This is a genomic window from Nocardia sp. NPDC052254 (assembly GCF_040679495.1).
GTDB lineage: Bacteria > Actinomycetota > Actinomycetes > Mycobacteriales > Mycobacteriaceae > Nocardia.
The window spans coordinates 115,344-173,014 of the sequence record NZ_JBFAUW010000003.1 but is presented as its reverse complement, the minus strand read 5'-3'; the positions used below and the strand labels follow the sequence as shown (position 1 = coordinate 173,014).

At 68.0% G+C, this 57,671-nt stretch carries 45 protein-coding genes and 1 pseudogene (2 of these 46 cut by a window edge); 11 read left to right on the top strand and 35 right to left on the bottom strand.

Features of this window, described 5'->3' with window-relative positions:
- The 12 genes and pseudogenes from AB0L57_RS09970 to AB0L57_RS09915 form a co-directional block, all read right to left on the bottom strand.
- Nucleotides 1–11,324, bottom strand: partial view of a helix-turn-helix domain-containing protein gene (locus AB0L57_RS09970; RefSeq protein WP_364959628.1) — the 5' end (the start) only. Its footprint begins 117,700 nt before the window's first position; the window shows 11,324 of its 129,024 coding nt (coding positions 1–11,324); its start codon is at nt 11,322–11,324; its stop codon lies beyond the left edge, outside the window.
- Nucleotides 11,325–11,334: 10 nt separating this feature from the next.
- The gene (locus AB0L57_RS09965; RefSeq protein WP_364959626.1) at nt 11,335–11,814 is read right to left on the bottom strand and encodes a YbaB/EbfC family nucleoid-associated protein; all 480 of its coding nucleotides are present in this window, start codon (nt 11,812–11,814) and stop codon (nt 11,335–11,337) included.
- Entirely contained in the window at nt 11,811–12,164 is a 354-nt protein-coding gene (locus AB0L57_RS09960) for a hypothetical protein (RefSeq protein ID WP_364959624.1), read from the bottom strand. The genes AB0L57_RS09965 and AB0L57_RS09960 overlap by 4 nt, the downstream gene beginning before the upstream one ends.
- A 36-nt stretch (nt 12,165–12,200) precedes the next feature.
- Nucleotides 12,201–13,718 carry a hypothetical protein gene (locus AB0L57_RS09955; RefSeq protein WP_364959622.1) on the bottom strand — a complete coding sequence of 506 codons (1,518 nt, stop codon included), beginning with the start codon at nt 13,716–13,718 and terminating at the stop codon, nt 12,201–12,203.
- A 282-nt stretch (nt 13,719–14,000) separates the two neighbouring features.
- A complete protein-coding gene (locus tag AB0L57_RS09950; protein WP_364959620.1) occupies nt 14,001–15,224 on the bottom strand; it encodes an Hsp70 family protein in 1,224 nt (407 codons plus the stop codon).
- Between the two features lie 632 nt (nt 15,225–15,856).
- Nucleotides 15,857–16,852, bottom strand: coding sequence for a sulfate ABC transporter ATP-binding protein (locus tag AB0L57_RS09945; RefSeq protein WP_364959618.1), 996 nt, complete (start codon nt 16,850–16,852; stop codon nt 15,857–15,859).
- Nucleotides 16,849–17,658, bottom strand: coding sequence for a sulfate ABC transporter permease subunit CysW (gene cysW / locus AB0L57_RS09940; RefSeq protein ID WP_364959616.1), 810 nt, complete (start codon nt 17,656–17,658; stop codon nt 16,849–16,851). The genes AB0L57_RS09945 and cysW overlap by 4 nt, the downstream gene beginning before the upstream one ends.
- The gene (cysT, locus tag AB0L57_RS09935) at nt 17,655–18,455 is read right to left on the bottom strand and encodes a sulfate ABC transporter permease subunit CysT (protein WP_364960541.1); all 801 of its coding nucleotides are present in this window, start codon (nt 18,453–18,455) and stop codon (nt 17,655–17,657) included. The genes cysW and cysT overlap by 4 nt, the downstream gene beginning before the upstream one ends.
- 77 nt (nt 18,456–18,532) lie before the next feature.
- The gene (locus tag AB0L57_RS09930) at nt 18,533–19,594 is read right to left on the bottom strand and encodes a sulfate ABC transporter substrate-binding protein (RefSeq protein WP_364959614.1); all 1,062 of its coding nucleotides are present in this window, start codon (nt 19,592–19,594) and stop codon (nt 18,533–18,535) included.
- Between the two features lie 171 nt (nt 19,595–19,765).
- Nucleotides 19,766–19,852, bottom strand: a pseudogene (locus AB0L57_RS09925) (Ms4533A family Cys-rich leader peptide); the annotation flags it as partial.
- A 211-nt stretch (nt 19,853–20,063) separates the two neighbouring features.
- On the bottom strand, nt 20,064–20,321 hold the full coding sequence (locus AB0L57_RS09920) for a hypothetical protein (protein WP_364959612.1): 258 nt from the start codon (nt 20,319–20,321) through the stop codon (nt 20,064–20,066).
- A 140-nt stretch (nt 20,322–20,461) separates the two neighbouring features.
- Nucleotides 20,462–20,767, bottom strand: coding sequence for a hypothetical protein (locus tag AB0L57_RS09915; RefSeq protein WP_364959610.1), 306 nt, complete (start codon nt 20,765–20,767; stop codon nt 20,462–20,464).
- Nucleotides 20,768–20,932: 165 nt separating this feature from the next.
- Between AB0L57_RS09915 and AB0L57_RS09910 the strand changes: the two genes are divergently transcribed.
- Entirely contained in the window at nt 20,933–22,984 is a 2,052-nt protein-coding gene (locus AB0L57_RS09910) for a glycoside hydrolase family 15 protein (RefSeq protein ID WP_364960539.1), read from the top strand.
- A 12-nt stretch (nt 22,985–22,996) separates the two neighbouring features.
- Here AB0L57_RS09910 and AB0L57_RS09905 read toward each other — a convergent pair whose 3' ends face one another.
- The 3 genes from AB0L57_RS09905 to lepA form a co-directional block, all read right to left on the bottom strand.
- Nucleotides 22,997–24,781, bottom strand: a complete 1,785-nt coding sequence (locus tag AB0L57_RS09905) for a hypothetical protein (RefSeq protein ID WP_364959608.1) — start codon at nt 24,779–24,781, stop codon at nt 22,997–22,999.
- Nucleotides 24,778–27,138 carry a hypothetical protein gene (locus AB0L57_RS09900; protein WP_364959606.1) on the bottom strand — a complete coding sequence of 787 codons (2,361 nt, stop codon included), beginning with the start codon at nt 27,136–27,138 and terminating at the stop codon, nt 24,778–24,780. The genes AB0L57_RS09905 and AB0L57_RS09900 overlap by 4 nt, the downstream gene beginning before the upstream one ends.
- A gap of 243 nt (nt 27,139–27,381) precedes the next feature.
- Nucleotides 27,382–29,235: a translation elongation factor 4 gene (gene lepA, locus AB0L57_RS09895; RefSeq protein ID WP_364960537.1), complete on the bottom strand. Its 1,854-nt coding sequence runs from the start codon at nt 29,233–29,235 to the stop codon at nt 27,382–27,384.
- Nucleotides 29,236–29,472: 237 nt separating this feature from the next.
- Here lepA and AB0L57_RS09890 point away from each other — a divergent pair, with 237 nt between their 5' ends.
- A complete protein-coding gene (locus AB0L57_RS09890) occupies nt 29,473–30,060 on the top strand; it encodes a type II toxin-antitoxin system PemK/MazF family toxin (protein WP_364959604.1) in 588 nt (195 codons plus the stop codon).
- Between the two features lie 30 nt (nt 30,061–30,090).
- On the opposite strand, the gene AB0L57_RS09885 is transcribed toward AB0L57_RS09890, so the two are convergent.
- The gene (locus tag AB0L57_RS09885; RefSeq protein ID WP_364959602.1) at nt 30,091–30,882 is read right to left on the bottom strand and encodes an aquaporin; all 792 of its coding nucleotides are present in this window, start codon (nt 30,880–30,882) and stop codon (nt 30,091–30,093) included.
- Nucleotides 30,883–31,208: 326 nt separating this feature from the next.
- Here AB0L57_RS09885 and rpsT point away from each other — a divergent pair, with 326 nt between their 5' ends.
- Nucleotides 31,209–31,472 carry a 30S ribosomal protein S20 gene (gene rpsT, locus AB0L57_RS09880; protein WP_364959600.1) on the top strand — a complete coding sequence of 88 codons (264 nt, stop codon included), beginning with the start codon at nt 31,209–31,211 and terminating at the stop codon, nt 31,470–31,472.
- Between the two features lie 102 nt (nt 31,473–31,574).
- Nucleotides 31,575–32,660 carry a phosphatidylinositol-specific phospholipase C domain-containing protein gene (locus tag AB0L57_RS09875; protein ID WP_364959598.1) on the top strand — a complete coding sequence of 362 codons (1,086 nt, stop codon included), beginning with the start codon at nt 31,575–31,577 and terminating at the stop codon, nt 32,658–32,660.
- A gap of 37 nt (nt 32,661–32,697) precedes the next feature.
- On the opposite strand, the gene holA is transcribed toward AB0L57_RS09875, so the two are convergent.
- The 12 genes from holA to AB0L57_RS09815 form a co-directional block, all read right to left on the bottom strand.
- Nucleotides 32,698–33,669: a DNA polymerase III subunit delta gene (holA, locus tag AB0L57_RS09870; protein WP_364959596.1), complete on the bottom strand. Its 972-nt coding sequence runs from the start codon at nt 33,667–33,669 to the stop codon at nt 32,698–32,700.
- Complete coding sequence (locus AB0L57_RS09865; RefSeq protein WP_364959594.1) at nt 33,666–35,378, bottom strand: ComEC/Rec2 family competence protein; 1,713 nt, start codon at nt 35,376–35,378, stop codon at nt 33,666–33,668. Before AB0L57_RS09865 ends, holA begins: the two co-directional genes overlap by 4 nt.
- On the bottom strand, nt 35,375–36,517 hold the full coding sequence (locus tag AB0L57_RS09860; RefSeq protein ID WP_364959592.1) for a ComEA family DNA-binding protein: 1,143 nt from the start codon (nt 36,515–36,517) through the stop codon (nt 35,375–35,377). The genes AB0L57_RS09865 and AB0L57_RS09860 overlap by 4 nt, the downstream gene beginning before the upstream one ends.
- 102 nt (nt 36,518–36,619) lie before the next feature.
- Entirely contained in the window at nt 36,620–37,462 is an 843-nt protein-coding gene (locus AB0L57_RS09855; protein WP_364959590.1) for a DegV family protein, read from the bottom strand.
- A gap of 17 nt (nt 37,463–37,479) precedes the next feature.
- The gene (gene octT, locus AB0L57_RS09850) at nt 37,480–38,262 is read right to left on the bottom strand and encodes a diglucosylglycerate octanoyltransferase (protein WP_364960535.1); all 783 of its coding nucleotides are present in this window, start codon (nt 38,260–38,262) and stop codon (nt 37,480–37,482) included.
- Between the two features lie 358 nt (nt 38,263–38,620).
- Nucleotides 38,621–39,298: a histidine phosphatase family protein gene (locus AB0L57_RS09845; protein WP_364960533.1), complete on the bottom strand. Its 678-nt coding sequence runs from the start codon at nt 39,296–39,298 to the stop codon at nt 38,621–38,623.
- A gap of 26 nt (nt 39,299–39,324) precedes the next feature.
- Nucleotides 39,325–39,723, bottom strand: coding sequence for a ribosome silencing factor (gene rsfS, locus AB0L57_RS09840; protein WP_364959588.1), 399 nt, complete (start codon nt 39,721–39,723; stop codon nt 39,325–39,327).
- Between the two features lie 4 nt (nt 39,724–39,727).
- Nucleotides 39,728–40,357 (bottom strand): nicotinate-nucleotide adenylyltransferase, encoded by a 630-nt coding sequence (gene nadD / locus AB0L57_RS09835; protein WP_364959586.1) that lies wholly within the window; start codon nt 40,355–40,357, stop codon nt 39,728–39,730.
- A 60-nt stretch (nt 40,358–40,417) separates the two neighbouring features.
- On the bottom strand, nt 40,418–41,158 hold the full coding sequence (locus tag AB0L57_RS09830) for a hypothetical protein (RefSeq protein WP_364959584.1): 741 nt from the start codon (nt 41,156–41,158) through the stop codon (nt 40,418–40,420).
- A 79-nt stretch (nt 41,159–41,237) separates the two neighbouring features.
- Nucleotides 41,238–42,683 carry a VWA domain-containing protein gene (locus AB0L57_RS09825; protein WP_364960532.1) on the bottom strand — a complete coding sequence of 482 codons (1,446 nt, stop codon included), beginning with the start codon at nt 42,681–42,683 and terminating at the stop codon, nt 41,238–41,240.
- 48 nt (nt 42,684–42,731) lie between these two features.
- A complete protein-coding gene (locus AB0L57_RS09820; protein ID WP_364959582.1) occupies nt 42,732–43,625 on the bottom strand; it encodes a MoxR family ATPase in 894 nt (297 codons plus the stop codon).
- Between the two features lie 146 nt (nt 43,626–43,771).
- Nucleotides 43,772–45,040 carry a glutamate-5-semialdehyde dehydrogenase gene (locus AB0L57_RS09815; RefSeq protein WP_364959580.1) on the bottom strand — a complete coding sequence of 423 codons (1,269 nt, stop codon included), beginning with the start codon at nt 45,038–45,040 and terminating at the stop codon, nt 43,772–43,774.
- A gap of 91 nt (nt 45,041–45,131) precedes the next feature.
- Here AB0L57_RS09815 and AB0L57_RS09810 point away from each other — a divergent pair, with 91 nt between their 5' ends.
- The 3 genes from AB0L57_RS09810 (at nt 45,132) to AB0L57_RS09800 (ending at nt 48,204) form a co-directional block, all read left to right on the top strand.
- Nucleotides 45,132–46,691 (top strand): MFS transporter, encoded by a 1,560-nt coding sequence (locus tag AB0L57_RS09810; protein WP_364959578.1) that lies wholly within the window; start codon nt 45,132–45,134, stop codon nt 46,689–46,691.
- Nucleotides 46,692–46,773: 82 nt separating this feature from the next.
- A complete protein-coding gene (locus AB0L57_RS09805) occupies nt 46,774–47,253 on the top strand; it encodes an SRPBCC family protein (protein ID WP_364959576.1) in 480 nt (159 codons plus the stop codon).
- A 57-nt stretch (nt 47,254–47,310) separates the two neighbouring features.
- The gene (locus AB0L57_RS09800; protein ID WP_364959574.1) at nt 47,311–48,204 is read left to right on the top strand and encodes a ribokinase; all 894 of its coding nucleotides are present in this window, start codon (nt 47,311–47,313) and stop codon (nt 48,202–48,204) included.
- 129 nt (nt 48,205–48,333) lie between these two features.
- Here the strand turns inward: AB0L57_RS09800 and AB0L57_RS09795 are convergent, their stop codons facing one another.
- The gene (locus AB0L57_RS09795) at nt 48,334–48,912 is read right to left on the bottom strand and encodes a TetR/AcrR family transcriptional regulator (RefSeq protein ID WP_364959572.1); all 579 of its coding nucleotides are present in this window, start codon (nt 48,910–48,912) and stop codon (nt 48,334–48,336) included.
- A gap of 121 nt (nt 48,913–49,033) precedes the next feature.
- Between AB0L57_RS09795 and AB0L57_RS09790 the strand changes: the two genes are divergently transcribed.
- Nucleotides 49,034–50,725 carry a nitroreductase family deazaflavin-dependent oxidoreductase gene (locus AB0L57_RS09790; protein ID WP_364959570.1) on the top strand — a complete coding sequence of 564 codons (1,692 nt, stop codon included), beginning with the start codon at nt 49,034–49,036 and terminating at the stop codon, nt 50,723–50,725.
- A 10-nt stretch (nt 50,726–50,735) separates the two neighbouring features.
- Here the strand turns inward: AB0L57_RS09790 and AB0L57_RS09785 are convergent, their stop codons facing one another.
- From AB0L57_RS09785 to AB0L57_RS09765, 5 genes are all read right to left on the bottom strand, one after another.
- Nucleotides 50,736–51,614 (bottom strand): VOC family protein, encoded by an 879-nt coding sequence (locus AB0L57_RS09785; RefSeq protein ID WP_364959568.1) that lies wholly within the window; start codon nt 51,612–51,614, stop codon nt 50,736–50,738.
- Nucleotides 51,615–51,633: 19 nt separating this feature from the next.
- Entirely contained in the window at nt 51,634–52,806 is a 1,173-nt protein-coding gene (locus AB0L57_RS09780; protein WP_364959566.1) for a ferredoxin--NADP reductase, read from the bottom strand.
- Nucleotides 52,807–52,915: 109 nt separating this feature from the next.
- Nucleotides 52,916–53,176, bottom strand: coding sequence for a hypothetical protein (locus AB0L57_RS09775; protein WP_364959564.1), 261 nt, complete (start codon nt 53,174–53,176; stop codon nt 52,916–52,918).
- An 11-nt stretch (nt 53,177–53,187) separates the two neighbouring features.
- Nucleotides 53,188–54,330, bottom strand: coding sequence for a Rieske 2Fe-2S domain-containing protein (locus AB0L57_RS09770; RefSeq protein WP_364959562.1), 1,143 nt, complete (start codon nt 54,328–54,330; stop codon nt 53,188–53,190).
- A 189-nt stretch (nt 54,331–54,519) separates the two neighbouring features.
- Entirely contained in the window at nt 54,520–55,005 is a 486-nt protein-coding gene (locus tag AB0L57_RS09765; RefSeq protein ID WP_364960531.1) for a flavin reductase family protein, read from the bottom strand.
- Nucleotides 55,006–55,256: 251 nt separating this feature from the next.
- On the opposite strand from AB0L57_RS09765, the gene AB0L57_RS09760 reads away from it, so the two are divergent.
- Both AB0L57_RS09760 and AB0L57_RS09755 read left to right on the top strand, forming a co-directional pair.
- Entirely contained in the window at nt 55,257–56,096 is an 840-nt protein-coding gene (locus tag AB0L57_RS09760; RefSeq protein WP_364959560.1) for an IclR family transcriptional regulator, read from the top strand.
- Between the two features lie 38 nt (nt 56,097–56,134).
- Entirely contained in the window at nt 56,135–56,761 is a 627-nt protein-coding gene (locus tag AB0L57_RS09755) for a helix-turn-helix transcriptional regulator (protein ID WP_364959558.1), read from the top strand.
- Nucleotides 56,762–56,764: 3 nt separating this feature from the next.
- Here AB0L57_RS09755 and AB0L57_RS09750 read toward each other — a convergent pair whose 3' ends face one another.
- A complete protein-coding gene (locus tag AB0L57_RS09750) occupies nt 56,765–57,427 on the bottom strand; it encodes a class I SAM-dependent methyltransferase (RefSeq protein WP_364959557.1) in 663 nt (220 codons plus the stop codon).
- Between the two features lie 149 nt (nt 57,428–57,576).
- On the opposite strand from AB0L57_RS09750, the gene AB0L57_RS09745 reads away from it, so the two are divergent.
- Nucleotides 57,577–57,671, top strand: partial view of a bifunctional 3,4-dihydroxy-2-butanone-4-phosphate synthase/GTP cyclohydrolase II gene (locus AB0L57_RS09745; RefSeq protein WP_364959555.1) — the 5' portion only. 1,147 nt of this gene lie beyond the right edge of the window; 95 of the gene's 1,242 nt are visible here — the first part of the coding sequence; it begins with the start codon at nt 57,577–57,579; its stop codon lies off the right edge, out of view.

Below are 57,671 nucleotides of genomic sequence, written 5' to 3'. Positions count from 1 at the left end.
GGCTGCGCATGCACCGAGTCCACACCGTCACCATGTGTTCGGATGAACCGCTCAAACGCGGTGATCCGGTCGCCGGCCCGGTGGAATCGCCGTGTGGTGTGGATCAGCCGGTCGATGTCTCTGTGCAGCGCATCCCGGTCACCGAATTCCTCGGCCGCGATCTGTCGCAACGTGACGAGAGCGCTGTGGTGATCGTCGCCTGTCAGATCCTCGACGCCCACCACCTGCTGGACGGCTTCCGGCAACGAGCCCCTCAGAATGCCCAGGACTTCCTGCGCGGTCCGCTGTTCGGCGACCAGCGCCCGGTACCCACGCCGCAACGCGGCCGGAATCTCCACACTCCCGTCGCGCGAACGAGTGTCATCGAATTGCCGTACGGTCAGGCGGACTTCGTTCGACGCGTCCGTGTAGCGCTGCGTCGCCGCCAGCACACCCTCATGACTCACAGCCAGGACGAGCGTCGGGTTCGGCAATTCGCGCAATACGGCCGCCTGGCCGGAATTGCCGTCCGCCCATACGTCGTCGACAGCGTTCCGCGTCGCCTCCCGCAACTCGCGCAGCGCCACCGACCAATCCGCCAGTGCGGCAAGGTATTCCGTATCGTCGGTGGTCCACTGCGCCGGCGACCGCTCCCCGACCCGGTCGAGCCACCGGTCGAACTCGTCCAACCGCTCGAGGAACGCGTGGAAATGCCGCGCCGCGGACTCCAGCCGATCCTCGGTCGGATCGTCACCCAAGCCGTGTACTTCGCCGAAGAATCGGTCTTGCGACGCCAACTGCTCCGGATTCGCCCCCGCCTGCGCGGCCAGCTGCCACAACTCGGCGCGAGCACGCTGATACTCATCGGCCAGGACCCGGTAGTGGCGCCGGAATTCGATCGGGATGCCCGTGGGCGGCGCGGGCAGCAGGCGTGGCGTCGACTCCGCGGGCGCGCCGGATATCACCGTGAAGGTGGTGTGGTCTGCCCCGCCGTCGAGCAGTGCCCGGTTCAGCATGCGGTCCCGCATCCGCAGCAGATCGGTATCGCGGCCGGCGTCGAGGAAGACGGCCATCTCGTCGGCCTCGGGGTTGGTGTTCCACAGACCGTCGGTGCAGATCACCATGGCCTCGTCGGCCGACAAGGTGCCCTGGAATGTGTACTTCGAGAACACCGCATCGTCGGCTGCGGGCGGACCGGCGTCCACGCCGAGGGAATGCATGATCCCATGCATGACCCCATGGGCTTCCGGATCCCGGAGCAGCTCGCGCTGGGACCTGCGCTCCTCGGGCGGCAGCTCCTCCTCGGTCTTCTGGAGGTACCCCACCATGGTGTGATCGGTGGTCACTGTCTCCGACCGGCCATCGGCGCGCAGCCTGAGCACTCGGGTGTCACCGACCCCACCCGCCGTGTACTGCCCCGGGCGTCCATCGCGTTCCGGCGTGGCCATCACCGCCGCGATCGTGGTGCGCGGCGGTTTGTCGGCGTCGGCGTACTCCGTCTCGCTCAGGTGCACCACCGCGGCCTGCGCGGCGTCGATGGCCTCCCGCATCGCCCGATCGGCGGCCTCGGCGGTGAACACGCCCTGGTTTCGGGCCGCGAATCCGGCCAGATGCGCGCGGGCGGCCTCGGCCGCGACCCGTGCGGCGCGGTGACCGTCGACCGTCGATCCCACACCGTCACACACCACCGAGATCCGGACCGGGCCGTTCGGGGTGTGGACCACCACCGATGCCATCCAGTCCTGGTTGTGCGGCTTGTCCGCGTTCGCGCCCTTGTCGGTGACTCCGACGATCGTGTCGAGATCGACGGTGAAGTGGTCGATCGACTCGGTGGAAGCGGCTGCGACCGTAGCGATTCCGGCCAGGACATCGTCGGACAGGTCGACCGTGCCCCACCCGCCGTCCAACTCTGCGACCGGACGCAATTCGGCAACGGTGGCGAGGCGCTGCGCGGCGGCGTGCAGCCGGCGAGTGGCCGTTTCGTGGCGGTGCGTCAACGCCTCGTGGCCCTCGGCGTACGGATCCGCGTCCGCCATCTCGTCATCGACGGCACCCCACTGCGCCACCGCGGCGGCGAAGTCGTGCAACCACTGCCGCTGCTGTGCCGGAATTCCTTGCGGCAGAGGGATTCCGAGCACATCGAAGAAGGCGTCGACGCGCTGCTGGGCGGCGTGCAGCCGCCCGACCGCCGCCTCGGCGGCCTCGCGCACCCGCTGCTCCTCCGGGCCGGGACCGTCGTCCTCGGGGCGTTCCGTCTCCCTGTCTTCGTAGCCGGCCTCGTCCACGTCACGTGCCGCGCGCACCTCACCCGCGGCAGCTGTCATCTCCTGGCGCGCAATGTGATAGGCGACCAGGTCGTACAGCCCGGTCTGCAACTGCGACGTATGAAGATGCTCCGGCAGCACCGACATGCCCGTTCCCGGCTCGCCACTCCCGGCCTCACCACGCAGTGGCCGATTATCGACAGCCGCAACAGAATCGGTGGTCAGGGCCTCCGGTGACGGCTTCGGTACATCTCCATCTCCCACCACCGCCTGCGGATCGTCCGCGCCGATCTCCCCGGCCAATGCCGCCGCCAGATTCGCCGCGGCGTCGATCTCCGTCAGCAGGGTGGTGAGCTGTGCGGGGTCCGTGCCCGGATTTTCCCGCTCCCGCGCGAGTTCGTCCCGTTTCCGATCCAGTACGACGAAGCAGGCGAGCTCACGCGCCTCGGCCGCCAGGCCCTCGGCCCCCATGACGATCTCGGGATGGGCCGCTGTGAATGCCTCTTGCTCATCGGCATTCAACTGCTGCCACAGCTGGACCATCACATCGGGCGCGGCCGAGGCCAGGTCTTCGATCAGCACATTCTGGCGCCGCAGCGCGGCATTCAGCAGCGCGGCGTTGCCCTGCCCGCGACCGGCTGTCTGCCGGGCACGCTCGCGGGCCGCGGCGATCTGCTTCCGATCACGCAGGGAAAGCCCGCCGGCGACCAGCTCCGCCGCCATGCGCCGGACCGTCTCGATCTGATCCCGCAGCGTCGCGAGCCGTTCGGTGTGCGGACCGGTCGCACCCGGCCGCGAGGCTTGAAAGGCCGTGTCACGCTGCTGTAGTCCGGCCAGCACTTCTCGCGCGAGCGCCAACCACATCGCACAATCGGCTGCGTGCGTCTGCGGGTCGAGCGCCTCGGCCCGCGCCACCAGAATCTGGTGCTGCTCGACGAACAGCTGTTGCTCGAGCGCCGTCAGCCTCGGCCACAGATCCGCGATCTGCTGTCCACCGTTGCGCGCATCCGCGACAAGCTCCTCGAGCGTCACCTCTTCGCGTCGCAGCCTCGTGGCCAGAAGACGTTGCCGCCCCACATCTCCCAGCAGGTCGTACGCTGCGGCGCGCGCATCCTCCGGGAGGGCCTGAGCAGTCGCCACGGTCTCCGGATGCAGCTTCATCAGCGCCGCCTGCTCGCGGCCGGTCAGCGCCGACCACAGTTCGGCGAGCATGCCGCCCCCGGAGCGGGCGTCCTCGACCAGGTCGTCGAGTTCGACCGACCACCACGCCAACGCCCGGTTCACGGTGAACCTCGCCGCGATGTTCTCGACCGTCGCGATCCGGGTGCGCAGCAGCAGGGTTTGCCCGTCGAGCAGACCGGTCGCGCCTCCCTGCATCGCCCGAGTCATCGAGTCGCGTTGTTCCTGGGCGGCCAGCTCTTCCCGCGCCCGCGTCAACCATTTCTCGCACTCGGCAGCGCGCAGTTCGGGATCGAGTCCCTCGGCCTGTATCACCAGGAGCGGATGCCCCTCCAGGAACGCCTGCTGCTCGATCTTCGTCAGCGTCGGCCACAGTCGCGCGAACCGCGGCCCGCCGTTCGCCACATCCTCGGTCAGCTGCTCGAGCGACACGCCCTCCCGGAACAGCACCTGGGCCAGAATCAGCTGCCGCTCGGCGTCTCCCAGTGGAGCGGTACCGTCGTGCGCGGTTTCCGGCGCCTCCCGCGCCATGACTTTCCGATACCACGCCTTGCCGTCGAAATCGACGACGCACTGGGTGGTTTCGACCTCGTAGAGAGCCTTCATCCACGGCTGCAACCCACCCGCACCGAACGACCGCTCCGTCGGCTTCTTCCCGGACGACCTCCAGAGCGCCTCGTCGACCATCAGATCCGGTCGCGCCCCGACGACCAGCACGGCCTTCTCGTCGACGAGCAACTGCATCCCGTCGTCGAGCGGCATCGACTTCGCCTGGTCGACAAGGGAATCGAGCAATTCCTCCGAGGCCGCGTCCGTCATCCGCTTCAGCACATCGTCGGCCTGTCGTTGCGCCGCCCCCACACCCTGGGCTTCCCGGCCGAATTCGGTCAGTTCCGTGGCCAATGTCTCGGCGTGCAGCTGCGCCGCCAGGATGTCGCCCGACTCCACCGCGCCGCGGGTGGTCGCTTCGGCACGGGCGAGCCTGATCCGCAGCACGGCATTGGTGAGCGCGGCCTGCAATCCGTCGATCCCCTCGCCGACCGGATCCGGCATCGCCAGATCCTCTTCGAGCCCGCCGAGGAATTGCTCGATCCGGGCGCGCAGTTCGGCCTCGGCAGCCTGCACCATCTGCCCATAGGCCCCGGCCAGCCGCTGCAGATTCATCTCGTCCGTCTCGGCCACCCCCGCCGGAGCGACACCCGCCCGCACCACCCGTCGGCGCAGCGCCATCAGCTCCAACGCGTAGCGGCGGTGCACGTGCTGCAGCAGTTTCTTGTCCTGCTGGATACGCCGTTCCAGGCGACCCGACTTGAACGAGGTCGCCGTCGGCTGCGCCGCGGTCCAGCCGGCCGAGAGGTCCGGGAACCAGGGCTGAGTCGCGGAATCCCCTTGGGCTGCTTCAGCTTTGACATTCGCAGCGGCGGTGGTCGTCCCCGACGTCCCGCCGGCGGCGCTGGCCACCAGGACGACCGTGCTCTGATCGGCAGGGGGATTCGATACGTCCAACGACAGAACCAGTTGCTCGGCGTTCGAATCGGGCTCCGCCCGTGCGCCATCGCGTGCGGGCGCCGCAGCATCGGTCGAAGAATCGGCCGAAGTCCCTTCCTCGACCGAGGAAACCGACGGCTGGCCGACGGCAACGGCCGACGGCTGCGACTGCCCATCGACCAGCGTGACAGCACCGGTCAGGTCGCCCGGCTCCGACCCGGAGCCGGCCCGCTCCCCTGGCTGGTTCGGTGTCCCCTCAGCATTCGGCTCGGCGGCCGCACCCCGGTCCCCACCCGGAGCCGCAGCTCCACGCTCGCCGCCCGAAGACACTGTGGCAGAACCGGTCCCAGCTGTCCCGGTGCCATTCGTTCCCGGGGGAACCGTGCTTCCCGGCGGTGCACCGACCGACTGGGCGCCCGCCGACCGCGCGGCCGGGGCGCCCGCCGTCGGCTGCGCGACCGGCGGAGCGGTCGCAGCCGGTACGGCCGGTGCGGCGACCTGTACGGCCGGCGCCTGTGCGGCTGCCGCGACGAACTGCTCGACGTCGGCGACGAACTGCGCGGCCGTCGCCCCCATCGCCGGAGTATCGCCGTGCGCCACGCCGAGTTGGTGCGCTTCGGCCGCCCGCTGGATCTCGCTCAGGTTGTCCTGGATCAGCTGCTCGGCAACCATTCGCTCCAACGGATTCTCGGCGGTTCGCCACCGTTCGACCACCACTGCCATCGGATGATCGGGGGGAAGCATGTCCAAGAACGCGCTGCCATGGATCGAATGGAAACTGGCCTCACCGGGCTGCCCACTTCGCCCGGCCCGATATATGGCCTGAATATCGACGGCCGCGATATGCGAGTGCTCGGAAACGATCACATGCAGGCCGCCGCGCGCCAGTGCCTCCTTGCTGGGCTTGATATCGACCCCGCGCGCATCTTCCATCGTGAAGATGCCGACCGCGTCCAATTCACCGGCCTTGCCGTAGATCCGCGCCCGCTCCGCATCAGCGGACGTCCCCGAATTCGGATCCTCCCATTTCGCAACATTGTTCGGACCGGTCGTCTCCGCTTTGATGCCGTGACGTTCGAGCATCCGCGCGATCTTGCGTACCAGCCGGGGATCGTGGACGAACACGGCGATCGGCTGCCGGGTCCGGCCGTGCACCGACAGCACCTGATTCACGATCGCCTGGTCCCGCTCCTGCCGGGTGGTCGAGAAAATCGTGCCGGTGGGGTTGGCCTCGGGCTCGAGATTCAACTTGGTCGGAGCGAAGCGGCTGATCGCCGTGGTGTCCCCCAGACCGAGCGCCTTCAGCTGACCCGCCACAGCTTTCGCGGTCCCGGAAGCACCGGTGCGCAGGTCGTAATGCTCCTTGGTGAACGTCTCACCGATCGTCTGCGTCTGCGAATATTTCGTATTGTCGTGGATCTCCATATTCCATCGCGCCTCGAGCGCTTGGGCGATGTTCTCCCACCGGGAAATATTGGAGATTCCCTTGTCCATGATCAATTTGTGTGTGACCTGATCGACGATCAGGATGTGCCCTTTACGGATCCCTCTCCGAAGGACACCGTCCTCCCCCATCTCCAATTTCTGCGGTTCACCGTGAATGATGTAATGCTTTCCGCGCACGAACTCCCAGCGAGCAATCGCGGCCGTATCCAACAGCTTCCGCTCTTCCGGAGTCAGTTCCCGCTTGAGCCGATCCCGCTCCAGGGGCGTCAATTCCCGCCCGCGGTCCTGCTCCTCCTGCTTGATCCGCTCCTGCCACAGGAAGTCCTCGACCTTCGCTTTCCCCTCCTCGGTGAGGCGCGCCGGACCTTCCTCCTGGTGCAACTTCCGCCCGAAGTCCTCATGGGTCAGAACCTTGTCCCGCATGGCATCGGTGACGAACTTGTCCGCCCATCGGATCTGCGCCTCGACATGCGGCGGGGCCAGCGGGTTGGTCCCGTTGTTACTGCTCCATCTGGAGCTGCCGTAGATCAACGCCTCGTCGATCTCGTCACCGACGAAATGACGACCGGGCACCGGATGACCGTGCATTCGGGACACCACCACATCGGCGACATCACCGACATAGATGACGTTTTCCCCCGCGGCCGGCTCCGGCATCTTCATATTCGAGTCGATCCGAAGGACCTTGACCCCGCGATGACCGAAAGCCGCCAGCAGCACTTGCATGTCGCGGTCTATCAGGTTGGCCTTGGTGATGAACTGGACCGAGACCTTCTTGACAACCAGCCTTCCCAGGAAGGCGCCGTACATCAACGACTTGCCCTCGCCCGCATCCTGATTGACCGGGCCGTACAGCATCGCCTCACCGGCGGCGTACTGCGTCCAGCGCAATACCATCCCGTCCCCACCATCCAGCTCCGCGGTGGCGCGGCGCATGATCTCCGTGGCCGCCATCCGGGATTCCAGCGCGTTGCCGCGCCGCAGCATGTGGGTCAGCACCTCGTCGGAGGCAGTCTGGATACCACTGCCCAGCGCGACGGTGTGGGCTACCACCATCCGGTAGTGCCGTTCCAGCGCCCGGCCCGCGGCCTCGGCTGCCTCCTGCCGCCCGACCGCCGAGGCGCCCACTTCCCGGATCCGCTCGATCGTGATGAGTCCGTGCGCGGCCTGCCGCTCGATCGCCACCTGTGCCTCGAACTCCGGGCGGATCTCCGCGATCTCGGCCACCAACTCCTGGCGACGCGCCTGAAGCTGCTCCTCCAGCAGATCCCACCGTTCGGCGATCTGGGTACGCAGCTCACGAATCCGCTCCACCAGCTCACGGCGCGCGGCCGGATCGGTCTGCTCCCGAGCCTGATGCCGCAGTTCCTGCTCCAGCTCCCACATCTGCCGAACCCGCTCACGGGCTCGCTCACGGAACCCGTCCTCATCGCGACGCGCTTGCTCTCGCAACTCGGCCATCCGTCGCCGAGACTCCAGCTGCTCCAACCGCTCCCGCTGGACCGCCTCGATCGCGGTTATCCGCTTCTCCGCGATCTGGGTCGCCACCTCGCGGCGCTCGGTCCCCACCTCCTTCTCCAGGGCCTCACGTTCGGTGGCGACCGCGGCATCCGCTTCCGCACGCACCTCGGCGATCTGCTCACGCAACCGCGCCCGCGCCTCGGCCACCCGCAGCTGCGCCTCGCGCACCTGCTCCCGCGCCTGTGCCTCCTGCACCTGCGCCCGCCCCCGCGCCATCTCGTCGCGCGCGTGATCCGGCGCCCCCCCGTCCCGGCTCAGCTCCGCGTTCCGCGCCGCCCTGGCCCGAGCCACAGCCGCTTCCGCGTCCGCCACTCGCGCCTCGGCCGCACGCACCTGCTCTCGGGGCCCGCCCTCTCGCTGGGGCACCGCCGCTATGGCCCGCCGAAGTTCCCGCTCGGCTCGTGCCACATCTGCCGGATCCGTCGCCTCCCGCAGACGCTGCTGCGCCTGTGCCAGACGCTGGCGCGCGGCGGCTTCCTCCGCACGCCGATGCGCGGCAACTTCCTCCCTGGCCTGCCACAACTCCCGCTGAGCCCGTGCCACATCTGTCGGATGCGTCGCCTCCCGCAAACGCTGCTGCGCCTGTGCCAGACGCCGATACGCCTCAACGTCCTCCCTGGCCTGCCACAACTCTCGCTGAGCCCGTGCCACATCTGTCGGATGCGAGGCGTCCTGCAGGCGCTGCTGCGCCTGTGCCAGACGCCGGCGCGCGGCGGCTTCCTCCGCACGCCGATGCGCGGCAACTTCCTCCCTGGCCTGCCACAACTCCCGCTGAGCCCGTGCCACATCTGTTGGATGCGAGGCGTCCCGCAGGCGCTGCTGCGCCTGTGCCAGCCTCCGGCGCGCGGCGGCTTCCTCCGCGCGCGCCTCGCGCAGGTCGTGCTGCACGCTGCTCCGCAGTTGGCGAACCTTCTCCTGCTCCGCTCCCCGGATCTCCGCGATGTGCTGCTCGCCCCTGCGCTGGCGCATGCGCTGCGTCTGCTCCGACAGGGTGCGCATATCGGCCACCTGCTCACCGACCCGGGACGACATCTCCTGCCGGTAAGAGGTTTCGGCCTCAGCCATCTGCGCCCGATCGGCGTTGTACACCTCGGCACTCGTCGTATAGGAGTTGTGCAGCCGGACCTCTGCCACCAGCTGTCCCGGAGCATCGGCCACAACCAGCTCGACCCTGACGAAATGATCATTGCCGTTCTGAGTGGCCACCAGGATCATCCCGTTGGTACCCACCGCCTCGGGCGTCACCCCGAAGGTGGAACACACCTCCTCGGTGGCCATCCGCTGCGCGGTGTTCTCCCGATGATCGGACTCGACTACCTTGTCCTCGTACGCCTTGAACTCGGCGACCATCTCGTCGAGCATCTTGTTCGCCTTGGCCGCCTGCGCATCGGTTCCGACCCGCTCCAACCGAGCCCGCTCCGCATCCACCCATTTCCGGAACCGTTCCGCCACTGGACGTTCCGGCGCACCCTGAGGTTCGGGCGCCAGTATGTCGAGACGATTCCGGATCGCATGCTCGGCTTGCAACCGGTCCGACAATGCGCGGGTGAACGCGCGCAGCCGTCGCCGCAATCGGTTCGACGGCTCGTGCAGATCCGGCTCGTTCGCCGGACGCTCCTGCTCCCCGGGGGATTCCTCCTTCGCGGCGGGGGATTCCTCCTTCGCCGAACCGGAGTGCTCCTTCATCGGCTTGTCGGCATCGAGCCTGGAACTCGGATACCGCTCCCCCGCGGCGGTCTTCTCCTTCGCGGCGGGATCGTGCACGTTCACCCCGGACTCCGGGACCTGCGCCCGCGCGGCGGTCGCATCCTTGGAGGGCTTGCCGGCGTCCATTCCGGAACTCGAATACCGCCGTGCCTCAGCGGATTCCCCCTGCGCGGTTTTGTGCGGAGCGGTGCCATCTTTCACACCCGCCGCCGGTGCGGTGGATTCGGCCTTCACCGCCGGCGACGCTCCCCCTCGCGCACCGCTTTCCGGCGCGGCGCCGGCCCGCCCCTGGGATTGGGCCGGAGTTCCCTCACTCGCGGCACGGGATCCACCGACCTCGGCGCTTGCCGTCCTTCCCGTCTGCGCCGATGACGCGGCGTCGCCGGCCGCTATCCGGCCCCATGCCTTGGCACCCCCGCTCGCCGGGCCGGTCTCGACACGCGGAGTCGACGGCCCCCCGCCCTCGACCGGCACCTGGAATTCCTTACCCAGAACATTCACGGTGGTCGTCCGCGGCGCCGCAGCCGGACCCTGGGCCTCGACCGTCACCGGCGCCGTACCCGAGACACCCGCGGTGCCGTCGGCCGGATGCTGCACAGCATGGTCGTGTGCTTGGTACTGAAGGGTTTTCAGTGTCTGGACGTCGTTGCGCGCGGCAGCGGCGTCGAAATTTTCCCGGAAGCCGGGGTTCGGCATCCCATCGGAGATTTTGAGATCGGCCTCGATCGCCTTGACCAGGTCGGCATGCTCCACCCGGCCTGCCATGGTCAGCGGCGTGGCACCGGCTTCGGCATACCGGTTGGCCGCCAAACCACCCCGGGCGCCACCCGCGGCACCCAGCGCGGTCATGTAACCGAGGGAGAACATGTCCCACTGGCTGTGCAGCGCACCGATGGCCACCGCGGTCGTCAGACCCGTAGCCATGCCGGTCACCATCGGCGCCATGCGCCCCAAGCCGATTCGGGCGGCCGCGGGACCGAAGACCCCGGCCGCCATGTGCCCCGCCGCACCGCCCACACCCCACGCCAGCGCCGCATCACCGATCTTGGCCAGATCGAGATCCTGGCCTGTCGCCAGTTGCACCCCGGCGGTGATTCCCGCACCGACACCCGCCAGCTTCAACCCGGAGCCGAGCCCCTTGAAGGCGAGCTCCACGAACTTCTCGAGGCCTTCCATACCCATCCGGCCCAGCCCGCGCAGCAGCAGCTGTTCGCCGAGCATCCGGGCGGCCGCCGACTCGATCCGCGCCATCATCTGTCTGCGGGCCACCGCGAAGGTGTAGCGCCCGATGGCGATGACGACCGCTTCCTCGGCCGCGACGAATCCGGACAGCAACCCGCCCGAGGCCAGCAATTCGCCGGCGAGCCTGGCGAATTCCGCGGCCCCCCATGCCGCGAAGATCGATTCGGTGACGCGATCACCGAGAATTCCCTTGTTGCTGTCGGAGGTGAACTCCGACACCGCGTCCATCGCCTTGATGAGGTGGTGGATCGAGTATTTACCGTCGGTCAGCTGTCCGAGTGACTTCGCGGCAGCCTCGCCGCCGTGCCCCTCGTACCACTTTTCCGTCTGGTGGATGATCCGATCGAACTCAGGGAGAAGTTCGGTCAGCGAATCGGCAGCCTTGGCATAGTTGCCGCCGAGTTGAGCGACGCCGTCGATATCCCAGTCCCAGGGATCCTGGCTGGGTGCGACACCGCCGAAAATATCTATGAACAGCCGTAGGCCATCCGGAATCACAGTCGTTTTCCTACCAACCGGATTCGGTGACCCCCGGTCCGGCGCCGCGAGATTCCTTGCGCTCGGCGCCGGACTCTCGAGGCTCGGCCGAAGCCTGTGGTGTGGTCGACGCCGCGATCACGGTGGGCAGATCGGTCAGGTCGTCCGGAATACCGGGCAACAATTCCGAGAGCTTCGGCATTCGACTGTGGCGCTCCCGCATCGGCGCCACCAATTCCTCGGTCTTGCGCTTGACCTCGGCGAACGCTTGCTGCGCGGCAGCCGTGACAGCCTGGGCGATCTCGTCCGGAGACAGCTCGGTGATGTCCTCGTCCATCCGGGTCTCGATGAGCACACCGTCCGCGTTCACCACGACGGTCACCTGCTTGTCGGCAGCCGTTCCAGTACCGGTGAGCTGAGCGCGTTGCTGGTATGCGTCCCGAAGCGACGTCATATTCGCCTGGACACTCGCCATCATCTCCGCCAGCAGTTCCTCGTCGGCGGCGCTCATGCTTTGTAATTCCGCATGATCTTGTTGATCTCTGCTTCGTTCTTACCTTCCATTTTGTCGAGCAACTTCGCACCGTCGTCGAAATTGGTGGCGAAATCGCCCTCCAAGACCTTCACATAGGAGGCACCGACACCCTGAACGGCGCCGCGTTGCGAGACATAGTCTTGCTTGAAATTCTCGCCCGGAGCATGCGTCCCCCATACAGGCTTGGACTCGAGTGGCGCGTTGTCCTCTTTCAGGGTATTCATCACCGATCGAATCTTGTCCGCGAGATCGGTCAAATCACCTGAAAACTCGCGCATCTTGGCAGCTTCGACCTTGAGCCGCTGCCCATCAGGGGTGCTACCCATGATGTCCTCCGTTCACTCGGCTACCGGACTTCGTCGTCACGCTGTCGCGCCCTGTCGTTCCTGGAAGCGCTGCTCGAATCCCTTCACGAATGTGGTCGGAGCGACCGACGACGAAGAATGTTCCAGCACACCGTCATCCGCGATGTAGAAGATGGCGCGGCCGATCGCGATCTCACCGCGCGGCACCGGCACATACACCATCCAGCCGCAGCTGAACCGGTCGGCGGTGAGCTGGTCCAACGGATATCCGGAGGTATCCAGACCGCGCCCCTCGACGTAGGTGCGTACCCGGAAGATGGCCTCTTCCTCCGGCATCTGCTCCGGCAGCGACGCGACCACGCCGGCCAGGGTCAGTTGGTACATCGCACCGTCTATATCGAACCGGTCGTCGTCGAACAGCGCTTCCACGGTCTCCCGGGTGACCACGCCGACTTCGGCGGCCGCGATCAAAGCCGCTGCGGCGGAACGCTGTTCGGCGCTCGGCGGCTGCGCGGCCAGTCCGGCGACGATGCCGACCACGGTGTTCGCGGTCCACACGCCGGGCACAGCGGTGGCACACTGCTCCGCGGCGGGTGACTCGCCGCGATACCAGCGGCCACCCTCCCACCAGTAGACGAACGACATCAATCCGGTCGCGGCACGTGGATTCAGTACCGGGTTGGCGACCCAATCCGGCGCTCCCGCAAAGAACTTGGGCATCGCGGCACCGTCGTTGTAGGCGGCGTCCAGATTCGGCGACTCCCAGACTCCGCCGGACAGCACCGCCTTACCTCCCGGCAGCGAGTACAGCGTGCTACCACCGCGCCGCGAACTCTCGAACCATCCCATCGACGGCAAAACCCTGGGGCCCCAGTCGGAATTGGCGGCGACGAATGCCGCGGAGACGACCGCCCACCGCGCCCACATCTCCGGAAAGTCCGGGAACTCGTTCTCCGCCAACACCGGCCACACCTTCGCGGCCTTGTCCGCCCGCGCGGCACCGGCCGCGTCCTGCGGGGTCCTGGTCTGACGACTGCCATGACCGATATAGGCGGCCAGCCATACCGGCAGGGTTTCGCGCGGGAACTCTTCCAGATCGGCGCGATAGGCCTCGGGTTCGAACAGCTGCCCGTCCGGGAAGGGCTCGTCGCCGAAGTCGTAATCGACCTCGAACTCGCCATCGGAACTCAACCGCACCAGCAGCCGCCACCACGGCTCATCGTCCAGCTCGGCGACCAGCGCGCGATGCCCGCGCGCCTGCTCCAGCACCGCGACGGGCGGTTCGGAACGCATCGTCCGGCCCTCACCGGTGTAGACGACTTCGGCGACCGCGGTCGTCGTGGTCAACACGAATACCGCGTCGAGCTGCCGCCATCCGGACGGGCCGACCGCAGCCAGCTCATCGGCGATCTGGCGCGCCAGCAGTCGATCCCGGCTCTCGGCGACATCCTCGTCGACCGGCTCAGCGACCCCCTCGGGCTCGGCGGTACCGTCCGGCGACAGACTGAAACCGATATCCGGTTCCTTGTCCTCCGAGTTGGCGTCGCCTGGGTTCCCGCTGTTCTGGTCGCTCACAGTCTGCTTCCACCGATCCTCATCGTGTGCTGTCGCATAAATTCTGGCATTTACACACCGACATCCCACTGGAGGGAAGCCAGAGGTTCGGCACACCCTGAGCGCGCTACGGGACTCCGCTCCGCTACATGCGGCACCGGCAGATACCGAGCCGTCTCGGTCCACCCGAACACAGCAACCGCTCCCACCGATGACGCGCTCGGTGGGAGCGGTTGTGTATGACCATCATCGACGCCTTCACCCCGCCGGAGGTTGCGGTGCCTCCCGGGTGCGAAGGCGTACTCAGCGCTGGATGTGCACGACCCCGGCGCCCATCGACTGCGCGCCCGCCTCGTCACCCACCACGGCGGTGGCCGCGAACAGCGCACCGCCGGCCGCGACCGCGATGGTGACCGCGACCCGGGACAGCCTGCGGCGCAACATCCCCGACGATGCCGGGTATTCCTCCACCTCGGCGGGCTGCGCACTCTCCCGCGCCGCCTCGGCCGCGTTGCGCGCCAGGATGGCCGCGCCTTCGGCGATCGTGCGCTCCGGATCCGGTGCCACGATCACGGGCCGCGCCATCGCCGAGGAGAGCACCGCGGCCACCTCGGGCGGACGCGCGGCGCCACCGACGACCAGTACGCAATCCACATCCGCCATGGTGGCGCCGGCCCGGTTCAGGCATTCGTACACCACATCCAGCGATTCGCGGATGTGGGCGGTGCGCAGTTCGGTGATCACCGCATCGGAATCGGCGGCCGAGGACTCACCGGAGCGCCAGTTGGCCCGGGTTGCCATCGTGGCCCCGAAGGCCCGGCCGCCGAAGGCCGTGGAACGCAACGGCTCTCCGATCACCGGCCGCGCCGGGCTACCGGCGCCGATCCGAACCAGCGTCACCGTCAGACCGGAACCACCCAGGTCGTAGACGAGCGCCAGCCCCGGCATCAGTGGCCCGTAGGCCACCGACAACCAGGCCGCCGCCGCTACCGGTTCGGAGACCAGTGCCGCATGCGCCAGACCGATCTCGTCCAGCGACTCGCGCAGGTCCAGCACCCGATCCCGGGAGTAGCCGACCGGATGTGTCACCGCCACCGCGGTTTCCGCGAACTTGTCCTCGGTGGCCATCACGTGTGCGGAGACATCCGCCACCACGGTGCGCGCGACGGTCGCCACCAGATCCGCCGACGTGAGCGAGCGGTGCCGCACGCGTGCGGTCCGTCCGCGTTCGGTCAGATCCGCGAAATCGGTCACCGCGCGGCCGTGTTTCGGAATCCGGCCGACCCGCGCACTGCCGGTGCTGTCGAAAGTGAGGGTGGTGCGCCACGTTCCCGGTGCGGTCCGCTGTGTGGACTGCGATTGCTTCGGACCCGGTGCGCGTTTGCCCCGACCGCCGGACGTCGCGCGCCCACCGGCATCGACGGACGCGCCTCGCTTGCGTCCGCGCGTGTTCTTACCGTGCTCAGGAGTATCGATGGCGCACACCGTGTTGACCGTGCCGATACTCACTCCGAGCCCAACCGTCATCACAATTCCCCTCGATCGACGAGCGTACGTTTTCGCTAGCCTGACCCGACCCGGCACTCAGGCAACCATTGTGCTGAGAGCTTGCCAAGCACCGGACAACCAGTTGTCCGGTCAACCGCCGCATTGTCCATCGACCCCGCACCCATCACAGATATACCCATTCACCTGCGACAACAAATCAGACAATATGCACGCGCAGCGGACAATTCGCGACACGGACCAATCGGTACGAATTTGCCAACATCTGTCCAACTGCCCATCGCGGCATCGTCCGACAGCTCCGGCATCCCCGCCGCACACACCGAATCAGCCGCTCTCCCACCGCGGTACCCGAACCGGCGGCATGCCTCGGACCCGCCGATCACCGGGTGTGTCACGGCGACCCGCGGCGAAATGCGCACCGAGAGCTCGCGAATCGAGCACCTCCGATCGGCCGGCGCGCTCTCGCGGACACGGGCGGGCAGGCGAGGATCCGTATCTGCGGATACGTGAACAGATTGAGGCGCAACCGAACACGCTCCGAACGTCGAACATGCCGATGCGCGAACGGCTCGGTGCGAACAAGGCACGACATCGTGCCGGCGCCAGCCGGCCGTCCGGTCCCCAGGCGAGCGAGGGACCGGACGCTGCGATCAGGCGGCGGGGAGTTCCGGAATGCGGGTGGCGCGGGCGAACACCGTTTCCCCCTCGCCCAGCCGCAGTGCCTCCGCGTCACCGCGGGTGACCTGCGCGGTGAACAGATCTCCGGTGGCGGCATTGCGCAGTTCGAGCCGGACCTCGAAGCCCAGGCGCACGACCCGTTCCACGGTGGCGCGGGTGACACCCGCCGATTCCGCGGTGCCCTCGTGCTCGGCCAGGGCCATCCCGGGATCGCGGCCGATGCGAATATCGTGCGGGCGCACCAGATGTCCGTTCAGTTTGGCGACCGCGCCGAGGAAGGACATGACGAATTCGTTGGCGGGACGGTCGTAGACGTCCTCCGGAGTGCCGACCTGCTCGATGCGCCCGGCGTTCATCACCGCGATCCGATCGGCGACGTCGAGCGCCTCCTCCTGATCGTGGGTCACCAGCACGGTGGTGACGTGTACTTCCTCGTGCAGGCGTCGCAGCCAGGTCCGCAGATCGTGGCGCACCTTGGCGTCCAGGGCGCCGAACGGCTCGTCGAGCAACAGCACCTGCGGATCGACCGCCAGCGCCCGGGCCAGCGCCATCCGCTGACGCTGACCACCCGACAGCTGCGCCGGATACCGGTGCTGGAATCCGCCGAGGCCCACGATCTCGAGCAATTCGTCGACCCGCTTACGGATCTCGCTCTTGGGCCGCTTGCGGATCTCGAGCCCGAAGGCCACATTGTCGCGCACGGTCATGTGCTTGAACGCCGCGTAGTGCTGGAAGACGAACCCGATATCGCGTTTCTGCGGTGACACCCGGGTGACATCACGCTCGGCGATGGTGACGATGCCCGAATCCAGCGACTCCAGTCCGGCGATCGAACGCAACAGCGTCGACTTGCCCGAACCGGACGGTCCCAGCAGGGCGGTCAGCTCACCGGACGGAATATCGATGCTCACATCGTCGAGCGCGGCGAAGCTGCCGTAATTCTTCTTGGCATTGCTCACGGTGATCATTGGGCTTTACCCCGCTTACGTTCGAGAAGAGTCATCAGGAGGAGGGTGACCAGTGCCATGCCCATCAGCAGGGTGGCCGCGCAATACGCGCCGAAGATGTTGCGGTCGTTCATATAGCGGGCATTGACCAGCAGGGTGAGGGTCTGACCGCCACCGGGCAGGCCGGTGGACACCATGATCACCGCGCCGAATTCACCGAGGGCGCGGGCCACGGTCAGCACGACGCCGTAGGTCAGGCCCCAGCGGATCGCCGGCAGTGTGATCCGCCAGAAGGTCTGCCAGCGCGAGGCGCCCAGTGTCGTGGCGGCCTGTTCCTGATCGTCGCCGATCTCGTGCAGGACCGGTTCCACCTCGCGCACCACATAGGGCAACGTCACGAACAGCGTGGCGATCACCATGCCGGGCAAGCCGAAGATCACTCGGAAACCGAGGTTCTCGACATCGCCGAACCAGCCGGAGGCGCCCCACAGCAGGATCAGCGAGACGCCGACCACGACCGGCGACACCGCGAAGGGCAGATCCACCACACCCTGCAACAGACTGCGGCCGGGGAAGTTCCCGCGCACCAGCGCGATCGCGGTGACGATGCCGAAGATGATGTTCAGCGGCACCACGATCAGCACGATGATCATCGAGATGTTGAATGCCGAGATCGCGGCCGGTGTGGAGATCCAGTCGATGAACTGGCCGATACCGTTCTCGAAGCTGCGCCAGAGAATGATCACCAGCGGGGCGACGAGCAGGACCAGGATGTAGGCCAGCGCGACGGTACGCAGCGAAATACGGGTGAAGCCGGACAGTTTCATCGACTCGCCTGTTCTTTCCGGGCGGTGCGATCGGCGAACAACCGCAGAATCAGCAGCGTCACGAACGAGATGACCAGCAGCGCAACCGATACCGCGGCGGCATTGGTGGGCCGGTCGACCTCGATCTGCTGCTGGATGTACTGGGAGGCCACCTGGGTGCGGCCGGGAATCGAGCCGCCGATCAGCACCACCGAACCGAATTCGCCGATGGCGCGGGCGAAGGCGAGCCCGCCACCGCTGATGATCGCCGGCAGCAGCGTCGGCAGGATGATGCGCCGGAAAGTGGTCCAGTTGTCCGCGCCCAGGGAGGCGGCGGCCTGCTCCACATCCACCTCGGCCTCGATCAGCACCGGCTGCACCGCGCGCACCACGAACGGCAGCGTCACGAAGGCCAGCGCCACGATGATGCCGGGCTGGGTCGCGTTGAGGTGCACGTTGATCGGGCTCTGCGGACCGTACAACGACAGCATCACGATGCTGGCCACGATGGTCGGCAACGCGAACGGCAGATCGATCAGCGCGTTGACGATGCTCTTACCGGGAAAGTCGTCGCGTACCAGCACCCACGCCACCAGGGTGCCCATCACGACATTGATCACGGCCACGACGACGGAGACGAAGATGGTGACCCGCAGCGCGTCCAGGGCGGCCGGCGCGGTGACGGCGTCCCAGAACCCGGACCAGCCGTCGTCGAAGGCGTGGAAGGCCAGCGCGGCCAGCGGCAGCAACACGATGATGCTGAGCCAGAGCACCGCGGTGGCGATGCCCAGGGGCCCGACCGATCCGGTGACCCGCAACCAGGAGCGGGTGCGGCCCCGGACCGGGGTGGATCTGCTGCCGGCGGCGGCTCCGGCAGTGGTACCGATGTCACTCACTATTTCGTCGCCTTGTCGTAGATGGCCGCGATACTGCCGCTGCCCGGAGCGAACAGTTGTTTGTCGACCTGCTTCCATCCGCCGAGATCGGCGATCGTCCACAGCTTGCGAGGTTGCGGGAAGTCGTTGGTGAACTCGGCGGCGACACCAGGATCGACCGGGCGGAACCCGGCTTGCGCCCAGGCCCGCTGACCGGCGTTGGTGAACAGGAAATCGCGGAAGGCGATGGCCTTGTCCAGGTGGCGGGCGTTCTTCAGCACCGCGACCGGATTCTCGATCTTGAAGGTGACCGGCGGGACGAAGTACTCGATCGGATCGCCCTCGCGCTGGGCGAAGATGGCCTCGTTCTCATAGCTCAGCAGCACGTCACCGGTGCCCTGCAGGAAGGTCTCGGTGGCCTCGCGACCGGATTTCGGCTGCACCCGCACATGCTGTGGCGAGATCAGCTTGCTCAGGTAGTCGAGCCCGGCCTGGGGGTTCTTACCGCCGTCGCTCTCGGCGGAATAGGGCGCGAGCAGATTCCACTTCGCCGAACCGGAGCTGAACGGATTGGGCGTCACCACCTCGACACCCGGCTTCAGCAGATCGTTCCAGTCCTTGATGCCCTTGGGATTGCCCTTGCGCACCACGATCGCCACCACCGAACCGAACGGGATGCCCTTGTTGGCGTCGGCGTTCCAATTCGGATCGACCTGCCCCGAATCGACGAGCCGGGTGATGTCGGGTTCGACCGAGAAATTGACGACATCGGCCTGGGCGCCGTCCTTGACCTTGCGGGACTGATCGCCGGAGGCACCGTAGGACTGCTGGACACCGACACCGGCACCGGCGGAGGTCTTGTTGAACGCCGGGACCACCTTGTCGAATCCGGGCTTCGGGGTCGCGTAGGCGTAGAGCGTCAGCGTGCCGCCGCTCCCGCCGCTGCCGGAGGTACCGGGCACATCGCTGGGACCACCGCTGCAACCGGTGAGTATCAGCGCGGCGAGCGCCACCACGAGCGCGACACCGGCGCGGAACCGAGAACTGGCGTTCCCTGCGGCGAACCGCGGGCTGCGAGACATCGGTCGAACCTTTCCTGCCATCCACCATCGGCCGGTCCGGCTCGGCGGGAGGGAATACGGAGAACTGTCACATCGAGGTGACACAGGCAGGCCCGGAGGCCATCGGAAAGCGGATCCGTGTGAAAGGTGAGCGACCCGAGCTTACGGGTGCGCCACCACGTCCGCGCACTGGCGACAGTAGATGTCCGCGACCACGAGACAGCCGACCGCGATCAACGCCAATTCATGGCGGACCTGCGGAACAACGCTCGATGACACGGGCAGACTCTAACAGAGCCCACCGAACCGCGCGAATCGGTCGAAGCGCTGCGATCGCCCCCGGAAATCGGCTTCGACCGGCGCGAACTCCCGGCTACCCGGGCGCTTCGAGGCGATCGGCACGACCGGTCCGGAAACGACAACCGGGACCCGTGCCCGGCCGTGGTGAAGACCACAGCCGCACGGGTCCCGGTGCGGGCATATCGGCGGGTTATTCGTCCTCGTCGGCCATGGGCGGGGTTTCGTAGAGCTCGAGCACCCACTCCTCGATGGCGATCTCCTCACCGTCCTCGTCGGGCTCGTCCGGGCGAATCCGGTTCTGCAACCGCACGCCCAAGCCGAGCAACTGCGCGGCGCGAACCATCTCGAGGGCCTCATCGGCCGGAGCGATGTGGGTGGCGATCAGGCGGGGCCCGTCCTCGATCTCCAGCAACTGCTCGAGATCCACGAATTCCTCATCGGTTGGCATGGGCTGCACAGTACCCGCAACCACCGACGGCGGGGCGGTCCGATCGTCACGTCCGCGGTGCGGTCAACGAGTCAGCAGCCAGGCGACCACGATCAGGACGAGCAGGGCGATCAGCGCCAATTGCACCCGTGAGCGTGGCATCAGACGGTTTCCTCACGCATCGGACCGGGGCCGCCCATCGCCGCCCCCGACAGCATCGGTTCGGGCAACTCGGACGGGCCCAGAACGTCAGCGGGTGTCATCGGCTCGGAACCCAGCTGATCGGACTCGCTCACCCGGTCACGCCCGAGGGCGTGCAGGACCGCCCGCAAACCACGGTCGAGCCCGTAGGCGATGAGGAAACTCAGCGGAATCGCGCCGACGAGGACCACGACGAACTGCGGAAGGAACGGCAAGCCGGCCACCCAGAGTTCGAAGCCGTCCCACCAGCCCGCGAAGTGATGCACTCCCCCAGCCTAATGGGTCAGGGCCCGGAGGCGGCAACGGAGTGTCACCACGGAGGGCTCCCCATTGGGCTGCGGACAAACACTGCCTGATGGGTCAGGCAACGGAGTGTCACCGTGGGTGTGTGGATCGCGGCGAGCATCGCCGAAATCCACCATGATGGCTATATGGCGTCCTACGACGAACCGATCACCGACGACGAGCCCGTAATCGAGACGCTCGACGACATGTCGCCGCCGCGCAACGCCCTGCCCGATCCGCCCGATGTCGACATCGCGGCCGGCTATCTGCCGGTCTCCTCGGGTGTCGTGCACAAATCGTCCTATCCGCCGATCGACGACTACGCCTTTCTGTCCGACTGTGAGACGAACTGCCTCATCTCCCGCAACGGCTCCGTCGAATGGATGTGCCTGCCGCGACCGGATTCGCCGAGTGTGTTCGGCGCGATGCTCGACCGCAGCGCCGGCCACTACCGGCTGGGCCCCTACGGCGTCAACGTGCCCGCGGCGCGGCGCTACCTGCCCGGCGGCATGATCGTGGAGACCACCTGGCAGACCGATACCGGCTGGATCATCGTGCGCGATGCGCTGGTGCTGGGGCCCTGGCACAACAACGACAAGCGCAGCCGGACTCGCCGCCGCACCCCGGAGGATTGGGACGCCGAGCACATCCTGCTCCGGACGGTGAAGTGCGTGAGCGGTGTGGTCGAACTGGAGATGAGCTGCGAACCGGCCTTCGACTACCACCGCGCGTCCGTGCGATGGGAGTACACCGGCGCGGTCTACGAACGCGCCACCGCCACGGCGACCTGCGACAGCGGCGAATTGCCCTGCGGGGAGCTGACTCTCACCACCGATATGCGTCTCGGGCTGGAAGGGCGCGAGGCCCGCGCCCGCACCCGCATGACCGAGGGCGAAGAACTGTTCGTGGCGCTGTCGTGGTCGCCGTTGCCCGCGCCGGCCACCTTCGCCGAAGCGGCACAGAAGATGTGGCAGACCACCGAATGCTGGCGGCAGTGGATCACCCTGGGCAAGTTCCCCGATCACCCCTGGCGCGGGTATCTGCAGCGCAGCGCGCTCACCCTCAAGGGCCTGACCTACGCACCGACCGGCGCGCTGATGGCCGCGGCCACCACCTCACTGCCGGAAACACCTGGCGGCGAACGAAATTGGGACTACCGCTACAGCTGGGTGCGGGATTCGACCTTCGCGCTGTGGGGTCTGTACACCCTGGGTCTCAATCGTGAGGCCGACGATTTCTTCAATTTCCTGCACGATTCGGCCACCGCGGACGACGGTGCGGCACAACCACTTCAGGTGCTCTACGGTGTCGGCGGCGAACGCGCGCTCGAGGAGTCGGAGCTGAGGCATATGCACGGCTACGACGGCGCCCGTCCGGTGCGGATCGGCAACGGTGCCTACGACCAGCAGCAGCACGACATCTGGGGCGCCATCCTGGATTCGGTATATCTGCATGTGAAGTCGCGCCAGCAGGTGCCCGAGACGCTGTGGCCGATGTTGAAACGCCAGGTGGAGGCGGCGATCCAGCACTGGCGCGAACCCGATCGCGGGATCTGGGAGGTGCGCGGTGAGCCGAAGCACTTCACCTCGTCGAAGGTGATGTGCTGGGTGGCGCTGGATCGTGGTGCGAAACTCGCCGAACTACACGGTGAATCCGACTACGCCGAGACCTGGGCGGGCATCGCCGCCGAGATCCACGCGGATGTGCTCGCCAACGGTGTCGACGCCGACGGCGTGTTCACCCAGACCTACGGCGGCGACACCCTCGATGCTTCACTGCTGCTGGTGCCGCTGTTCCGCTTCCTGCCGCCGGACGATCCGCGGGTGCGGGCCACGGTCATGTCCATCGCGAAGAATCTCACCGAACACGGTCTGGTGCTGCGCTATCGCACCGACACCACCGACGACGGGCTGAGCGGTGTGGAGGGCACCTTCACCATCTGCTCGTTCTGGCTGGTGTCGGCACTGGTCGAGATCGGCGAGGTGCGCCGCGCCCGGCATCTGCTGGAACGGCTGCTCGGCTATGCCAGTCCGCTGGAGCTCTACGCCGAGGAGATCGACCCCTACACCGGCCGGCACCTCGGCAATTTCCCGCAGGCCTTCACCCATCTGGCGTTGATCAACGCGGTCATGCATGTGATCCGGGCCGAACAGTCCAGTGTCGCAGGGCAGTTCCGGCCCGCACATCCGGCGGGCTGAGCCGGCGCGGTGCTACGACTCGTCGGCGGTCTCGCGGATCTCGCGCAGCCGCATCAGCGATCGTTCGATATCGGTGAGGCGGCGGTCGCGACTCTCCGGTGAGTTGACCGCCGCGGCTTCCTCGGCCGCGCGCAGCGATTCGTCGACCGAGCGCAGCGTCTGCTCGGCCAGGTCGGTGAAATGGTCGCGGAGCAGTCGCTGCGTCGCGCGCAGCCGGTGCCGGGATTCCTTGCCCACCTGGAAGATCACATCGTCCATCAGCCGGGCGACGGCATTCTTGGCCTCGGCCTGGCGGCGCTCACGACGCAGCTTGCGGTCCTCCCACAGCGCGCTCACACCGAGCAACGCCGCCGCCGTACCCGAATACCAGTTCACCAGCGGCATGTGCAGCAGACTGGTCATCACGCCGACCATCAGCAGACCGCCGTAGGAACCGCGCATCACATTCAGGAACGGCTGCAGTACACCGATCTTCGCGGTGCCCAGCGGTTCCAGCGAGGCCACTGGTTCGAGGACGTCGCCCGGATCCTCCAGGCGCAGATCCGGCAGCGGCACATCCCGGGTGTCACCAGGGAATTTCGCGGTCACCTGCTCGGCGAGCTCCACCGCGCGATAGTGCGCGACGACGAAATTCTCCTCCACCGCCTCGCAGATCTTCGAGTCCAGATCGGCGCCGAAATCATTCCAGTTCCGGGACGGATCACGATTTCCGATCTCGGTTTCGGCATCCCGGACGAGACTGCGCAGCCGGTGCCGCAGATCGTGCTCGATATCGGCCATCAGCTCCGAACAGCCGTCGGCGAGGGTCACCTGCCAGTTGGCGGTGCGCTGACGCAGTTCGTCGGCCTCGGAGCGGGCGCGACGCAACTGATCGGTGATGGCGTTGTAGCGGCGAGGATCGCGCAGTGTCTCGGCCTCCGAGCGCAATGTCAGGCCCAGGTGATCGGTGATGGTGCGGATATCGCGCAGTGCGGCTTCCCGGGCGACGGCGTCGGCGCGGGCGAGGACATAGCCACGCAGGTGGTCGATCAGTTGCGGCACACCGGATTCGATATCGCGGCGCTGATCGTTACCGGCGCGCAGATGCAGATCCGCCGACACCGGTGCGACCGCGAAACCCAGCCCCGCGTCGTCGAGCAGTTCCCGATTGCGCTGCTGCACATCGGTCCAGCCCGCATGGCGGTCGATCTTGTTGAGTACACAGACCACCGTCGGGCACACCTGGCGGATGCGCTGCAGCAGCGCGATCTGGTCCGGGGTGTACGGGCTGGAGGCGTCGCAGACATACAGCACGGCATCCGCGGCGGCGATCAGTGACCAGGTGGTCGGGGCGTCGGCCGGAGCGCCGGGCGCGTCCATCACCACGAACCCCTCGGCCAGCAGCGGGCTGGGTTCGGTGAACTCCGCCCTGATGACGTTGGAGCTCCGCAGTGCCGGTGCGGGATTCAGCGGATCCACGGGCTGGCGTTCGGTGCGGCCGCCGGGCAGCGATCGCACCAGGGTGGCGGTCGACTGCGGACCGTACTCGGCGATGACCGGAACGCTGACCGGACTGCCGGTGGCACTCACCGCACTGCCGACCAGTCCGTTGACCAGTGTGCTCATCCCGTTCTTGGGCTCGCCGACCACGACGAGGCGAACCCGGGGATCGGCCACTCGCGAGCGCGACATCGCCAGCCGCGCAGCCAGATCGGCCCGGCCGGCGGCACGGGTCAGATCACGCAGCTCGTCCAGCTGCGCGAGCAGTGGAGCCATCGCATCGGGGTGCTTGGCACCGGTCGCCTCCACCGCCGTCACAACGAGATATGAGAATCGAAGGCCGGATGGACCGCCGCGATCGGATCAACCGGGGAATGATGCCACTGCGCGGGATTCTCGTGCAGACCACCGTCGAGCCCCGGCGCCGCCACGCTCGTGAGGCCGTGACCGGAATCCTGCCACAGCGAGGTGTCATACGAATCCGTCATGTGCGCAGCGGGTTTCACCGGAACGTGCACGGTCGGGGCGGGATCGATGGTGGGCGGCTTGTTCACGGTCGGCGGCTCCACGTGTGCGGTGTGTGACGGCATGCCGCTGTCACCGGGGAACGGATCGACGGTGTGCTGCGGCGTGGGCACGGTCGGCGCACTGCTCGGCAGGGTCGGCTCATGGGTCGGCACCGGCTGGCTGTGGGTCGATGGCGCCGAATGCTGGGACGAGGTCCAATCCTGATCCGGCGACTGTGGCGTACGCGTCGGCACGGTGGAGTCGCCGGCATCGCCCGTGGCGGAGGTATCCGTCCCGGTCGGGATGCCCGGACCGTGCGTCGCGGTGTGGCCCGGCGTGGTCGGGTCGGAGTCGGTCGTCTCAGGGGTGGTGACGTGACCGGGCCCGGAATCCGACTCCGAGGTCGTGCCGCCCGGGCGGGTGGTCGTTTCGGAGTCGGTGTCGCGCGGCGGGGTCACCGTGGGTGTGGTGTGGTCGGTGGACGGATGACCGGTGCGGCCGCCCGGCAGCGTGCTGGGGTGATCGCTCGTGGAAGGCGAGGACGTGTGCCCCGCACCAGCGGTCGTGGACGGATGACTCGTCCCCGGCTCGGACGTGGTGCCGGTGTGCGACGGTGTCGTGGTCCGGCCGCTGCCCGATCCCGCCCAATCCGAGGGATCGTGATCGTCGTGCCCCGGCAACCGGATACCCGATCCGCCGGAATGCGGCCGATCGTCGAACAATGCCGGTACCGCCAGGGCGGGCGCGGTCAGCGGGGACGGGCCCGCGTGCGCGGAGAAGACATTCGCAACCGGATGGGTGGCGACCTCGGGCTGAATCGTGGTCTGCAACGGCGTCGCCGCCACCGGCTGCGCGAGCGCCGGGGCGGGCGGCGCGACGGGCGCGGGCATCGCCGGCGCCACGGGAGCGGGCGAAACCGGTTGCGGGGCGGCCACATTCACCATCGGCGCGGCGGGCTGCGGAGCCTGGAACGAGGGCGCGACGGACCCCGGCGACGCGATGGACGTCACCTGCGGCGTGATCGTCGGCGCCGCTCCGGAAGCCGCGGTCGGCGACACGGTGGCACCGGCGGCGTGGGTGGCACCGGATTGCCCGGACGCCGCGGCCGCCGTGCCGATCGCCGCGGCATCGGCGGCGAGCGGCTGACCGAGTGAGTCGCCGGCCTGCCCCGGCAGCTCGGTCGCCTGTCCCGCGGCACCCGGGAGGTGCTGCGATCCGGCGCCGAACCATTGACCGAAGTTGTCGAGCTGATCGCCCACATCACCGACGGCGAGTTGGACCGTGGAGTCGACCTGGAGCCACACGCCGTCCGGACCGATATGAGCGTCGAAGGTGGAGTCGACACCCAGCCACACACCGAAGCCCGTGCCGTCACCCACACCGTCGAAGATCGCACCGTGTCCATCGCCCGGCTGCGCACCGGACATCCCGTCGCCGGGTTCGATTCCGGCGGAACCGAACCCACCCGGACCGAAGCCGTTCATCCCGGGAATGTGCAGTCCGTTGGCACCCGGCAATCCGAGCCCATGCCCCGGCAGCATCGCGTCCGCATGGGAGGAATCGACGGTGCCGGATCCGCCGAACCGGCCAGGCATGTGGTCATCCGGCGCAGCGGTGCCGGCCGGGGCGCTGGCGGGGTTCAAACCCGGCACCGAGTAGCCCGGTCCGTTGTCGAAGTCCTGCATGAAAGTGCCACTGCCCGGGAAGATCTCACCCGATCCCGGCGTCCCCCAGTACGGCGCCGCCCCGCCGGTGCCGTCCGGCGCCGCCGGCGATTCACCCGCCGGCATCCGGCCATCCTCGGTGAACGACCACTGGAATCCGGGAATCGCGTCGGTCCCCAGCTGAAGCTGTCCGGGCGACAGCGCGCCCAGCGCCGGCTCGGCGGGAGCCGAGACACCGAGGTCCGGCGGCACCGAATCGGGCGAGGGATCCGGATAGGTGACGACCGGACTGGGCACATCGGGATGCGGATCCGAGGTGGACCAGCCCGTATTGTGCGATTCGTTCTGTGGCGCGGGAGCCCCGTTGGATGCGATCAGCGCACCACCGGTGACATATGCCCCGGCTCGAGCCACCCGCGCGACACCGGTCGCGACCCGATATGCGGCATCGCCCGCATGATCGTCCGCATCCGCGTCGTCGTCGTACGGCAGCTCACGCGTCATACATACTCCGCTCTCAGCGTTCGGCAGACCAAACCGAACGGGGTGTTACCAAATTCGATTCCCTTTACACCATATTTCCGGAAAACTTGCCTGTCACATCCTTCAGGTTTCTTTCAGGCGGACAATGACCGGACATAGCGGTGCCGCTCCAGCCTGCCGACAGCCGTCCGGGCCGGGAAGACCGGGAACGATCGGCAGACCTTGTAGGTCAACCGTCCAGTTAACCTCTCGGAACCTGAAAGCCTACCGCTTCGGCTTCTCCGCGGCAGAATCGGTGGAGAGCGCGGCGACGAAAGCCTCCTGCGGAACATCGACACGGCCGATGGTCTTCATCCGCTTCTTCCCCTCCTTCTGCTTCTCCAGCAGCTTGCGCTTACGCGAGATGTCACCGCCGTAGCATTTGGCCAGCACATCCTTGCGGATCGCCCGGATATTCTCGCGCGCAATGATTTTCGATCCGATCGCGGCCTGGATCGGCACCTCGAACTGCTGCCGGGGAATGAGTTCGCGCAGTTTGGTGGTCATCTTGTTGCCGTAGGCCTGCGCGGCATCGCGGTGCACGATCGCGGAGAACGCGTCGACCGCCTCACCCTGCAGCAGGATGTCCACCTTGACCAGCGCCGCCTCCTGCTCACCGGCCTCCTCGTAGTCCAGCGAGGCGTAGCCGCGGGTGCGCGACTTCAGCGAATCGAAGAAATCGAAGATGATCTCCGCCATCGGCAGCGTGTACCGCATCTCGACGCGGGTCTCCGACAGATAGTCCATGCCGAGCAGTTCACCGCGCCGCGACTGGCACAGTTCCATGATGGTGCCGACGAATTCACTCGGCGCGATGACCGTGCACTTGGTCACCGGTTCGAAGATCTGACGCACCTTGCCCTCGGGCCAGAACGACGGATTGGTCACCACCTGCTCGGCGCCGTCCTCCATGACGACCCGGTAGATCACATTGGGCGCGGTCGAGATCAGATCCAGATTGAACTCGCGCTGCAGCCGCTCCCGGGTGATCTCCATGTGCAGCAAGCCGAGGAAGCCGCAGCGGAAACCGAAGCCCAGTGCCACCGAGGTCTCCGGCACATAGGTCAGCGCGGCATCGTTGAGCTGGAGCTTGTCCAGTGCGTCGCGAAGATCCGGATAGTCGGAGCCGTCGACCGGATACAGGCCGGAGTAGACCATCGGCCGCGGCTCGCGGTAGCCGGTGAGCGCCTCGGTGGCACCGTCGCGCGCGGTGGTGACGGTGTCACCGACCTTGGACTGACGCACATCCTTCACACCGGTGATGAGATAGCCCACTTCACCGACGCCGAGGCCCTGCGTGGCCTTGGACTCCGGGGAGACGATGCCGATCTCGAGCAGTTCGTGCGTGGCCCCGGTCGACATCATCTTGATCTTCTGGCGCGGGGTGAGCTTGCCGTCGACCACGCGCACGTAGGTCACCACACCGCGATAGGTGTCGTAGACGGAGTCGAAGATCAGCGCGCGGGCGGGCGCATCGGCCTCGCCCACCGGCGCCGGCACCGTCTCGATCACCTTGTTCAGCAGCTCGGGCACACCGACGCCGGTCTTACCGGAGACGCGCAGCACATCCTCGGGTTCACAGCCGACGATGTGGGCCAGCTCCGCGGCATAGCGGTCGGGATCGGCGGCCGGCAGGTCGATCTTGTTGAGCACCGGGATGACCTCGAGGTCCTTCTCCAGCGCCAGATAGAGATTGGCCAGCGTCTGCGCCTCGATGCCCTGGGCGGCGTCGACCAGCAGGATCGCGCCCTCACACGCTTCCAGCGCGCGCGACACCTCGTAGGTGAAGTCCACGTGACCGGGCGTATCGATCAGGTGCAGGACGTAGTCTTCGGATCCACCCGCTGTATCCATTTTCCACGGCAGCCGCACATTCTGGGCCTTGATGGTGATACCGCGCTCACGCTCGATATCCATCCGGTCCAGATACTGCGCACGCATCTGCCGTTCCTCGACCACCCCGGTCAGCTGCAACATGCGGTCGGCCAGGGTGGACTTGCCGTGGTCGATGTGCGCGATGATGCAGAAGTTCCGGATCCGCGAGGGATCGGTGAACGTCGTGTCGGCAAACGTGCTGATGGGACACTCCTACCCGTGTACAAGTCGATAAGTCGCCATCGGGCAGTCTACGTGCGCATTCCACGTGGTCTCGCACGCACCGGCGGGCGATGACGACGCCCGCCCCGGGCACATGTGGGCGACGCCACCCCGATCCCGGCAGCGGCATGGCCGATTCGCCCGCAGGACAACCGAATCCGCTCCCCGCGACATCCGGCCCGCAGCCCGTCCCGGCCGCCCCGCCGTTATGCTCCGGACATGGCCAGCACGTGGAGCTCTCTGGGCAAGCAGTTGGGGACCATTGCCAAGGAGCAGGGCCCCCGCATCGTCAGGAAGCAGGCGCCCAAACTTGTCGACCGGATGCAGCGGTCGGCGATGTGGGACCGCGCGGTCGGGCGACGCAAGGGCGATGGCGGCCGGAGCAAGGCCGCCGTCACGGTACGTCCCGCGGCATCGGTTCCGGTGCCGACCCACGAGCGGGCCCGCCAGGTCGTGTACTGCCCGCAGCTCGACGGCCGGGCCGATCCGGGCGAAATCGTGTGGACCTGGGTTCCCTTCGAGGAGGACCCGAGCAATGGCAAGGACCGGCCGGTGCTGGTCGTGGGGCGAGACCGCACGACGCTGCTGGGCCTGATGCTGTCCTCGAATCCGGTGCGCGGTGGCGAGCACAACTGGATCGGGATCGGCTCGGGCCCATGGGATTACGAGGGCCGCGACAGCTGGGTCCGGCTGGACCGCGTACTCGATGTACCCGAGGACGGCATCCGGCGCGAAGGCGCGATCCTGCCGCGCAAGACCTTCGATCGGGTCGCGCACCGGTTGTGCGCGGAGTACCACTGGGGCTGAGGCCGGGGCGGAACCACCCCGGCCCCGCCGTCAGTCCTCGGTACGCCGGGTACGCCCGAACAGGGCGCTGTAGATCAGCGCTCCGACGAGACCACCGATCAACGGGAAGACGACGAACACCACGACCTGCTGCATCGCCCCGTCCTGATAGGGAGCGACCGCCAGACTGCGCGCGGGATTCACCGAGGTGTTGTCGATCGGGATCGAGATCAAGTGGATCACCGCGAGCGTGATGCCGATACTCAGACCCGACATCCACACATGCGAGATCCGGTCGGTGGAGGCCAGGACGACGAAGACCAGCAAGGCCGTCAGCGCGATTTCGATGGCGATCGTCGCGGTCAGTCCGTACCCGTTCTGGGTGAACGTCGCCATCGGCCCCTGGACCTCGACCTTCGACGGACTGTGCGCACCCCAGCCGTTCGCGGCCAGCCCATCCGAAGCCCGGTTGTAGGCCGGGAGATCCTTCGCGATCGCGAAGATCACCGCACCGGACAGCAAACCACCGATCAACTGCGCGACGATGTAGTAGACGGCGCTCAGCCAGGGGATCCGCCCCATCGCCAATTGGCCGATCGTCACCGCGGGATTCACGTGGCAACCCGAAATCGGGCCGATCGCGTAGACCAGCAGAAGCAGGCTGAAACCGAAGGCCAGTGCGACTCCGAGCGCACCGACCCTGGCACCGGCGAACACGGCGGTTCCAGCACCACCGAGCACCAGAACGAAAGTGCCTATCGCCTCTGCGGCGAGTTTTCGAGCCAGCGGAACCTCTTGCTGCTCGACTACGTCCTCGATCATTTCCTGAGCTGTTGGAGACATCCGCGACCTTCCCTTGTCGAGCTGCGCTTCGAGACCGGGCACTACGGGGAAATCCAGGAAAAAATGAGAAACAACCAGTACGGTCGTCCAAGTGCGGACGTTACGTCACGAGGTCGGGACGCACAATCACACCGGCTCCGTATGTCGGCGGACGCGAGCGGCAACCGAGGACAGGACACCGAGCGGCGGCGACCGCGCCGATTTCGTATCCCACCACCCCAACTGGTAACCTCGATCGTCGGCGCAGCGCTACCTGTTTTCGTGTAGTGCGCCCAGAGAGACTTTTACGAACATCAACTGACTAGAAGGAATCAGAGGAAACACGCGTGGCCAACATCAAGTCCCAGATGAAGCGGATCCGCACCAACGAGGCGGCGCGGGTGCGCAACCAGTCGGTCAAGTCCGCGCTGCGCACCTCGGTCCGGAAGTTCCGCGAGGCCGCTGCGGCCGGCGAGAAGGACCAGGCGCTCGAGCTGCTGCAGACGGCGAACCGCAGCCTGGACAAGGCCGCCTCCAAGGGCGTCATCCACGCCAACCAGGCCGCCAACAAGAAGTCGGCGCTGTCGCTGGCTTACAACAAGCTGGGCTGAGCCCGCCGTCCGGCTCGACCGGATTCGTCTTTCGTAACGCCGCCGTGGCAGAGGATCTGCATCGCAGATGACCACGGCGGCTTTTGTCGTTACTCTGATCCGGTGGGCGGGGAGATTCGTAAGCGTGCCGTAGTCGTTGTCGCGGTCGCGGCGGTGTGTGGTGTCACACTCACCGGATGCGGCCGAACCGTCGCTCCCTCGGCGCAACCGGTCGCCGCGACGATGCCGGCCACCCAGCCGACCTCGAGCGGCGGCGTACCGGGTCCCGAGGCTGCGACCATGCCTCGCGCCGCTGCCACCGCGGCGGTCACCGATCATCTCGACGCGGCGAACAATCCGGACTGGATGGCCGCACTCCCCGACAGCACGCCGCTGAACGCGATGTCGATCCCGGGCACGCACGACAGCGTGTCGATCCACGGTGGTAAGGCCGGTCCGGCCGTGGTGACCCAGGAGAAGTTCGATACCGGCTGCGCCGATCCGGCCTGTGCCTCGGCGCGAACCCTCAGCACCCAGCTCGATGCCGGTATCCGGGCCGTCGACATCCGGGTGCGGCGCGACGAAGCGGGCAATCTGGCCGTGCAGCACGGCAGCTTCTACCAGGAGATCGGCCTCGAAGACGTCCTGCGGGTGAGCGAGGAGTTCCTGTCCCAGCATCCGCGCGAAACCGTCTTGATGCGGGTGAAGGCCGAATGCACCAATGACGACAAGGCATTCCAGTGCGCGGACGCCGGGCGGCAGCCGCCGGATCCGGCACTACTGGATCGAATTCTGAACGCGCACCCGCGGATGTGGCGGCCGTCGGCCACCGGCCCCGCTGCCGTGCCGCGCCTGGGCGAAGTGCGTGGCTCGGTGGTGGTGATCCGCGCCGACGGCGTGGACGACCGTGGACTTCCGCTCGATCTGCAGGACCTGTGGGACGGGCCGAGCCGGGAGGACAAGTGGGCCGCGGTCGCGGCACACATGGACCGGACCGCGGCCGGTGGTGCCCGGACGCTGTCGGTGGACTTCCTGTCGGCATCGGGTGTGCCCGATCCGACGAAATTCCCCAACCGGTACGCCGACTACGAGAATCAGCACGCGGTGGATCATCTACGGTCACGACCGGGCACCACGACCGGCGTGCTGATGATGGACTTCCCCGGCCCGGCCCTGGTCGGCGAGATCATCGGGCACAACCCGCACTGAGATCGCGACCGCCGCCCACGACGACAGCCGCCGGAATTCAGGATGCCGAGTGCAGATTCAGGATCGTCGACAGCGCGCGTTCCAGGGCGAAATCGGTATCGGCGGCCTGACCTTTGACATCAGCGTTCAGTGCCGCGACCACCTGTAGTGCGCTGCCGATGGTCCCCGGATTCCAGCCGCGGGCCTGTGCCTGTGCCTTCTTCACCTTCCACGGCGGCATTCCGAGCTTGGAGGCCAGCGCGAACGGATCGCCGCGCCCCGCCGACCCCACCCGCGCGATGGTGTGCACCGAATCGGCCAGGGCATCGGCGAGCAGGACGGCGGGCACGCCGCGGTCGGTGGCCCAGCGCAGTGCCTCCATGGCCGCCGGCCGGTCGCCCCCGACGGCGAGGTCGGCGACCTCGAATCCGGTGACCTCGGCGCGGCCCGAGTAATAACGGCGCACCGCGGCCATATCCACCCGGCCACCGGTGTCGGCGGCCAGCTGGGAACAGGCAGCGGCCAGTTCCCGCAGATCGGATCCGATCGCCTCGACCATCGCTTGCACGATGTCGGCGGACACGCGCACCCCGGCCGAGCGGAACTCGTTGCGCACGAACTCGTTCCGCTCCCCGGCCTTGCTCACCTTGGCGCAGCTGTGCACCTGCGCCCCCGTCTTCTGCAGTGCGGGCGCCAGCGCCTTCGCCCGGCCGCCCCCCGAATGCAGCACCACCAGGACGACCCCCTCCGGCAGATCGGCGGCCGCAGCGCTGATCAGCGCCACCGCGTCCTTACCGGCCTCGGCCGCGGACTCGAGCACGATCACCCGATCCTCGGCGAACAGTGACGGGCTCAGCAGCTCGGCCAGCTCGGCGGAGCTGGCATCGCCGGCCCGCAACCGGTCCACCGGCAGCGCATCGGGGTCCGGGCTCGCGGCCCGGGCTTGCGCCACGACGGCGGAGACGGCGCGCTCGACGAGCAACTCCTCTTCACCGAGTACCAGATGCAAGGCAGCGGGATGGTCGGTCACGGCACGATCCTACGGGTGGGCGGCGACAGATCCGCGACCCCGCCGCCCGACATACGTGGTTCGGCGGCACGGCGGCGCCCGCGCCGCAGCGAGCCGGACAACGCGACCACCGCGACACCCGCGGCGAGTACGGTCGCGGCCAGTGCCGCACCACCGGCCCCCGCCGGCATCGTCAGCGAAATACCCAGTCCAGCAGCGTGTTCGGCGACCGCGAGCAACCACCACATCGGCAGTTCGGCGAGGTGCAGGACCCACACGGCGGCCGGTTGCCACACACACGACAGGACCGCGGCGGCCACCCCGAGCAGTGTGATGGGCGCGACGACCGGTTCGACGAGCACATTCGCCAGAATCGCCACCCCGCTCAGGTGTCCGGTGAGGGCCACGATGATGGGCGTGGTGACGACGAATGCGGCCGTCGCCACCCCGAACGCCTCGGCGACCGCCCTGGGCCAACCTCGGCGTTCCAGCCACCGTGTCCACTCCGGTGCCAGCAGGATCAGCGCTGCCGTCGCGAGAACCGACAGCGCGAATCCGGCATCGACGGCCAGTTGGGGCGAGAATCCGACGAGCACGAGCACCGCCACGCACAGCGCCGGCAGGGCCTGTTTTCGCCGTCCGGTCATGATCGCCAGAACCGCGATGGCCCCCATCACCGATGCTCGCAACACCGATGGTGAGGGCCGCGCCAGGATGACGAATCCGAACAGCGCCAATCCTGCCAGCAGCGCGCCCACACGCGGATCGAGTGTCAGCGTCCGAGTCGACAACAGCACGGCGGCAAGCACGATCGATACGTTCGTCCCCGACACAGCCAGCAGATGGGTGAGGTCGACCGCCTGGAAATTCTCCCGGACACGATCGGGAACATGAGAGGTGTCACCGTCGATCAGGCCGGGCAGCACACCGGCCGCATCCGGTGACAGGGCACGCTGCGCGGATTCCGAGAGCTTCGTGCGAATCGTGGCCGCCGCGCTCTGCCACCAGGTCCGCGGACCCACCGCACTCGGCGGCCCCTGTGCGCGCAGGGCGGCCACCGTCAGATCTCGCCGCCACGGCCGGTCGACACGCGCTCGGAAGCGGACATGCTGCCCCGGTACCAGTTCCGACCAGATCCGTTCCGGGGTGATCACCGTGACCGCGGCGCCACCACGTACTGTCGTTGTCCCGTAGCGGAATTCGCGCACAGTAGCGCGCATCATCCACTGCCTTCCGCCGAAGGACCGAGCGGGCAGCGGCTTCAGATCGCCTGCGACCAGCTCCGCGGTCACCACGCTGCCCACAGGTAACTGCCGCAGCGGATGCGCGGCGACCCGATGCTCCTGCCAGGCCCCCGCGAAGGCGAATCCGGCGGCCACCGAAAATGCCGCCAGCACCGACCACACGACGCACCGGACGACACCGCGCACGATGCCACGAACCAGGCACACCCCGAGTGCGAGACTCGAAACACCCAGTAGCACACCGGCTCCCAGTCCGGCGCGCCAACCCGCGACGACCGCGAGAACGGTCACCAGCCAGCAGGCCGCCGCTGCCGGAAGCAACCGCGCATCGACCGCGATCTGTCCGTCCGATCCCGCATCCCGACCGGTGACCGCGCGCACCACCGGGCCGGCATCGCCAGACCGCTCGAGACCGGGGCCACCGGCTGTGCCCTCACCATCCATACGACGTGGTTCGCGCCCGCCGTCCGTGCGCCGCTCGCTCATACCGTGACCTGCTCGCGGATCTTGTCGAGTTTCGCGGGGCCGACTCCGGTGACCTCCGCGAGCTGGTCCACGGTGGTGAAGCGGCCGTGTTGTTGTCGCCAGGTGATGATGGCGGCCGCGGTGGCGGGGCCGACGCCGGTGAGGGAGTCGAGATCCTTGTCGGTGGCGGTATTCAGATTGATGCGCTGTGGCGGCGTGGCCGGAGTTCCCGGGGCGGCGGGGCCGTGTGGTCCGCTCGGGACGACCATGCTGCCCAGGCGGGGAAGTTCCGCCGCCCCCGGAGCGGCGACCACGATCTGATCGCCATCGGCCAGTCGTTGCGCCAGATTCAGGCCGGCGAGATCGGCGCCGTCGCGTGCGACGGCGAGCGCGACCGCGTCGGCAACGCGGGAACCCGGCGCGACGTGCAGCAACCCGGGGTGATCGACCAGGCCGATCACACTGATGACCAGGTCCCCGCCCGCCGGAGCCCCGACCGGTGCCACTCGATCGGGCGGATCGGATCGGACGGCGAGCCCCGGCCCGTCCGGCGGAGCCGGTGCGGATGATTCGGCGACGGCCCGGACGACCGGCAGCGCAGACACCGGCGCCGCCGGATCCTCGCGATGCACGGCCGCAGCGGTGACGATCAGCGCGGCAGCACCGACGCCCGCCAGCACCAGTGCACCCCTGCGGCCGAGATCCAGTCGCACCCCGCGCCATCGCCGCGGGACGATGCGCTGCCATATCGTCATCGAACCCACGGGTTCGGTGAGCCACTGCGGAGTTCGCGGCGCGTCCGACGGCTCGAACAACCCCGCCGACTCCGGTGCCACCGCGACTTTCCGCGCCATCCGCTCGCTCGCCGAACCGCGGTGCTCCTTCGTGTCGTCGTCCGGTTCGCCGACCGCATCCGGTGGCACCGACCGTGCCGGAATACGTTCTCGGCGTGGCCCTTGCGAATCCCGTCCCCGAACCGGGATGTGCCCGCCACCGCTGCGCGGACCGGGCGGATCGCCATCGGTGATCTCCGCGAGATCCCATGATCCCCCGCCCGGCGGATCGTCGCGCACCGGCACCGCGGCTGCCGAGTGCACCGGATCCGATGGGAGATCTGTCAGTCGCCGCCGTAGCCGAGTCCGATCCTCATATCGCGCCATGGCGGTCACGGTATGCGGGCCGAACCGCCGAAATCGAAGCCCGAACAGGGCTTTCGGAATGTCTGGGGACAACTGGGCGGGCTGTGGACAAAACTGGTCCGATCAGCCACAACCTCCCGGCACCACCAGCACGCCCACCGCTCCGGTACCCACGTGCACGCCGAGTGTGGGCCCGAACTCGGCCGTCACCAACTCCCGGATGTCGGGGATGAGCTCACCGAGCTGGTCCGCGACGGTCGCCGCGGCCGAGGCCGCGCCCAGATGTTGCACCGCGACCGACGCGCCCTCGTCACCGGCCGCGTCGACCGCCGCCGCGACGAGTTTCGCGTACGCCTTGGAACGGGTGCGCGCCTTCTCCCGCAGCTCCAGCTTGCCGTCCACGATCTGCAGGATCGGTTTGGTCACCAGTTCGGTTCCGAAGAACATGGCGGCGGTGCTGAGCCGGCCGCCGCGCCGCAGCTGTTCGGTCCGGTTGACGACGATGAAAGTGCGGGAACGATCGGAGGCGGCGACCGCGGCGTCGTACACGCCGTCGAGTGCGGCACCCGAGCGTGCCCGCCGCGCGGCCGCGAGAACCGGCAGACCGGTGCCCAGGCCCGCGCTCAGCGAATCCACCACCCGGACCCGATCGGCGGCGTCCATATCGTGGACCGCGTGCCGACCGGCCTCCCAGGTCGCCGACAGCTGTCGCGAAATATGCACCGCCACAACGCCGTCCCCGGCACTCAGACCCAGCGCACGTTCATAGGCGGCCCGCAGTTCACCCGGGGACGCCGAGGAGGTCGTCACGGTCGACGAGCCGTAGTCGATATCGAGGTCTTCGATGCCCTCGTCGATCGCGCGGTCGTCGACCAGCACATGCAGCGGCACCACGACGATGCCCAGTTCCGAGACCAGGTCGGCCGGCACGCTCGCCGCCGAATCGGTCACCACCACCACGGCCATGGATTATCCGGACCGGCTCATGCACCGGCCTCGACCGAACGCACCTCCGACAGCACCTTCACCATGGCCCGCGCGACCGCCGCGTGCCCCTCCCATCCCCAATGGATCCCGTCCGGATTGGCCTCACCGGAGAAGATGTCCTCACGTACCGCCTCACCCAGATCGACCAGTGGCACACCGGATTTCGCCGACCAGGCGCGCAGTGCGCGCACCGCGGGCTCGCGGCCCGTGTGCACCCGGCCGTACGCCTCGCAGTCGTGGACCGAGGGCAGGACCGAGACCACCGGCAGCTCCGGCCGCAACTGCTCGATCGCGTTCCGGGACTGTTCCAGATAGTCGATGCTGACATGCGGTGGCAGCGCCACGGGACGCCCCAGCTTCGACAGCCGCGGCTGCAGCCACTGGTATCCGTTGCGCACCTGCCGGCGCACCATCGGCGGCCGCAGATACCGGATCAGCTCCCGCAGTGCCGTCGGCAGCGGGGAGGGCAGGGTATCCATTCCGCCGGTGGCCAGGACGACCGCGCCGGCCCGGGGCACCGCGGACCAGATCCGCGGATCACCGATCAGTGCCCAGTAGGCATCGCGGCAGGTCCAGCCGATCCGCGCGACCAGCTCGACATCCCAATCGAGTTCCGCCGCAACCAGATTTGGCCAGATCCGGGGATGGTCGGACGGCAGCCCGCCCTTGGGCCCGAAGTAGGACAACGAGTCGGCGATCACGACCAGAACCGGACGCTGCGAGTCCTCGGGCGCGGGTTCCGCACCGGAGTGCGACGCCTCGACCGCACCGCCGGTCACGGAGTCTTCGGGCACCCCGGCCGACTCGCTGTTCCCCGCCGTGACGTCACCGGCGGTGCTGTCACCGGTCCCGGCCGCATCGTCACCGGCAGTAGCTTCGCCGGCGGCGGGGATGTCTTCATCCGCGAGCGCGTCCGGGGCATCGTCCGCGAGATGCTCCGGCGGGCCGGTGGATCCACCGTCGGCATTGCTTTCGGCGGATCCGGACGGAGCGTCGCTGTCGGTCTCCGATTCCGCGGGCGCGCTCACGGGCCCGAACAGCGCGTCCGGCAACCGCCGGATCGGACCCTCGGATGCCTTGCGCATCAGATCGTCGGATACCTGCCGGACCGACTCGTCCCGGTCGTCACCGGAGCGTTCAGAGGACATCAGGAGCTACCTTCGCCGCCGCGTTCCACACATCCAGCCGCCAGCCCGGCTGCTCGATGCCCGGACCGTGGCTGCTCAGCTGCACCCAGCTGGTATTGGCCAATCCGCCCAGAATCGGCCATTTGTGCTCGGGCAGTTCCAGCAGCGCGGCGGTCAGGGCTGCGATCAGCCCGCCGTGCGCGACCAGAATGATGGTACGACCGGGCCAGTCCGCACGCTCGGCGAACAGCTCACGCACCACCGGCAGCGCCCGTGCGCCGACATCGAGTTTGCTCTCACCACCGGGCGGTGTGACGGTGGGATCGAGCCGCCACGCCTTGCGCGCACCCGGATACTGCGCGTCGACCTCGAGGTGATCGAGTCCCTCCCAGTCGCCCAGACTGGTCTCGCGCAACCGTTCGTCCCGCACGACCTCGAGGCCGCTGTGCTCGGCCAGTGCCTGCGCGGTGTCGTAGGCACGCCGCAGATCCGAGGAGATGAGCGCTATCGCGTCCTGGGAAACCAGCTCGCGCGCCACGTCTTTCGCCTGCCGGCGGCCCAGTTCGCTCAGTTCGGTGTCGATCTGCCCCTGCATCCGGTCGGTGGCGTTCCACTCGGTCTGTCCGTGCCGCAACAGGATCAGCCGCCGCGCATCCGGATACTTCGTCGCCCGTGAACCGGCCGTCACGCTGTCCCCCTCGTTGTGTTCGTCGCTCACTCGGACTCTCCGGCGCCGGTCGAGGGTGCCGGGGAGGCCAGGCCGGAAACCTCGATCTGCGGGCAGTCCTTCCACAACCGTTCCAGCGCATAGAAATTGCGTTCATCGCTGTGCTGGATGTGCACCACGACATCGACGTAGTCCAACAGCACCCAGCGGCCTTCCCGAGTGCCCTCCCGGCGGACCGGCTTGTGCCCGGCAAGGCGCAGTTTCTCCTCGACGTTCTCGACGATCGCGTTGACCTGCCGCTCGTTCGGCGCGGACGCGATGACGAAGCAGTCGGTGATCACCAACTGGTCGGAGACATCGAGGACGACCACGTCGGTCGCCAGCTTCTCGTCGGCGGCCCGCGCGGCGACCTGTGACATCTCCACCGCCTGTGTTGATGCGGTCATCAGCTCACCCGTTCCCTCCCGGCACGTACAAATGCCGTTTCGATATGTACTGCACGACGCCGTCGGGAACGAGGTACCACACCGGGCGCCCCTCGGCGGCACGGCGACGGCATTCGCTCGACGAGATCGCCAGGGCCGGGATCTCGATGACGGTGACCGCATCGGCCGGCTGATCCCTCAGATGCTCCTCGAGGTGATCGACGTTCAACTCGTACCCCGGACGGCTCACCCCGACGAACTTCGCCAGCTCGAACAGTTCCGCCCAATCCTGCCATGTCAGGATGCTGGCCAGCGCGTCCGCACCCGTGATGAAGTACAGATCCGTGTTCGGATGCTGATTCCGCAGGTCACGCAGGGTATCGACGGTATAGGTGGCCTTTTCCCGGTCGATGTCGGCGCGACTGACGGAGAAGCGCGGATTCGACGCGGTGGCGATGACGGTCATCAGATAGCGGTCCTCGGCCGCCGACACCTGGCGTGAAGCCTTCTGCCAGGGCTGACCGGTGGGAACGAAGATCACTTCATCGAGGTCGAAGGTGTCGGCGACCTCGCTCGCGGCGACCAGGTGCCCGTGATGGATCGGATCGAAGGTTCCGCCCATCACGCCCACTTTGCGCCGGGGAGTGTTTTGCACGAATGACGAGCTTACTGGGCGAGCCCCGCCGCGTGCGGATTCGTCACCCCCAACCGGTGGCTACCGCGGTCCGGGCAACGGCCCAGCACCGCTCGCGCGCGCGTTCCGCACCCATTCCCGCACCGCCGCCCCCGGCTTGCGGCCCAGCCGCCGGGATCGCGCCGCGGCACCGGTGAGATCGGCGAACAGCTCCGCCCACCGCGCGCGATCCGCCACTGCGGCGGCGCCGGCGGCATAGGCTCGCGCCGCCGCCCGGTACCGCGCGTCCGCGTCCAGGCAATGGCCCAGTAGTTCGTACAGCACCGCGATCTCCTCCGGTGGATACGGCAGCTCGCCCCGGGACAGCGCCCGCGCGAACAGGTGGGCCGCCGAGCGGTACCGGCCGCCGCGATAGTGGATCCGGGCCGCGACGACGGTGTGGTGGGCCGCGTCGCGGGCGGAGATGTCGCCCCAGTCGCGGGCCGCGGCCAGGGCCGCGGCAGCGAGGTCGGCCTCGCGTCCGGGTTGCTGAGCGATCGCGGTCACCAGCAGCGATCGCACCCGCGCGAGCTGCTCCGGGGTGAGAACATCGGCACCGATTCCCACAGCCCGCGACAACATCCGCTCGGCCACCGCGGGTTCACCGCCGATCAGCGCGGTAGCGGTCTCGACCAGTTCCCGGACCCGGTCGCGAGGTGATTCATCCGGCGAGTCCGTGGTCCGCGGGGAGGGTTCCCGGGAATCCGGCGGATGCGGCGGCGCCACGGCGCTCGGCTGGTCGGCGGGGAGTCCGGTAGCGAACTCCCCCGATGGGTTCGGCACGCGCGAATGATCGGCGGCTCCGCTTGGCAAGCACTTAACAGCCGCTGATGGCGGACATCCGCCGCGCCTCGGCTGTTGTCTAGACCGGTAGCAGTCTGCTCACCACACCGGTGAGCTGGCGCGCCGACCGGCACTCGTGCATCTCGACGACGTCGCGATAGCGATCGGCCGCCGAATCGCCGGTCCCCCACATTCTTTCGGCCTCCGGATTGAGCCAATGGGCGTGCTTGGCCGTGTCGGCCAGACCACGCAGCGTGTCCAGCGCCGGATCGCGATAGTTGGTACGGGCATCGCCGAGGATCAGCAGGGAGGTCCGGCTGGTCACCGCATCGGGCCAGTCCTCCGCGAATCCGCGCAGCGCCGCACCGTAATCGGAATGCCCTTCGAAGCCCACGACCTTCGTCTCGGTGAAGATGCGCCGGGTCACCTGATCCAGCGGGGTGACCTGATCGAAGAGATGGGTCACCTCGTCGGTGCGATCGACGAACGCGAAGATCCGCACCCGGGAGAACTGCTCGCGCAGCGAATCCACCAGCAACATGGTGAAACTGGAGAATCCGGCGACCGAACCCGAGATGTCGCACAGCAGCACCAGATCCGGACGGCCCGGCCGGGGCTTGCGCGTTTCCAGGGTGATCGGCACCCCACCGGTCGACATGGAACGGCGCAGGGTCTTGCGTAGATCGATCTCACCGCGCCGGGCATGGCGGCGGCGAGCGGCCAAACGGGAGGCCAATACTCGGGCCAGCCGCTGCGAACCACGCCGCAGTTCTGCGAGTTCGTTCTCCGAGATGCGCAGGAAATCGACGTCCTCGGCCTGACGCTGCACCCCGTAGGTGGAGACCCGTTCGCGGCCCTGCCGTTCGGCGACGCGGCGGCGGGTCTCACCCTCCACGGTGGTGCGGAAGGCCTTCACCCGCTCCCGTGCGGCCCGGCGTGCCACCTCGGTGTCGAACTCCGAATTGTCCTGTCCCGCTGACAGTCCGGCGAGGATCCGGCTGATCAGCACCTCGGGCTGAACATCCTTCAAGGTCTGATAGGCCGAGAACGACGGACCGTTCGCCGACTGGTACTGCCCCATCTGCTCGACCATCTGCGCGGCCAGATTCTGCAACTGCCTGCTCTGCTCACCGGTCGGGTCACCCGCCAGCATCTCCGCCAGCATCCGGCGCAGTTCGAACAGGTCGATCTCACCGTCGTCGCGGCGCGGCAGCTCCACCTCCTGGGCGCCGGCTCGCTCGCCCAGTGCCGCGGGGAACCACAGTTCGAACAGCCCGTCGAAGGTGGCGCGCTGCGTGGGACGGCGCAGCAGCGCGCAGGCCAGGCCCTCGCGCAACATCTCCCGGTCCATCAGGTCGACCACGGTCAGCACCCGCCCGGCATCGACCGTTTCCGACGGGCCGACCGGAATTCCCCTGGCGCGCAACGCCTCCACGAAGCCCACCACATGTCCGGGCAGTCCGTGCGGTGCGAGCTGCCCCGGTTCCGGTGCGCCCTGCGGGCCCGGTGCGGAGCCGCCCCGCAGCGCCGCGGCGACCAGCCCGCGCGGTGTGCTGCGCTTACCGGTCACCGCTCAGGCCAATTTCAGCTCGGCCAGCGCGCGCTGATGGTCGCTCTGGTGTTTGAGCACGACGCCGAGCGTGCCGCGCACGGTCTTGTCGTCGAGATCTTTCGCGCCCAGGGCGAGCAGGGTGCGGGCCCAGTCGATGGATTCCGCCACCGAGGGCAGCTTCTTGAGCTGCATTCCACGCAGGACGTGCACCACCCGCACCAGCTGGGCGGCCACGGCGGGTTTCAGCTCCGGTACCCGGCTGGCCAGGATGCGGCGCTCGAGTTCCTCGTCCGGGAAGTCGATGTGCAGGTAGAGACAGCGGCGTTTGAGCGCCTCGGACAGTTCCCGGGTCGCATTGGAGGTCAGCACCACGAACGGCAGCCGGGTGGCGGCGATGGTGCCCAGTTCGGGTACGGTCACCGCGAAATCGCTGAGGACCTCGAGCATCAAGCCCTCGATCTCGACATCGGCCTTGTCCGCCTCGTCGATCAGCAGGACGGTGGGGTCGGTGCGCCGGATCGCGGTCAGCAGTGGCCGCTGCAGCAGGAATTCCTCGCTGAACACATCGGCTTTCGTATCCGCCCAGGCGTTTTCGTTCTCCGGGCCGGACGACGTCGCGGACTGGATGCGCAGGATCTGCTTGGCGTGATTCCACTCGTACAGCGCGCGGGCCTCATCGATTCCCTCGTAGCACTGCAGGCGGACCAGTTCGGCGCCGGCGACCTCGGCGACGGCCCGGGACAGCTCCGTCTTGCCGACACCGGCCGGTCCTTCGATCAGCAGCGGCTTGCCCAGCCGGTCGGCCAGGAATACCGAGGTGGCGGTTGCCTTGTCGGCCAGGTAGCCGGTCGTCGCCAGCCGTTCGATCACCTCGTCGACCGAGGTGAAGATCGGCTCGTGCACGGTCGTCTGCACAGTTGCGGCCCTCCTCCGAGTTGGGCACACGCCCAGCTCAACGAACAACAGCGCAGCCCACCGCAGGTATGCACCGTATAGAACACCTGCTCACGACGGTACACATATCCGGCCGGTCACCGATACTCCGGTGGTGGGGACCCCTGTCAGCTCGGCCGGATCTGGCCGTCGCCCCACACGATCCACTTCGTTGACGTCAGTTCGGGCAGGGCCATCGGACCGCGCGCGTGCAACTTCTGCGTCGAGATGCCGATCTCGGCGCCGAAGCCGAACTGCTCACCGTCGGTGAAGGCGGTCGAGGCGTTGACCATCACCGCGGCGGCATCCACCTGTGCGGTGAATGCACGAGCCGCCCGCAGATCGGCGGTGACGATCGCCTCGGTGTGCCCGGTCCCCCACTCGTTGATGTGCTCGACTGCGGCGTCGAGATCGTCGACGACCTTCAGTGCGATGTCCAGCGAGAGGTATTCGTCGGCCCAGTCCTCATCGGTGGCGGGCACCAGGCCGGGCAGATCGCCGTGGACGGTGACCTGTGCCTGCTCCAGCGCGGCGATCAGACGTGGCACCGCCGTCTCGGCGATGGACCGATCGATGAGCACCGTCTCGGCGGTATTGCAGACGCTGGGTCGGCGAGTCTTGGAGTTCAGCAGGATCGACTCCGCCATCGCCAGATCCGCTGCCCCGTGCACGTACACGTGACAGTTACCGGTGCCGGTCTCGATGGTCGGCACCAGCGCGTCGCGCACGACGGCATTGATGAGCCCGGCGCCGCCGCGCGGAATCACCACGTCCACCAGACCGCGAGCCTGGATCAGATGGGTGACGCTGGATCGATCCTCGCTGGGGAGCAATTGCACCGCGTCAGCGGGGATTCCTTGTGTGGCAAGGGCTTCCCGCATGACCGCGACCAGCGCCGCATTGGACCGCGCGGCCGAGGAGGAGCCGCGCAGCAGGGCCGCGTTACCCGACTTCAGGGCCAGGCCGAAGGCGTCGACGGTGACATTCGGACGCGCCTCGTAGACCATGCCGACCACGCCCAGCGGCACCCGGACCTGCCGAATCTCGAGACCGTTGGCCAGCGTCGATCCACGCAGCACCTCCCCGACCGGGTCGGGCAGCCCGGCGACCTGGCGCAGTCCGGAGGCGATCCCGTCGACGCGGGCCGCGGTGAGCCGCAGGCGGTCCAGGAGGGAACCGGCGGTACCGGCCGCCTCGGCATTGGCGATGTCCTCGGCATTCGCGGCCAGCACGACATTCCTGGCGGCGAGCAGGGCATCGGCCGCGCCGTGCAGGGCCTGATCCTTCTCCGCGGTGGTGAGCTGGGCCAGCGTCCGTGACGCCACCCGAGCCCGGCGTGCCGCATCGTGCACCGCCGCGCGCACCGTATCCACTTCGCCGACAGTTCCAGCACTCATGGTCGACAGCCTACTGACCGGCCCGGGCTCGCCGTCACGCGACGACCGCCGAACACCGGATCATGTCGGTGCGTCCGGCTACGGTGTCTCCATGGTCGCCACCATCCGGTTGTCCTCTGGTTCGGGTCGATGGGTGCTGCTGGCGACCGTGCTGGGTTCCGGGATGGCGATGCTCGACGCCACGGTCGTCAATGTCGCGCTGCCTCGCATCGGCGAGGAGTTCGGCGCCTCGATGGCCGGGCTGCAGTGGACGGTCAACGCCTACACACTCACGCTGGCGGGGCTGATTCTGCTCGGCGGCTCACTCGGCGATCGGTTCGGACGGCGCCGGGTGTTCGTCATCGGGGTGGTGTGGTTCGCCCTGGCCTCCGCGCTCTGCGGTGCGGCACAAGATATTCCGATGCTGATCGCGGCGCGGGCGCTCCAAGGTGTGGGCGGGGCATTGCTGACTCCGGGGTCGCTGGCGATCATCCAGGCCTCCTTCGCCGAATCCGATCGGCCGCGGGCGGTGGGCGCGTGGTCGGGACTGGGCGGTGTCGCCGGGGCGATCGGCCCGTTCGTCGGTGGCTGGCTGGTCGGAGTGGCGGGCTGGCGCTGGGTGTTCCTGTTGAACATCCCGCTGGCGGCGGTGGTCGTCCTCGTCGCGATGCGGCACGTTCCCGAAACCTACGGCTCCGAGCTCGCCCGGGATCCCGCGGCGGAGGCCGGCCGCGGCGAATCGGCCCGGGTACGCGAGGGTTTCGACATCCTGGGCGCGGTGCTGGCCGCCGCCTGTCTCGCGGGGATCACCTACGCGCTGACCATGGCTCCCGAACACGGGAGCAGCCGCACGGCCGTCGTGATCACCGCGGTCGTCGGTGTGCTGGCCGGGATCGGCTTCGTCGTGGTCGAGCGGCGCCGGTCGGCGCACCGCGGTTCCGGTCCACCGCCGATGCTTCCGGTGGAGATATTCCGGTCCCGCCAGTTCAGCGCGATCAACGCCGTCACCTTCGTCATGTACGGGGCGATGGGCGTCGTGTTCTTCCTCCTGGTACTCACACTGCAGGTGGTGGCGGGATTCGGGCCGATGGCCGCCGGTACCGCCATGCTGCCCTCGACCGTGCTCATGCTGCTGTTCTCCGCGTGGTCCGGTGAGCTGGCCCAGCGGATCGGCCCGCGGCTGCCGATCACGACCGGTGTGCTGCTGGCGGCGGGCGGCATGCTGCTCATGACCAGGATCGGGCCCGACGCCTCCTACCTCACCGATGTGCTGCCGGCGGCCGTGGTGTTCGGGCTGGGTCTGACGCTCGCCGTCGCACCCCTCACCGCGACCGTGCTCGCCACCGCCGACGAACGTCACGCCGGTGTGGCGAGCGGAGTGAACAACGCGGTGGCCCGCGCGGCCGGGTTGCTCGCGGTGGCCGCGATTCCGCCGCTGACCGGGCTCACCGGCGCCGCGTACAACGATCCCGCCCGATTCGCCGACGGATTCCACACCGCGATGCTGATCTGCGCCGCGGTCATGGCGGTCGCGGCGGTCCTGACCTTCGTCGTCGTGCGGGACGACGCACTGCGCACCGCGACGCCGGAGGCCGAACCACAGTGCCGGGTGAACTGCCCGGTGGCCGGGCCACCGCTGGAACCCGGACGCGCGTCCGAAGACCTCGGCTGAGCCGGTCCGGACACGATGGGGGCGTTGCGATCACGTTGATCCGTCGCTTGCCGCCGCCGTCGCCGGTTGTTTCGATGGTCGTATGGCAGATACCGACGCAGCCCAGGGCACCGAGACGAGAATCGCATCGGCCGAGCGTGAGATTTCCGCACCGGCCGCCCGTATCTTCGAACTGATCGCCGATCCGGCACAGCAGCCACGCTGGGACGGCAACGACAATCTGAGTACCGCGGCGACCGGGCAGCGGGTGCGATCGGTCGGCGAGGTGTTCGCCGTGGACCTCACCAACGGGCAGACCCGGGAGAACCATGTGGTCGAGTTCGAGGAGGAGCGCCGCATCGCCTGGCTGCCGGCCGAGCCCGGACAGCGCCCACCCGGCCATCTGTGGCGGTGGGAGCTGGAGGTCGTCGATACCGACCGCACGAAGGTCCGCCACACCTACGACTGGACGCGGCTGACCGACGAACTGCGGTTCCCGCGTGCCCGCGCGACCACGGCCGACAAACTGCGAGGCTCCCTCGATCGGCTGGCCACCCTCGCGACCGCACCCGACCGGGCCTGAGCCGGCGCCACCGCGGTTCGCGCGCACCGGGCCCGGGTACCGGGTTACGGTGCGTACATGGCGCGGATCGCGGTGGTGGGCAGCATCAATATGGACCTGGTCACTCGCACGCCGCGGCGGCCCCGGCCCGGCGAGACGATCCTGGGTACCTCCTTCGAGTCGGTGCCCGGCGGCAAGGGCGCCAATCAGGCGATCGCGGCCGGGCGGGCGGGTGCGCGGGTCGACTTCATCGGCGCCATCGGGACCGATGTCTTCGGCACCGCACTGCGTAACGTGCTGGCCGACAACGAGATCGGTGCCGAAGGACTGCGCACGATCGAGGGCTCCAGCGGTATCGCGGCGATCGTCGTCGACGAATCCGGGGAGAACTCGATCATCGTGGTCGGCGGCGCCAACGCGGCACTGACCGATCTCACCGCCGCGGACCTGGCGATCATCGCGGAGGCCGATATTCTGCTGTGCCAGTTGGAGATTCCGGTCGATACCGTGACCGCGGCGGCCCGGCACGCCCGGTCCAACGGCACCCTCGTCCTGCTCAATCCCTCGCCCGCGCGGCCACTTCCGGCGAGCACCTGGTCCACAGTGGATATCGCCGTGGTCAACGAAGGCGAAGCGGCACAACTGGATTCCGAGCTGGGCGGCGTCGCGCACGTGTTGACGACCCGGGGTGGGTCGGGCGCGAGTTATCGCGGACCCGAAGGCGATTTCCACCATCCCGGAGTACCGGTCGCGGTGGTCGACACCACCGGCGCGGGCGACACCTTCACCGGCGCCCTGGCCGCACACTGGCACGAGGGCCCAGAAACCGCGCTGGCCTGGGCCTGCACCGCGGGCGCCCTGGCCACCACCGCGTTCGGTGCGACTGCCGCGATCCCGACCGCCGCGGAAATCACCCGAGTCCTGCGCGATCGGGGAGAACCGGGGACGACCTCCGTCCCGGCGAACGGCTGACCCGCCGACGGTGCGGTGACATCGCCGCTACCACCGGCTCCGCGTCCCGGACGTATCGGTTCCGGGTTATCGATCACCGAAACGACTGCCGCCGTGTGGTTTCCCAGGGCGTGGACCAAACCCGGCGAATCAGCCGACGGCCGATGCCGCGGCGGTGTGCCGCGCGATGAGATCCGACATCTGCGCGCCGACCCGCTCCAGCGGATCCATCGAACCGGTGGCCAGGGACATGACCACGGCACCTTCCAGCGCCGCGATCACGGTGGTGGCCAGCGACAGCGCCAGATCCGGCTCCACCTGTTCGGCCACGAGGCGTTCGGTGAGGATGGCTTCCCATTCGGTGAAGATCGCGCCGGCGGCATCGGCCGCTTCCGGCGCCTCGGCACGTCCCAGTGCGGCAGCCACGACCGGGCAGCCCGCGGTGAATTCGCTGGCCGCGAGCTTGTCGCGCCAGATGGCGGGATAGGCCGCGACACAGGTGGCGATATCGGCGCCGGCGGCGAGCGAGCGCAGTAGTGCGCTGTAGGTGGCTCCGGCCGCCCGGGTGGCCTCGGCGACGAGTTCCGATTTCCCACCCGGAAAGTTCAGATAGACCGAGCGGCGGGAGATTCCGCTGCGGTCGAGCAACTGGGCGATGCCGGTCCCGGCCACGCCGTTACTGCCCAGCAGATCCACGGCGCTGGCGATGAGCCGATCGCGGGCACCCATCCGTGTCCCCTTTCTCCGCATATTCTGCGTCGCCCAGTCTACCGGTTGTCCTATACCGATCGGTGTACTACCGTCGAACTACACCGATCGGTATACCTCATCCCTACACCGGAGGAATGTCATGGCCGGATTACACGACCCACTCCCCCTGCCCTGTGGTCAGGTATTGCCGAACCGAACGATGAAGTCCGCGCTCAGCGAGGGACTCGGCACCGCCGCGCACGCGCCCGACGACCGGCTGGCCACCTTGTTCCGCCGCTGGGGCACCGGCGGCTACGGCCTGATCGTCACCGGGAATGTGATGATCGACCGGGAACAACTCGGCGAACCCGGCAATGTGGTGATCGAGGACGACCGCGATCTCGCCGCGCTGACCCGATGGGCCAAGGCCGCCGAGGACGGCGGCAGTCCGGTATGGATGCAACTGAATCATCCCGGCCGCCAAGCGAATCCGCTCGCGGGCCGGCAGCGTCCGGTGGCTCCCTCCGCGATCGCCGCCGGGGTTCCCGGATTGCCGGCGCCACGCGCTCTGACCGCATCGGAAATCACAGGTCTCATCGACCGTTTCGCCACCGCGGCCCGGATCGCCGAGGCGGCCGGATTCGACGGCGTCCAGATCCACGGCGCCCACGGGTATCTGGTGTCGCAGTTCCTGTCGCCGCTGGCCAATCGGCGCACCGACGAGTGGGGTGGTGATCCGCAGCGGCGGTCCCGGTTCCTGATCGAGGTGGTTCGCGCCGTCCGCGCGGCCGTGCGGCCCGGATTCGCGGTGGCCGTCAAACTCAATTCGGCGGACTTCCAGCGTGGCGGTTTCACCGAGGACGAATCTCGCGCGGTGATCGAACGGCTGGCGGCCGAGTCGCTGGATCTGATCGAAATCAGTGGCGGCAGTTACGAATCGCCGGCGATGATGGGCCGGGCCCGCGACCGAGCGAGCAGCACCCTGGCCCGTGAAGCCTATTTCCTGGAGTACGCCGAAACCGTGCGACGGGTGGCGAGCACCGTGCCGCTGGCGGTCACCGGCGGATTCCGCAGCCGTACGGCGATGTCGGCGGCGGTGGAATCGGGGGCCACCGATGTGGTCGGACTCGGGCGGCCCACCACCGTCCAGCCCGGCGCCGCCCGGGACCTGCTCGACGGTGCGACCAAAGTGCTTCGCCCGCCGTCGATTTCACTCGGCCTGCGCGGAAAACTGGCTACCAACGCGACACTTCGGGCGCTCGACGGCGCCCTGGATCTGCAGTGGCACACCGATCAGCTGCATCGTCTGGGCGCCGGACTCGACCCCGACCCGGCCCGGTCCCCGTGGTTCACGGCGGTGACCATGCTGCGCCGCAACGGATTCGACGCCTTCCGAGCGCGGCGCGGTTCCGCCCGCCCGGACCGGAAAGCGACCAAGTTCCGGATCGAGCGGGCGGCCAACCGCTATCTGGTCAATCCACTGTTCACCGGACTGGACCGGATCGGCATCCGTTCCACCTTCGCCACCGAATTGGAGACGACGGGGCGCAAATCCGGTCGGCCACGGCGGGTTCCGGTGGCAGTGCTGCTCGACGACGAGGGCGGCTGGATCATCTGCCAGCACGGGATGCGCTCGGGCTGGGGCAACAACGTGGCCGCCGATCCGCGGGTCCGGGTGCGCCAGGACGGCCGGTGGCGCACCGCGACCGCGCAGCTGCGCCCCGACGACGATGTGGTGGCCCGCGCCCGCGCCTTCGCCCCGCATCCACTGCTGGCGCCGCTGACCGCGGTCGGTTTCGCCGCCCTGCAGACCGATCCGGTGTCGGTGCGGATCACCTTCACCGACCGCTGATCCTCCGGACTCAGCCGCGCACCCAGTCGTGTCCCCAGTAGCTGTCGGCGGTCATCTCCTCGGCTGTGTAGTCGTCGCCGACAAGCTTTCCCTCACAACCGAATTCGAGGTCCCAGCCGCCCGGGGTGCGGACGTAGAAGGAGATCATCTTGTCGTTGGTGTGCCGGCCCAGCGTCGAGGACAGGTGGTAGCCGGCGCGCGTGACGCGATCCAGCGCACGGCCCACGTCGTCGAGCGCGTCCACCTCCACCATCACGTGCACGATGCCCGGACCGTCACCGCGGCTGCCGGGAATCAGCGCGAGGCTGTGATGGCGGGGGTTGACGCCCATGAACCTGATCCAGATCGGATGTTCGGGCGGGCCCACCCGGAACGATCCGCGCGAGGAGAAGTCCAGCACCTCGGTGTAGAAACTCCGGGCGGCCTCGATGTCGGGAACCGGCAGCACCACGTGCCCGAGGCCGAGATCGCCGGTGACGAAACGGTTTCCGTACTTGCCGAGCACCGGACTGTGGTCCAGCAGCGGCCCGTGGAACACCTCCACGGTGAATCCCGACGGATCGGTGAAGGTGATCGCCTCCTCCACATGGCGGGCGACCGCCTCGGCCGGGCTCAGCTCAATCACGTCGACACCGTTGCCGCGCAGCAACTCCGCGACCAGCGTCAGGCTGCGGCGATCGGCGACCTGCCAGCCCACCGCGAGAACCGCGTCCCGCTCACCCGGAACCAATTCCAGACGGTAGGTGTGCTCGTCCATCCGCAGGTAGATCGCGTCCGGATTCGGCCCGGAGCCCTCCGCGAATCCGATGGTGTCGAACGCGAACGCACGCCATGCCTCGACATCGGCGATCTGCGCCCGGATGTATCCGAGCGAGCTGAACGCTGCCATGTGTCACTCCTCGCGAGATTCAGGAATAGGTGATCGAAATATCGTCGGATACCGGGACCGCCTGGCAGGCGAGCACATAGCCGTCGGCCAGATCCTCCTGCTCGAGGACCTCGTTGCGGCGCATCGACACCTCGCCGGACACGACCCGGCACACGCAGGCGCTGCACGCGCCCTCCCGGCACGAATACGGCGCCTCGAGTCCCGCCGCCAGCAAGGTATCCAGCAGCACCTGCCGACGCGGCCAGGCCATCCGGTGTGTCGCATCGTCGAGGTCGATCTCGACGGACGCGGAGTCGGTGTCGTCGGCCGCGGCCGGCGCGGGTTCGTTCCCGGTCTCGAACGGATTGCCCGACAGCGAGACGAACTTCTCCATGTGTACCCGGGCACGCGCGGCGCCGTGTGCTGTCATCGCCGCACCGACCGCGGTCATGAACGGCGCGGGACCGCAGACGAAGACCTCGCGCTCGGCCCACGGGCGGACCAGCGCTGTCAGCTGTTCGACACTCGGCAGGCCCTGGACGGATTCCAGCCAGTGCACGACGTGCAGCCGATCCGGATGCGCGGCAGCGAGTTCCGCGAGTTCGGCGGCGAAGATGACGGATTTCTCGTCCCGGTTGGCGTAGATCAGCGTGCACCGCCCGCTCCCCTGGGCGAGCACCGCCTTGAGAATGGACAGCACCGGGGTGATCCCGCTGCCGCCCGCGAACAACAGCAGATCGAGATCCAGAGACGACGGGGTGAACAGTCCGGCCGGGGGCAGGACCCGCAGTATGGATCCCTCGGCGGCGTTGTCGCACAACCAATTCGACCCGTATCCGTCGACGGTGCGTTTGACGGTGACCTTGAGCGCGCCCCCTTCGTGCGGTGCGCTCGACAACGAGTAGCACCGGCTGACCGAACCGGTCAGATCACTGGGAATCCGCAGCGTGAGAAATTGGCCGGGGCGATAGTCGAAACGGTGGGCGTCATCCGGTTCCGGTTCCAGCTCCAGTGACACCGCGTCGGAGGTTTCCCGTACGACGCGCACCACCCGGACCAGCGCCGGAAGGCCGGCCGGCGCCTTCACCACGTCTGCGCCGTCGGCGATCTGAGGGGCGGCGAGATTCGCCGGAGCATCGGCCGATTCCGGCGCTGACCCGGCCGCACTCGCCGAGCGGGCTCGCGCGGCCGCGGATTCGGCTGTGGTTGTCATCGTTGTCACCAGATCCGTTCCTGAAGTGGCGATTCCGGAGAACGCGAACGTCCTCCGGGATGCCGGGCCGACTGTTTCACACGGTGCGCGCCGGATGCGCGCCACCGGTTCATCGGTCGTGCTCCCGCGTCGGCGCGAGGGTCCGCCCGCGCGTGCTGACATCGGTATCCCGCGTGCTCACCCCCAGCTCGCCCGAGCGCACTGCCTCGTCGACGCTGTCGCGCAGCGCCGCACAGGTGTGCAGGCCGCGTCCCGGCAGCTCGGTGCAGTGCGCGCGGGCGGCACCGGTCCACTGCACACTCGTGTGCTGCGGACTGAATTTCTCGACCAGTACGCACGCCCCGCAGGATCGGCACGACACCTCGTCCATCACAACCGCTCTCAGCCCGCGACAACCTGGCCGGCGCGTGCGGCGAGATTTTCGGCGACCTCCGCTTCCCAGGCGGTGACCGCGCGGGTGGTGTCGACCTCGAATTCGAAGCGGGCGGTCATCTCCTCGGAGATGTCGGCGACATCGGTGTAGAACTGCTCGTACCAGCGTCGCAGCTGATAGACCGGCCCGTCCTCCTCGCACAGCAGCGGATTGTTGATGCGCGACTTGCGTTTCCAGATCGCGGCATCCTGTTCGAAGCCCCGCCCCAGACCGCCGACGAAGGCTGCCGCGATCTCGTCGGCTCGCTCCGGCGAAACCCCTTGCGGCCGTTTGGCTATGGCGCCGTACTGCAGCAGGAAACGATTCTCGGTGATCGGGTAGTGGCAGTTGATCAGGTAGCCCTCCATCGCGGGGCCGGCGCTCTCACTGCGCAGATGGTCGATCATGTAGGAGGGGCCGTAGTAGGACGCCTCCGAATGCAGGGTGTTCTTGCCGCCCAGCGCTTTCGCGGTCTCCCCCATCATGTCCTCGCGGGAGATGGAGGTCATGTACTGGCTCGCGGTATGCCCCTCGAAGACGTTCTTGAAGAAGGTCGGGAAGCCGTAGTGCACATAGAAGAAGTGCGCCATGTCCACGACGTTGTCGACCACCTCGCGGCAGTTGGCCTCGACGACCATGGAATTCCAGGTCCAGTCGGTCCACTCGTCGTCGAAGGCGGCGTCCACGCGTGGAATGGTGATGTCGGCGGGCGGTTGTTTGCCCTCCGGATCGTTCCAGACGAACAGCTGTTTGTTCTGCTCGAGTGTCGGCCACGCCTTGGTGCGCGCCAGCGGCGGAACGCGCCGGGCATACGGGATTCCGGTGCACTTGCCCTTCCCGTTCCAGCGCCAGTCATGGAAGGGACAGGCCAGCGAATCGCCCTTGATCGTTCCGTCGGCGAGGTTGCCGCCCATGTGCGGGCAGTAGGCGTTGAGCACGTTGAGGGCGCCGTCCTCGGCGGCGAACACCACCAGCTCGGTGCCGAATGCGGCCACCGTGTGCGGCTTCCCGTCGCGGAAGGAATCCGCCAGGCCCAGGCAGTGCCAGCCACGGGCGAACCGGGTGGGCGGCGCGCCCGCGTCGATGACCCGAACGTCACTGTCGCTGTTCATGATTCCTCCGTCTCGATTGCCCGTTCGCCTCGGTCGCAGGCGTCGAACCACGCCCCGGGTGATGATTCGATGCTCGCCAGCGGGACAGATCAACGGCATCGGAAGTCCCACTGGCCGGGAGAGCGGCTCCGCCCAGCGGCCGTCCGCATCGGCCGGCGCCGGAGTCGGGGTAGGCACCCCGCGGGCACCTCAGTGGCCGTGCAACCGTTCGAAACCGGCGCGGTAGAACAGCAGTGGCGGCTGTTCGGAGTGTTCGGTCAGCGCGGTCACCCGCGCGATCACGACGGTGTGATCGCCGCCGTCGATCTCCCGATCCAGTTCGCAGTCGATGCTGGCGAGTGCACCGCTCAGCCGCGGCGCGCCGTTGCCGGAGGGCACCCAGCCGACCCCGGCGAATTTGTCGGTTCCGGTACGGCCCAGTGCCCGGCAGATCTCGGCCTGATCGTGGGCCAGGATGTTGACGCAGAACTGCCCCGCGGCCCGGATCCGCGGCCAAGACGTCGAGGTCCGCGCGGGAAAGAAGGCGACAGCGGGCGGATCGAGCGACAACGACGAGAACGATTGACAACTGAATCCGACCGGCTGCCCGTCGGCCAGTGCGGTGATCACCGTGACCCCCGTACAGAACCTGCCGAGGACGGATTTGAACGTCGCGTCGGGGATTGTCGGATCCATGTGAACTGCCGGGTCCACGGCCACTCCTCATTTCGAACAGACATATAGCTTCCAGCCATGACACCAGGCCGGGCGGAGTCCGGGTCAATGGCCAGACCCGGTCACCGGGAAGGATTTCCGTACGCATCTACGTAGTTCCACCGATTCGCGAACCACACGGTGTGGACCACTGTGACTGGTAACACAAATACGAAACGTCACATGCCTAGTAGAAATACTTCTAGACTGCATATGAGCCATCGGAGGTACATATGACCGTCACCGTGCTGCCCGCCGCGGAACGCACCACCACCGTCGCGCATCACGCGTCGCACCCCTCGGCTCATCGGGCCACCGCCCCGACACCGGTGTCGATGATCGAGCGGATGACCCTGATCCTCGACGCCTTCGACGCCGGGACACCGAGTCTGACGCTGCTCGAACTCGTCGAACGGACCGGCCTGCCGCGCTCGACGGTGCACCGCATCCTCGATCAGATGATCCGGCTGCGCTGGCTCGCGCATTCCGCGGGCGGCTACCGGCTCGGTATGCGCACACTGGAACTCGGTGGGCTGACCGCGGATCACAACGAGATCCGCGACGCGGTGAGTCCGCTGCTGCACGAACTGTCCCAGCGCACCGGCATGGTGGGCCACCTGGCGGTCCTCGACGGCCGTGAGGTGGTGTATCTGGACAAAGCCGGTGGCCGGTTCGCCGCCGCGCTGCCGACCCGGCTGGGCGGCCGGATGCCCGCACATGCCACCGCACTGGGCAAGGCCATGCTCTCGGCCCTGGAGCCGGCCATCGCCGAGGCCGCCTTCCACACTCGCCAGCCCCGGCTGACCCCGCGCACCCTCTCCGACCCCGATGCTCTGCATCGTGAACTCGGCCAGATCCGGCTGCGCCAGGGCGTGGCCATCGACCGGGAGGAGGCCATGGCCGGAATCGCCTGTGTGGCAGCGCCGTTGCGCGGCCGCGGCACCCCTCCGGCCGCGCTGTCGCTGTCCGGTCGCGCCGATGCGATGAGCTACGACCGCCTGGCCCGCGTGGTTCTCGAGGTCGTACACGAGGCCGGCCGGGCGCTGCTGCCCCATCGTTCACGCTGGCGCTGATTTCGGATCCGCATATGACTGGGCGCTATAGTTCGGCGATGACATCAGGCACCGATCTGCCGACCACCTCGTGGGCCGTGCTCGGGATGCTCTCGCACGCGGACGAGTTGTCCGGCTACGACCTGAAGAAGTGGGCGGACTGGAGTCTGCAGTTCTTCTACTGGAGTCCGTCGTTCAGCCAGATCTACGCCGAGCTCAAACGCCTGGAGAAGCACGGTTACGTCACCTCGCGCACGGTGACCTCCGAGGACGGCATCCGCGGAAAGCGGATGTACGCGATCACACCGACCGGCCGGGACGCGGTGGCGCACTGGGTCAATCACTCCCCGGTCGAGGCACCCGTGCTCAAACACAGTGTGTTGCTGCGGGCGTGGCTCGGCCATCTGGCCGAGCCGGACCGTCTGCGCGAAATCCTCACCGCGCACATCGATTACGCGGAGCAGATGCGCCGCCGTGCCGCCGCCGACGCCGAGGGTTCCGATGCCAATCCCGACTGGGCCTTTCCCAGTGCGGTCCTGCGCTGGTGCATCCGGCATTACGAGGCGGAACGGCAACTGGCCGAGGATCTGCTCACCGATCTGGAGACGTTGAACAAGCGCGGCCGGCTGCCGCGCAATCGCGAATCCCCGCTCACACCACCGAAATCCAGCTCCCGACGGAAGTAGCGGTCACTGCCGCCGCACGCGTGCCAGCCACGCGGCCGCGTTGACGATGCCGTCCTCGGATACATCGAGCCCGGCCACGTTGTCGGCCACCAGCGCGGTCGCCCGGCCCAGATAGCGCGACGGCCGCAGCTCCTCCAGATCCCAGCCCGCCCCGAATGATTCGCGAATGAGCGAATCGCTGATGCGCGGCCCGAACCCCGGTTCGGTATCGGAGAGGGCGAGCACGTGCACCACGCCGCCGGGCCGGCACAGCGCGTGCAGTGCGCGCACATATCCGGCGCGATTGTCCGGGTCCTGGCCGAAGATGTGGAACAGGGCACTGTCGACGATGGTGTCGAAGACGCCGAGTTCGGCCGCGGCCGCGGCATCCGCACCCAGCCGGACCGCATCCGCGACCCGGAATTGCGCGGCCGGCACCCCCTTGCCCGCCGCATTGCGGCGCGCGTACTCGACCGCACTCGGGGACAGATCGATACCGGTGACGTCGTAGCCGAGCGCGGTCAGCGCGATGGTGTGCTCCCCGGCTCCGGCGCCGATGTCGAGCACCCGGCCCCGGATCCACCCCTCCCGTTCGAGCGCGACGATCGCGGGCTGCGGTTCGCCGATCACCCAGGGGGCGGTGTCGTTGTCGTAGACGGTGTTCCAGAACTCTGCGGCCTGTGTCATGACACCAGCGTGCACCCTCAACCGCACTCGAGGTCAACAACCGCTACCGGAGGGGTCCGCGCCTCGCGAACCCAGAATCTCACTGAGCGGAACCCTTCCTGGCGAAGAGCCTTTCGGAATATTTCTATTAGGCATAGAGGAGGTGCCCGATGCCCGGTGAACTCGATTCCATCCAGAACGCGCTCGACGCTCTGTCCGCAGGCCGGCCCGTGGTCGTGGTCGACGACGAGGACCGCGAGAACGA

Excerpts from the sequence above, each read along its gene's own strand:
- AB0L57_RS09965 (WP_364959626.1), bottom strand. The coding sequence starts at position 11,814 with ATGAGCGCCGCCGACGAGGAACTGCTGGCGGAGATGATGGCGAGTGTC.
- AB0L57_RS09960 (WP_364959624.1), bottom strand. The coding sequence starts at position 12,164 with ATGGGTAGCACCCCTGATGGGCAGCGGCTCAAGGTCGAAGCTGCCAAG.
- AB0L57_RS09950 (WP_364959620.1), bottom strand. The coding sequence starts at position 15,224 with ATGACGGTTGGGCTCGGAGTGAGTATCGGCACGGTCAACACGGTGTGC.
- AB0L57_RS09945 (WP_364959618.1), bottom strand. The coding sequence starts at position 16,852 with ATGATCACCGTGAGCAATGCCAAGAAGAATTACGGCAGCTTCGCCGCG.
- cysW (WP_364959616.1), bottom strand. The coding sequence starts at position 17,658 with ATGAAACTGTCCGGCTTCACCCGTATTTCGCTGCGTACCGTCGCGCTG.
- AB0L57_RS09930 (WP_364959614.1), bottom strand. The coding sequence starts at position 19,594 with ATGTCTCGCAGCCCGCGGTTCGCCGCAGGGAACGCCAGTTCTCGGTTC.
- AB0L57_RS09920 (WP_364959612.1), bottom strand. The coding sequence starts at position 20,321 with ATGCCAACCGATGAGGAATTCGTGGATCTCGAGCAGTTGCTGGAGATC.
- AB0L57_RS09910 (WP_364960539.1), top strand. The coding sequence starts at position 20,933 with ATGGCGTCCTACGACGAACCGATCACCGACGACGAGCCCGTAATCGAG.
- AB0L57_RS09900 (WP_364959606.1), bottom strand. The coding sequence starts at position 27,138 with ATGACGCGTGAGCTGCCGTACGACGACGACGCGGATGCGGACGATCAT.
- AB0L57_RS09890 (WP_364959604.1), top strand. The coding sequence starts at position 29,473 with ATGGCCAGCACGTGGAGCTCTCTGGGCAAGCAGTTGGGGACCATTGCC.
- AB0L57_RS09885 (WP_364959602.1), bottom strand. The coding sequence starts at position 30,882 with ATGTCTCCAACAGCTCAGGAAATGATCGAGGACGTAGTCGAGCAGCAA.
- AB0L57_RS09865 (WP_364959594.1), bottom strand. The coding sequence starts at position 35,378 with ATGAGCGAGCGGCGCACGGACGGCGGGCGCGAACCACGTCGTATGGAT.
- AB0L57_RS09860 (WP_364959592.1), bottom strand. The coding sequence starts at position 36,517 with ATGGCGCGATATGAGGATCGGACTCGGCTACGGCGGCGACTGACAGAT.
- AB0L57_RS09855 (WP_364959590.1), bottom strand. The coding sequence starts at position 37,462 with ATGGCCGTGGTGGTGGTGACCGATTCGGCGGCGAGCGTGCCGGCCGAC.
- rsfS (WP_364959588.1), bottom strand. The coding sequence starts at position 39,723 with ATGACCGCATCAACACAGGCGGTGGAGATGTCACAGGTCGCCGCGCGG.
- AB0L57_RS09815 (WP_364959580.1), bottom strand. The coding sequence starts at position 45,040 with ATGAGTGCTGGAACTGTCGGCGAAGTGGATACGGTGCGCGCGGCGGTG.
- AB0L57_RS09810 (WP_364959578.1), top strand. The coding sequence starts at position 45,132 with ATGGTCGCCACCATCCGGTTGTCCTCTGGTTCGGGTCGATGGGTGCTG.
- AB0L57_RS09805 (WP_364959576.1), top strand. The coding sequence starts at position 46,774 with ATGGCAGATACCGACGCAGCCCAGGGCACCGAGACGAGAATCGCATCG.
- AB0L57_RS09800 (WP_364959574.1), top strand. The coding sequence starts at position 47,311 with ATGGCGCGGATCGCGGTGGTGGGCAGCATCAATATGGACCTGGTCACT.
- AB0L57_RS09795 (WP_364959572.1), bottom strand. The coding sequence starts at position 48,912 with ATGGGTGCCCGCGATCGGCTCATCGCCAGCGCCGTGGATCTGCTGGGC.
- AB0L57_RS09790 (WP_364959570.1), top strand. The coding sequence starts at position 49,034 with ATGGCCGGATTACACGACCCACTCCCCCTGCCCTGTGGTCAGGTATTG.
- AB0L57_RS09785 (WP_364959568.1), bottom strand. The coding sequence starts at position 51,614 with ATGGCAGCGTTCAGCTCGCTCGGATACATCCGGGCGCAGATCGCCGAT.
- AB0L57_RS09780 (WP_364959566.1), bottom strand. The coding sequence starts at position 52,806 with ATGACAACCACAGCCGAATCCGCGGCCGCGCGAGCCCGCTCGGCGAGT.
- AB0L57_RS09775 (WP_364959564.1), bottom strand. The coding sequence starts at position 53,176 with ATGGACGAGGTGTCGTGCCGATCCTGCGGGGCGTGCGTACTGGTCGAG.
- AB0L57_RS09770 (WP_364959562.1), bottom strand. The coding sequence starts at position 54,330 with ATGAACAGCGACAGTGACGTTCGGGTCATCGACGCGGGCGCGCCGCCC.
- AB0L57_RS09765 (WP_364960531.1), bottom strand. The coding sequence starts at position 55,005 with ATGGATCCGACAATCCCCGACGCGACGTTCAAATCCGTCCTCGGCAGG.
- AB0L57_RS09760 (WP_364959560.1), top strand. The coding sequence starts at position 55,257 with ATGACCGTCACCGTGCTGCCCGCCGCGGAACGCACCACCACCGTCGCG.
- AB0L57_RS09755 (WP_364959558.1), top strand. The coding sequence starts at position 56,135 with ATGACATCAGGCACCGATCTGCCGACCACCTCGTGGGCCGTGCTCGGG.
- AB0L57_RS09750 (WP_364959557.1), bottom strand. The coding sequence starts at position 57,427 with ATGACACAGGCCGCAGAGTTCTGGAACACCGTCTACGACAACGACACC.